The sequence below is a fragment of the Streptomyces sp. NPDC014991 genome (assembly GCF_043080665.1).
Lineage (GTDB): Bacteria > Actinomycetota > Actinomycetes > Streptomycetales > Streptomycetaceae > Streptomyces.
Map to the genome: position 1 here is coordinate 133,058 of NZ_JBIBVY010000005.1, position 57,671 is coordinate 190,728.

Consider the following 57,671-nt stretch of genomic DNA (forward strand, 5'->3'; position numbering starts at 1 on the left):
GGCCGTCCCCTCCCGGTGCCGGACCCGCTCGGAGGCCAGGTGATCAGCCGTACGACCGCCGACACGGTCACCTCGGTGCTCACCGGCGTGGTGGACGACGGCACGGCCAAGAGGTCCGTGGCGGACAACCCGCTGCGCGCCGGCCAGCAGGTGGCGGGCAAGACCGGCACCTCCGACGAGAACAAGTCGGCCTGGTTCACCGGCTACACCCCGGACCTGGTCACCTCGGTCGGCCTGTTCGGCGAGGACCTGAAGACCCAGGCCCATGTGTCGATGACGGGCGCCACCGGCCTGCTCCCGGCGCCCGGCCGGATCAACGGCGGCGGCTACCCGGCGCAGATCTGGGCCGCCTACACCTTCGGCGTGACGGACAGGGCCTCGTTCGACCTGGACACCACCCAGGGCGCGGCCGTCGAGCCGACCCCGACGCCGACGTGGACGCCCACCACCCCGACCCGGACGCCGTCGCGGACGCCGAGCAGCGCGCCCCCGTCGTCCCCGTCGCCGTCGAAGAGCCCGTCGCAGACGCCGTCCCGGACCCCGTCGCAGACGCCGTCCCAGACCCCGAGCCAGACGCCGACGAGCCGGCCGCCGACGACCCCCGCCACGGAGGACCCGCTCGACCCGGTCCCCGACGCCGCACTCGACCGGTAGCGGCGCGGGACGCGCGACGGCGAAGGGCGCCCGGTTCTCCGGGCGCCCTTCGCCGTCGGCGGTGTCCGTGGGGCTCAGCCCCGGTTCAGCTCGAACCACACCACCTTGCCGGTGCTCAGCCGGGTCGCTCCCCAGCGCCGGGCCAGCCTGTTGACCAGGTACAGACCGCGCCCGTCCTCGTCCGTGGCCCGCGCTTGCCTCAGCCGCGGCAGCTGCGGCACGTCGTCGCCGACCTCGCAGCGCAGCACGTCCGTGCGCAACAACCGCAGGGTCACCGGCCGGGACGCGTACCGTACGGCGTTCGTCACGACCTCGCTGACCAGCAGCTCCACCGAGTCCGTCAGGTCCTCCAGGTCCCAGCGGGACAGCGCGCGCCGGGCCAGCCGGCGGGCCTGCCCGGGGGCGGAGTCCTCCGGCTGCAACGTCCAGTACGCGACATCGCTCGGCGCGATCCCGTCGAAGCGGGCGGCGAGCAGCGCGATGTCGTCGTCCCGGTCGCCCGGGCCCAGCATGTCCAGCACCTCGTCGCACAGCGCTTCCAGCGGCGGCGGATGGTCCGGGCCGGTCAGCTGCGCGGTCGCGGCCAGCTTCTCCCGCAACTGCTCTATGCCGGTCCACACGTCCCGCAGCCGGGACTCCACCAGCCCGTCGGTGTACAGCAGCAGCGTCGCGCCCGCCGGCGCGTCCAGCTCGACGGCCTCGAAGTCCACTCCGCCGACACCGATCGGCGCGCCCGGCGGCACCCGCAGCACCTCGGCGCGTCCGCCCAGGTGCAGCAGCACGGGCGGCGGATGACCGGCGTTGGCGATGGTGATGCGGTGCGTGACCGGGTCGTACACCGCGTACAGGCAGGTCGCCATGCGGTCGGTGCCCAGCCGCTGCGCCTGCTCGTCCAGGTGGTGCAGCACCTCCTGCGGGGGCAGGTCCAGCCCGGCCAGCGTCTGCGCCGTCGTCCGCAGCTGACCCATGATCGCCGCCGACGTCATGGAGTGCCCCATCACGTCGCCGACGACCAGCGCGACCCGGCTGCCGGGCAGCGGGATCGCGTCGTACCAGTCGCCGCCGACCCGCGCGGTCTCCGCCGCCGGCAGGTACCGGGAGGCCAGCCGGACGCCGGTCGGGCGGGGCAGGGTCTCGGGCAGCATGGTGCGCTGGAGCTCGTCGGCGATGTACGCCTCACGGCCGTACAGCACCGCCTTGTCGATGCCGAGCGCGCTGTGGGTGGCCAGCTGCGCCGCCACCAGCAGGTCGTCCGCCTCGAACGCGGGCCGGTCCGGGCGGCGCAGGAACAGGGCCGCGCCGATCACCCGGCGCCGGCCGCGCAGCGGCGCGAGGATCGCGCGCTGCCCGCCCGGCACGACCGCCTCGCCGCCCTCACCGAGCAGCTCCGGCAGCGCGGCCCGGGCGGCGGGCGCGTCCGCGAACACCGGGCGCACCCCGCGCAGCACCTCGTTCAGCGCGCCACCCGGCCGTACCTCGCACAGCTCGGTGGTCAGCGACGACAGCTCCGCCAGCGTGGTCGGCTCCGGTTCCGGGTCGAACGCGGGCGGCAGCAGCGCCCCCTCGGTGTCCCGCTCCTCCGGGATCCGGTCGGTGCGGCGCAGCCGCAGCACCACCGGGCCCGTGGGCCGCTCGTCTCCGACCGGCAGCGGGTCGCGCAGATAGACCAGGATGGCGTCGGAGAACGTCGGCACGGTGGCCCGGCACAGACCCATCACGATCTCGTCCAGGTCGAGTCCGCGGGCGATCCGCCGGGTGGCCGCGCCGACGAACCGCAGCCGGTCCCCGTCCCGCCGCATCGGCATCGGCCGCCCCGGCGGCAGTCCCCGTCCGGTACGGCGCTCCTCACCGTCCGGCGTCCGCTCCTGCTCGGCACCGGGCTGGGCCGGGATGGCCTCCGGCGCGGGCCGCGGGCGATGGGCGCCGGGCTCGGCGGTGGCGGGCTGGGAGTGTTCGGGGCCGTTGACTGGGGGCTCCTTCCCCTTGCCGTCCTGTCCCTTGCCGCAGGGCGTGGCCGTGCCCGTGGCGGACGGCGTTCCGTCGGCCCGGGCCTGCACCGGTAACGCCGGGGCGGCGAGGGGCTCCGGGGAACGCAGGAGTGCCCCGCGGCGCTCCGCGGGGTCGACGCCCGGCTGGGGGCGTTCGAAGGAGGTGGGCTGCTCCGTCACGCGTGTCGCATCCATCCGTCCGGGGCCAAGGGCAGTTGGACCCGCCGAAATTCCGATACCCGCAATACGTGCCCCAGGAACGGAATTCCCGCGTGGTCGGGGGTGGTACCTGTGCCGGCGGCGAGGTCCACGCGGCCCGCGGCGGTGTCGCCGCAGGTCCTCGCGGTGGTGCCGTGGTGCCCCTCGCTCACGTCCTGCCGCCCCTCGGTGACGTTCGGTCAAGCCCGGCGGTTGCTCCGGGAGTTGCTGTGGTGCGCCCTTGCGGAGGACGATCCTACGTTTCTTGCCGGGGGGCGCATCAAGGGTCTCATGAGGACACGTGCGCGGGCGTACGGTCCCAGTCCTCGGGGAGAGAAGGTACCGCCCAGGACGGATCCGGACGCCAGTGCTCCCAGCCGTCCGAGAACGGCGCCCCCCAGGCGCGGATCACCTCCACCGCCTGCCGGCCGGCCGCCCGCACCCGCTCGGCGGTCTCCGCGTCCATCAGCCCGTCGCGCTGGGCCTGCGCGAACTCGTCCTCGTCCCGCCAGTGCCAACCGCGGTCCGGATGCACGGAGATGTCCAGGAAGTGGTCCTCGGAGTCCACCCCGCGCGCCCAGCGGGCCAGCGGCTGCTCCAGGTTCACGTACCAGTTCTTGAACCGCCAGCCCGGATCCCAGAACAGCCACACCGACCACGGCCGGCCGGGCTGGGCCAGCTTGAGCACGCCCGTGCCGAACCAGCGGTCCCGCTGGACCGTACGCGGCTTGGTGTAGCGCGACTCCAGCGGCTCCAGGTGCACGGGCGTGCCGTCCGCCAGCACCGGCTTCACGCACTCGGTGCCGGGGGCCAGCCACACCGCGAGGAGTTCCGCGTCGTCCCGTACGACGGTGACGGGCCGGGCGATGTGGACGTGCTCGCCGGCGTTCTCCCGGTAACGCCACAGGATCTGTGTCCCGGGCGCCCAGTAGGTCGCAGGTTCCGCCGCCGCTCGTGTCATCGCTCCGTCGTCCGCCATGCACAGATATTAGGTGCCGCGGTCATGTACCGCTGCGGTGCACGTCACGGTGGCAGGGCCGTGGCCGGAAAGGTGCGCCCGCGGTCACGGGCGCGTCATCCGCAGGACGTCCAGCGCCTCGTCGAGCTGTTCCAGGGTGAGGTCACCGCGCTCCACGTACCCGCCCTCCAGGACGACTTCGCGGATCGTCCGGCGTTCGGCGAGCGACTTCTTGGCGACCTTCGCGGCCTCCTCGTAACCGATGTACTTGTTCAGCGGGGTGACCACGGACGGCGAGGACTCGGCGTACTCGCGGGTGCGTTCGCGGTCCGCGGTGATGCCGTCGACCGTCCGGTCGGCCAGCAGCCGCGAGGCGTTGGCGAGCAGCCGGATCGACTCCAGGACGTTCTTGGCGATGACCGGGAGCATCACGTTCAGCTCGAAGTTCCCGGCGGCCCCGGCGGTGGTGATGGTGACGTCGTTGCCGATGACCTGCGCGGCGACCATCAGCACGGCCTCCGGCACGACCGGGTTGACCTTCCCCGGCATGATCGAGGAGCCGGGCTGGAGATCAGGCAGCCGGATCTCGGCGAGACCGGTGCGCGGCCCGGACGACATCCAGCGCAGATCGTTGGCGATCTTCGTCAGGCCGACGGCGATGGTCCGCAGCTGCCCGCTGGTCTCCACGACCCCGTCCCGGGCGCCCTGTGCCTCGAAGTGGTCGCGGGCCTCGGTCAGCGGCAGCCCGGTGACCCGGGCGACCTCCTCGATGACCGCGGCGGAGAACCCGGGCGGGGTGTTGATGCCGGTGCCGACCGCCGTGCCGCCCAGCGGCAGTTCCGCCAGCCGGGGCAGTGAGGCCCGCAGCCGCTCGACGCCGTACCGCACCTGGGCCGCGTACCCGCCGAACTCCTGACCGAGCGTCACCGGCGTCGCGTCCATGAGGTGGGTGCGACCCGACTTCACCACGTCCGCGAACTCCCCGGACTTGCGCTCCAGGGACGCGGCGAGGCGCTCCAGGGCCGGGATCAGGTCATGGGTGACGGCCGAGGTGGCCGCGATGTGCAGGGAGGACGGGAAGACGTCGTTGGACGACTGCGAGGCGTTGACGTGGTCGTTGGGATGCACGTCCCGGCCGAGCCGCTCGGTCGCCAGCGTCGCGACGACCTCGTTGGTGTTCATGTTGGACGAGGTGCCCGAGCCCGTCTGGAAGACGTCCACCGGGAAGTGGTCGTCCCACCGGCCCGCGGCGACCTCCCCGGCCGCCTCCTGGATCGCCTCCGCGACCTCCTTGTCCAGCACGCCCAGCTCGGCGTTCACCTTCGCCGCCGCCGCCTTGATGCGGGCCAGCGCCTCGATGTGCGCCCGCTCGATGCGCTGCCCGGAGACGGGGAAGTTCTCGACGGCACGCTGGGTCTGCGCCCGCCACTTGGCATGGGCCGGGACCCGGACCTCACCCATCGAGTCGTGCTCGGTCCGGTACTGCGGCTCTTCGCTCGTCATCGTCCTACCTCCGCACACGTGAGCAGCTGACGCGGAATCCGTATTCCCCGTCGGACCCCCAACGAGTACACCCCGCCGGCGGCGACCGCTCCCGTGAGACGCCGTACGGGACGCGAGAAGCCCCCGGCCGGCCGGGGGCTCCCGTCACACGTCGCGGTACCGGGTCAGCCGAGGCCGGGCCCGCGCACCGGGATCGACGTGAAGGTCGGCTGCGGCGCCGGGTCCTGGAAGAAGTCGTTGCCCTTGTCGTCCACCACGACGAACGCCGGGAAGTCCTCGACCTCGATCTTCCAGACGGCCTCCATGCCCAGCTCCTCGTACTCCAGGACCTCGACCTTCTTGATGCAGTCCTGGGCGAGGCGGGCGGCGGGGCCGCCGATGGAGCCGAGGTAGAAACCGCCGTGGGTGTGGCAGGCGTCGGTGACCTGCTTGCTGCGGTTGCCCTTGGCGAGCATCACCTTCGAGCCGCCCGCCGCCTGGAACTGCTCGACGTAGGAGTCCATGCGGCCGGCCGTCGTCGGGCCGAAGGAACCGGAGGCGTAGCCCTCGGGGGTCTTCGCCGGGCCCGCGTAGTACACCGGGTGGTCCTTCAGGTACTGCGGCATCTCCTCGCCCGCGTCCAGCCGCTCCTTGATCTTGGCGTGCGCGATGTCGCGGGCCACGACCAGCGGGCCGGTCAGGGACAGCCGGGTCTTCACCGGGTACTTCGACAGCTCGGCGAGGACCGTGTCCATCGGCTGGTTCAGGTCGATCCGCACGACGTCGCCGGCCTCGTCGAGGTGCTCGTCCGTCGTCTCCGGCAGGAAGCGCGCCGGGTCGGTCTCCAGCTGCTCCAGGAAGACGCCCTCGGCGGTGATCTTCGCGACCGCCTGGCGGTCGGCGGAGCAGGAGACGGCGATCGCGACCGGGCAGGACGCGCCGTGGCGGGGCAGCCGGACCACCCGTACGTCGTGGCAGAAGTACTTGCCGCCGAACTGCGCCCCGATGCCGATCTTCTGGGTCAGCTCGAAGACCTTCTCCTCCAGCTCCTTGTCCCGGAAGCCGTGGCCGAGCGGCGAGCCCTCGGTGGGCGCGTTGTCCAGGTAGTGCGCGGAGGCGTACTTCGCGGTCTTCAGCGCGTACTCGGCGCTGGTTCCGCCGACGACGATCGCCAGGTGGTACGGCGGGCAGGCGGCCGTACCGAGCGAACGGATCTTCTCCTCCAGGAACTTCATCATGGAGGCCTCGTTCAGGACGGCCTTCGTCTCCTGGAACAGGAAGGACTTGTTGGCCGAGCCGCCGCCCTTCGCCATGAACAGGAACTTGTAGGCGCCGCCGTCCGTCGCGTACAGCTCGATCTGGGCGGGCAGGTTCGAGCCGGTGTTCTTCTCCTCCCACATGGTGAGCGGAGCCATCTGCGAGTAGCGCAGGTTCAGCTTCGTGTAGGCGTCGTAGATGCCGTGCGAGAGGTGCTTCTCGTCCTCGCCCCGGGTGAGGACGTTCTGCCCGCGCTTGCCCATGACGATCGCCGTGCCGGTGTCCTGGCACATCGGCAGCACACCGGCAGCCGCGATGTTCGCGTTCTTCAGCAGGTCCAGCGCCACGAACTTGTCGTTGCCCGACGCCTCGGGGTCGTCGATGATGCGGCGCAGCTGGGCGAGGTGGGCCGGACGCAGGTAGTGCTGGATGTCGTGGATCGCCTCCTCGGCCAGCTTGCGCAGCGCCTGCGGCTCCACCTCGAGGAACGTCCGCCCGTCGGGCCCCTCCACCGTGGAGACGCCCTCGGACGTCACCAGCCGGTACGGAGTGGTGTCCTCTCCTTGCGGGAGCAGATCGGTGTACGCGAACTCAGGCATCTCTCAGCCCATTCCTCACTCTGACGGACGGCCGCCCGCCGACGCTGGCGGGCCTCACCAGCCTAGGACCTGCCGCTGACACGGAGCCTGTGAGGTGAGGCTCAGCGACTGTGACGTGAGGCTCAGCGGCCGTGACGTGCGGCGGACTTGCGGCACACCGGGGTCGTCCACACCTCTAGTCGCGATCTATCGCGTTTCGGTACGCTGCTGCCGTGGACCTTCAGAAGCAGGCTCAGCCCCGGGACAACGCGCCACGCGTCGCCGAGCTGCGCGCCTCGGACGCCGACCGTGACCGCACCGCCGACATCCTCCGCGAGGGCCTCGCCGAGGGCCGGCTGACCGCCGAGGAGCACGCCGAGCGCGTGGACGGCGTGCTGCACGCCAAGACGGTGGGTGAGCTGGAGGTCTTCGTCCGGGACCTGCCCGCCGCCCACCAGCGGCCCGCCGCCCCCGCGTACACGCCCGTTCCGCCCCGTCCCGTGCCGGGCGCGATACCGGAGGAGGCCGACGCCAGCGTGGTGGCAGTGTTCAGCAGCGCCATGCGCCGGGGCCGCTGGCGCGCGGGGCGCCGGCTGCACGCGTACGCGGTCTTCGGCAGCGTCGAGATCGACCTCAGCGAGGCGATCTTCGAGTACCAGCAGGTGGTGATCAAGGCGGTCTCCGTCTTCGGCGACGTCCAGATCCGCGTGCCGGAGAACGTCTCGCTGCGCGGCACCGGGGGCGGTGTCCTCGGCAACTTCGAGGTGAGCCCGCTCGACTCGGTCGACTCCCGGGCGCCGGTGGTCTACGTGGACGGCTGGGCCGTCCTCGGCAACGTGGAGGCGCGGCCCCGGCGGGGCAGGAGCGTGGCGGACATCCTGGAGCGCGTTCACGACAAGGTCGACCGCAAGCTCCGCAGACACCTGGGGCGTTGACACGAGGGGCGTGAAGGAGACACCGCGCGCCCCCTGTTGGGAACTCTGTGCATAGGCGCGCGCACAGCGGGTAGGCCTTGCTGCATCGTCTCTCGCTCGCGAAGCCGTCGTCAGGAGTAGACCGTGCTGCAACCGCCGCATTCGTCTGTGCAAGTAGCTGCCGTTCCGGCGCAGCGGCTGCCGGCGCGGGACAGGGACCAAGACGCCGCCTGGCACACCGAGGCGGTGTGCCGGCGCGACGAGGCCGGCCTGTTCTTCGCCCCGTCGAAGGAGCCGACCGCCGCCCGGCTCTCCCGCGAGGACGCGGCCAAGCGCGTCTGCTCCCGCTGCCCGGTCATGGTCGAGTGCCGTGAACACGCACTCCTCCAGCCGGAGCCCTACGGCGTCTGGGGCGGCCTCACGGCGGCCGAACGCCGGGTGGTCCTGGCCCGGCGCCGCCGCCGCGAGATGGACCTGAAGAAGACGGCCCGCCCCGCGGCGAACCGTATAGCGGGCTGACCGACACCCCCAGGGCGCCCCCTCCGCACAGGGGGCGCCTTCTCGTCCGCCCACGCCACGCCGACTTCGGCGCGGGGCGCGAGCCGACGCCCGGCTGGGCGGCTTTGTGGCTGGGTGGCGTCCGATGCGCGGCGGAGCGGCGCGGGAGTGCGCGTCGCGCGGGAGGCATCGTGCCGGGGTGTGCTGTACCGGCACGCGACGGGGCGCGGGACCGTGGCCAGGCGGTGAGCGGACCACACCCGCGGGCCCGACCACCCGCCGGCCGACGCCCGCACGCGTCGGCCGGCGTACGGCCTCTCCGGCCGGCGCCCGCACCCTCCGGATGGCGCGCGCTCACTCCGGCCGGGCGCGGTCACTCCGACTCCACCGGGCGCGGGCACTTTGGCCCGGCGTGGCTGTTCCGGCCGGCGCGGGGTCCCGCCGGCCGGGGCGCGGCTGCTTCCGGCCGGACTGCGGTCTTCCGGCCCGGGTCCTACTTCGCCCGGTCGAAGTCGATCGCGCTGTAGGCCCGCAGCTTGCGCAGCCGGTGTTCGGAGTCGATCCTGCGCACCGTCCCGGACTTCGACCGCATGACGATCGACTCGGTCAGCGCGGTCTCCGACCGGTACCGCACGCCCCGCAGCAGCTCACCGTCGGTGATGCCGGTCGCCACGAAGAAGACGTTCTCCCCGGAGACCAGGTCGTCGGTCGTGAGCACCCGGTCGAGGTCGTGCCCGGCGTCGATGGCCCGCTGCCGCTCCTCGTCGTCCTTGGGCCACAGCTTGCCCTGGATCGTCCCGCCCAGGCACTTCACGGCGCAGGCCGAGATGATGCCCTCGGGGGTGCCGCCGATGCCGAGCAGGAGGTCGACGCCGGTGCCCTCGCGCAGCGCGTACACCGAGCCGGCGACATCGCCGTCGGAGATGAGCTTGATACGGGCGCCGGCCTCCCGGACCTCCCGGATCAGGCCCTCGTGCCGCGGCCGGTCCAGGATGACGACGGTGACGTCCTCCGGCGCGGACCGCTTGGCCTTGGCGATCCGCCGGATGTTCACGGCCACGGGCGCGTCGATGTCGACGAAGTCCGCCGCCTCGGGGCCGGTGACCAGCTTGTCCATGTAGAACACGGCGGACGGGTCGAACATGGCGCCGCGCTCGGCGGCGGCGAGGACGGCGATCGCGTTCGGCATGCCCTTGGCCGTCAGCGTGGTGCCGTCGATGGGGTCGACGGCGATGTCGACCTCGGGGCCGGTGCCGTCACCCACGTGCTCCCCGTTGAAGAGCATCGGGGCCTCGTCCTTCTCACCCTCGCCGATGACGACGACGCCGTTCATCGACACGGTGGAGACGAGGGTCCGCATGGCACGCACCGCGGCACCGTCGGCGCCGTTCTTGTCGCCGCGCCCCACCCAGCGGCCCGCCGCCATCGCGGCGGCCTCGGTCACCCTGACGAGTTCCAGGGCGAGGTTGCGGTCGGGAGCCTCCGAGGGAACATCAAGTTCCGACGGCAATTGATGATTTTCGGTCATCGGAGCGCACCTTTCTGATACGACGACGGCCGGATGAGGGTATTGGACCCTGACTCTATCGCTGACCAGACAAAATGAGCAGGGGACCCCACGGATGAGCGCTTGGGGCACCTGCGACGATAGTGGGCGTGGCAGGTTCGAACGGCAAGCAGAAGACGGCCCGGGACATGATCCTCTCCCTGGCCCTGATCGGTATCGCGGCGGCGGTCGTCTACTTCCTCGCCCTCCCGCACAACGACCACTCTCCCGACCTCAAGCGGGTCGACTACCGGGTCGAGCTGATCACGGCCCGGCGCGCGGCGAGCTATCCGGTGGCCGCCCCCGAGGGCCTGCCGGACACCTGGAAGGCGACCTCCGTGCGCTTCCAGGGGCAGAAGTCCGACCGCTGGCACCTCGGCTTCCAGACCCCGGACGGCCAGTACGCGCAGGTCGAGCAGTCGTCCGCGCAGAAGCCCGCCGAGTTCATCGAGCAGGCCAGTCAGGGCGCGTCGGCGACGCGGCGTACCGAGACGGCCGGCGGCCGTACCTGGACGCGTTACACCGGCGGCCGCTACGACGCCCTCGTGCTCCAGGACACCCCCGGCTCCACGACGGTGGTGGCCGGCACCGCCTCGTTCAAGGAGCTGACGGCGATGGCTGCGGCGCTGCGGATGGAGTGACCGTGACGGCACGCGAAGAGGCCCCCGGCGATGCCGGGGGCCTCTTCGCGCGCGCGGGCCGCTCAGACGGTCGTGACGACGTCCTCGTACGCGAGGCGCGGCGAGCGCGGGTACCAGGCGTCCGGGCCGGGCCGGCCGATGTTGACGATCATCAGCGGGGTGTGGTCGTCGTCCAGGAACTCCTTGCGGACGCCCTCGAAGTCGAAGCCGGTCATCGGGCCGGCGGCCAGGCCGGCGGCGCGGACACCGACGACGAAGTAGGCGGCCTGCAACGCGGCGTTGAACGCGGCGGCGCTCTCGCGGGCCGGACGCTCGGCGAAGAAGAGGTCCTTGGCCTGCGGGAAGGCCGGGAAGAGGGCCGGCAGCTCCTCGTGGAACTCGTTGTCCGCGGAGAGGATCGCGACCAGCGGGGCGGCGGCGGTCTTGGCCCGGTTGCCCTCGGCCATGTGCGGCAGCAGGCGCTCGCGGGCCTCGGCGGAGCGGACCAGGGTGATGCGCAGCGGGGTCTGGTTGAAGGCGGTGGGGCCGTACTTGACCAGGTCGTAGATCGCCTGGACCTGCTCGTCGGTCACCGGCTCGTCGGTGAAGGTGTTCGCGGTGCGGGCCTCGCGGAACAGCAGGTCCTGGGCGGCGGGGTCAAGAACGAGAGACATGCGTGACTTCCTCGGGTGCGCGACGGTCCGGGGGCCGGACCGGCTGACGGCACGACCCTACGGCAGGTGAGGTTTAATATTCAACAAAGGCCCGGGCGTGGTGATCCGCCTCACAGCCCCGTGCGGTCGCCGGGCCTGTTCCGCGCCCTCGGTCCGCCCGGTCCCCCGCGGCCCCTCGCGCCGCCCGGCCCGCTCCCGCCGCCGGCGTCTACCCGGCCCGCCCCCCGTCCTTCGCGGTCCCCTCCTCGTCCTCCTCCTCGGCCAGCGCGGCGTCCAGCCGGGCCCGCGCCCCCTCCAGCCAGCGCCGGCACACCCTGGCCAGCTCCTCGCCGCGCTCCCACAGCGCCAGGGACTCCTCCAGCGTCGTACCGCCCGCCTCCAGCCGCCGTACGACCTCGACCAGCTCGTCGCGCGCCTGCTCGTACGAGAGCGCCTCGTCCACCTTGCCCGTCATTCGCCCACCTTCACCGTGAATTCACCGTCGGCGACGCGAGCACGCAGCGTCTCGCCCTCCGCCACCTCTTCCGCGTCCCGCACCACATGCCCGTCGGCCCGCTGGAGCACCGCGTAACCGCGCTGGAGCGTCGCCGCGGGGGAGAGGGCCACCACGCGCGCGTGCGTGTGCGTCAGCTCCGAGTCCGCCCGGTCCAGCAGGTGCCCCACGGTCCGCCGGCTGCGGTCGACCAGCGAGCCGACCTGGTCCGCGCGCGCGTCGATCATCCGGTGCGGATCCTCCATCGAGGGCCGCGCCAGCGCATGCGCCAGCCCCCGCTCCTCCCGCTCCACGGACGCGTTCACGCAGCGCCGGGCCCGGTCCCGCAGCATCCGCACCCGCTCCAGTTCCTCGCCCACGTCCGGTACGACCTTCTTGGCCGCGTCCGTCGGTGTCGAGGCCCGCAGGTCGGCGACGTGGTCGAGGAGCGGATTGTCCGGCTCGTGCCCGATCGCGGACACGACCGGCGTACGGCACCCGGCCACGGCCCGCACGAGCTGCTCGTCGGAGAACGGCAGCAGGTCCTCCACGCTGCCGCCGCCCCGGGCGACGATGATGACGTCCACCTCGTCCACCGCGTCCAGTTCCTTGACGGCCTGGACGACCTGCGGGACGGCGTGCACGCCCTGCACGGGCACGTTGCGCACCTCGAAGCGGACGGCGGGCCAGCGGTGCCGGGCGTTCTCCAGCACGTCCCGCTCCGCGGCGGAGGCCCGGCCGCACACCAGCCCGATCAGCTGCGGCAGGAACGGCAGCGGCTTCTTCCGCTCCGGCGCGAACAGACCCTCGGCCGCGAGCGCCTTCTTCAGCTGCTCCAGCCGGGCCAGCAGCTCGCCGACACCCACGGGTCTTATCTCGGCGGCGCGCAGGGACAGCTGGCCCCGGGGGGCGTACCACTCGGGTTTCGCCAGTACGACGACGCGGGCGCCCTCGCCGACGACGTCCGCGACGGCGTCGAACACCTGGCGGTAGCAGGTCACGCCGACGGAGATGTCGTGCGAGGGGTCGCGCAGCGTGAGGAACACGACGCCCGCGCCCGGACGGCGCGACAGCTGGGTGATCTGTCCCTCGACCCACACGGCGCCCAGCCGGTCGATCCAGCCCCCGATCATGCGGGACACCGCGCCGACGGGGAGCGGGGCCTCGGGGGACGTGTTCACAGCCATGTGCCCGAGCGTAACGTTCGGTACGGACAACGCCGGTGACGCCGTCGACTCCCTGACGGCTTCCCGCACGCCGACCGGTACCCGGCCGCCGGCTCCCCGCGTGGCCCGGGGCGCGTGATCTCCGGGCCGCCGGACGCGGCCTTACGATGGGTCGCATGACCGCTTCGCCTGGCCGCCGTGTCCTGCTCGCCGCCCCCCGGGGCTACTGCGCCGGTGTGGACCGCGCCGTGATCGCCGTCGAGAAGGCCCTGGAGCAGTACGGGGCCCCGATCTACGTCCGGCACGAGATCGTCCACAACAAGTACGTCGTGCAGACCCTGGAGAAGAAGGGGGCCGTCTTCGTCGAGCGCACGGACGAGGTGCCGCCGGGCAACATCGTGATGTTCTCGGCGCACGGAGTCGCCCCGGCCGTGCACGACGAGGCCCGGCAGGGCCGGCTCGCCACCATCGACGCCACCTGCCCCCTGGTCACCAAGGTCCACAAGGAAGCCGTCCGCTACGCCAACGACGACTACGACATCCTCCTGATCGGGCACGAGGGCCACGAGGAGGTCATCGGCACCTCCGGCGAGGCCCCCGACCACATCCAGCTGGTCGACGGCCCCGAGGACGTCGCCAAGGTCGAGGTCCGCGACCCCTCGAAGGTCGTCTGGCTCTCCCAGACCACCCTCTCCGTCGACGAGACCATGGAGACCGTCGACGCCCTGACGGCGAAGTTCCCGGGTCTGGTCTCGCCGCCCAGCGACGACATCTGCTACGCCACGCAGAACCGTCAGCTCGCCGTGAAGCAGATGGGCGCCGAGGCCGAGCTGGTCATCGTCGTCGGCTCGCGCAACTCCTCCAACTCCAAGCGGCTGGTCGAGGTCGCCAAGCTGGCCGGCGCCCGCGACGCCTACCTGGTGGACTTCGCCGACGAGATCGACGAGGCCTGGCTGGAGGGCGTCCGCACGGTCGGTGTGACCTCCGGCGCCTCCGTCCCGGAGGTCCTCGTCGAGCAGGTCCTGGAGTGGCTCGCCGAGCGCGGCTACGCCGACGTGGAGATCGTCAAGGCCGCCGAGGAGTCGATCACCTTCTCGCTGCCCAAGGAACTCCGCCGTGACCTGCGCGAGGAGGCGGCCACGCTGGTCGCCGAGCGCGGCGGGACCGGTACACCCGGGGCATGACCGTCAGTCGTCCGTCGTAACGTGGAGCCATGCAGATCTTCGGCGTGGACATCGGCGGATCCGGCATCAAGGGTGCCCCTGTGGATCTGGACCGGGGCGACCTGGTCCAGGAGCGCTGCAAGGTGCTCACCCCGCATCCGGCGACACCCGACGGCGTGGCCGACGGGGTCAAGCAGGTCATCGACCACTTCGGCTGGACCGGCCCGGTCGGCCTGACCTTCCCCGGGGTGGTCACCGGCGGCGCCACGGTCCGTACGGCGGCGAACGTCGACAAGAGCTGGATCGACACCGACGCGCGCGCGTTGTTCGGCGGCAGGCTCGGCGGCCTCCCGGTGACCGTGGTCAACGACGCGGACGCGGCGGGCGTCGCCGAGATGCAGTTCGGCGCCGGGCAGGGCCGCCGGGGCACGGTCATCCTGCTCACCTTCGGCACCGGCATCGGCAGCGCCCTCTTCGTGGACGGCGTCCTGGTCCCCAACACGGAGCTGGGCCACCTGGAGCTGCACGGCCACGACGCCGAGAAGCGGGCCTCCAGCAAGGCCAGGGAGGACCACGACCTCAGCTGGGAGGAGTGGGCGCAGCGCGTGCAGCAGTACCTGGCGCACGTGGAGATGCTGTTCTCGCCGGAGCTGTTCGTCATCGGCGGCGGGGTCAGCCGCAAGGCGCACAAGTTCCTGCACCTGATCGAAGGCGTCAAGGCGGAGATCGTCCCCGCGCAGCTCCAGAACAACGCGGGGATCGTGGGAGCGGCGATGAGAGCGGCCCAGCGGGTGTAGCGGTCCGGGCCGCCCGGGTCCGCTCCCGGGCGGCCCGGCCGCTCAACTCCGTCGCCGTCGCTGTCCCGCCCACCGCATCCGGCGTACGAGCACGGTGACGCCGGCGGCGAGCGTCCCCGCGTACAGCCAGCCCGCCTGCGTGGCCAGCCCGGTGAACAGCCCCATCAGCCGGCCGGCGAGCCCTCCGGTGCCGTCGGCGACGGGCAGGAGCCCCACGGTGAAGGCGATCGGCGCGACCACCGGGGCGGTCAGCACGTCCCCGTCGCGTACCCACAGCGCCGTGAGCAGGCACACCGGCAGGAACAGCAGCCCGTACACCGTGCCGGAGGCCCCGAAGAGCAGCTGGTCCAGGTAGCCGAGCAGGAACATCGCCACGATGCAGAACAGCCCGCTGCCGAGCCCGGTGAGCTTCATGTCCGCCGGCCGTCCGCCCCCTCCCGCCGGCCTCACCGTACGGCGTGTCCGCGCCGCGCGGCCGGTCCCCGGCGCGGGCCCGCGCTCACCGGCCGGCCCGCGCCGGGCCTGCGGTGGCAGCGGGGCGGGCGGCTGCGCGCCACGTCGCGGTCCGTTGTTCGGATGTCGCGTCCTGCGTTGCTCCATTGGACCAACTTAGGTCTGTTTATGTGCCCGATCAGCCCTCAGACACGCCGACGGGGAACGCTCGGCCGGCCGTCCCACGCTCCCGCGAGCAGGGCGCCCCGGACGCCGTAAACTGGTGGATCGGCCAGTGTCGGTCTCTGGCCTGGCAGCCCCTGGCCCACTCATCAACGGGAAGTCGCAACGTGTCGCTCACGATCGGAATCGTCGGCCTGCCCAACGTCGGCAAGTCGACCCTGTTCAACGCCCTGACCAAGAACGACGTGCTCGCGGCCAACTACCCGTTCGCCACGATCGAGCCGAACGTCGGCGTGGTCGGAGTGCCCGACGCCCGCCTCGCGCAGCTGGCCTCGATCTTCAAGTCGGAGCGCATCCTCCCGGCCACGGTCGACTTCGTCGACATCGCCGGCATCGTGCGCGGTGCCTCCGAGGGCGAGGGCCTCGGCAACAAGTTCCTCGCGAACATCCGCGAGTCGGACGCGATCTGCCAGGTCATCCGCGCCTTCAAGGACGAGAACGTCGTCCACGTCGACGGCAAGGTCTCGCCGAAGGACGACATCGAGACGATCAACACCGAGCTGATCCTCGCCGACCTCCAGACCATCGAGAAGGTCCTGCCCCGCCTCCAGAAGGAGTCGCGGATCAAGAAGGACATCGCGCCCAAGGTCAAGGCGGTCGAGGAGGCCAAGGAGATCCTGGAGAAGGGCGACACGCTCTTCGCGCACGGCATCGTCCAGGGCAGCGAGCGCGCGGAACTCCTCCACGACCTGCACCTGCTCACCGCGAAGCCGTTCCTCTACGTCTTCAACGTCGACGAGGACGAGCTGGTCGACGAGGAGTTCAAGAACGAGCAGCGCGCCCTGGTCGCCCCGGCCGAGGCGATCTTCCTGAACGCCAAGCTGGAGGCCGACCTCGCCGAGCTGGACGAGGAGGAGGCCCTCGAACTCCTCCAGTCCGTCGGCCAGGACGAGCCCGGTCTCGCCACCCTCGCCCGCGTCGGCTTCGCCGCCCTCGGCCTCCAGACCTACCTGACGGCCGGCCCCAAGGAGTCCCGCGCCTGGACGATCAAGAAGGGCGCCACCGCCCCCGAGGCTGCCGGTGTGATCCACACCGACTTCCAGAAGGGCTTCATCAAGGCGGAGGTCATCTCCTTCGGCGACCTCGTCGAGACCGGGTCGGTCACCGAGGCCCGCGCCAAGGGCAAGGCCCGCATGGAGGGCAAGGACTACGTCATGCAGGACGGGGACGTGGTGGAGTTCCGGTTCAACGTCTGACACGTCCAGCGAGAGGCCGTCTGACCTGCGGCGGAGCGGGATGGGCGGCCGTGCGGGCGGGCCGCCAGGACCCGTCCGTGAAGTGCGTGCGGACCACGGGTCCGCCTTGCGGCGCCGTGAAGATCCAGCCCTCGGGCCCATCGGCGGGAAAGTCCCGCAGGTGGGCCTTCACCGCATCCACCGCCATGCCGGGGGAGGAGGGCAGCTTCGCCTCGGCGCACGGCACCGGCATCGCCGCAGGCTCCGCCCTCGCGGGTCGACCGTGAACGGGACGACGCCTCCACCCGAGGGCGTGCCGGACGGGGGCGGGATCGTGCGGGTGTCGGCGCGGACCCGGGATGATCCGGTGCCGTGCCCGGTGTGCGGGCAGCCGACGGGGCGGGTGCATGGCTTGTGCGAGCGGGTGGTCGCGGACGTACCGGTCGACGCACGGCGGGTCGTGGTCCCGGTGCGCGTCCGGCGCCTGGTCCGCCAGGACTGCCGGGACTTCTGACCCTGCGCCAGGGGAGTTCAGGGGTCGCGGATGGACTCCATGGGCGGTACCCGTGGACCCGGGCCGCCCCGGCGTCACCGTACGGCCGGTCCGTAGGCCGGGGCCGGGTACGGTGCCGGTTCCGTCACCCAGCCCGCCACCAGCACCAGGCGGGACGCGCGGTCGGTGGCGAGGAAGCCGAAGGGGCGGTCGAAGGCGGCGCGGACGACCGTCGTCTCGTAGCGGTACGACGGGACCCCGCCGGCCGGTGCCGGCATGACCGCCGTGACCGCCGCCGCCCGGAAACCGAGCGCGCCGAACTGGGCCACCGCCGACTGGCGGGCCTCGCCGACGGCCAGCGGGTGGGGACTCACCCCCGGGAAGTGGCCGGCCCGGGTGTCCGTCGCCGTCGTGAGGCCGAACAGGGCGGGCCGGGCGAGCAGGTCGTGGTCGGCCCGTACCTCGTACGACACGGTCGTCACGTCCAGCGTCCTCGGTTCCGGCTCGGCGGCCGGTTGCTGCTCCACGTGCAGGCCGGGACCCACGTGGCCGTGCGGCAGCCCGCCGCCCCCCGTGAGCGGCAGGGCGCGTTCCACCACGCCCACGCCGGTCGCCAGCACCTGACCCGGCGCCATCCGCTCCTCCCCGAGTACGAGGTGGACGTCGATACCGTGGTCTCCGGGCACCGTCAGCGCGGTGACGAAGCCGTCCGGGGTGCCCGCCACCCCGACGCGGTCCGGCCGCACGCTGCGCCGGTGCAGTCCGCGCAGGGTACGGCCCTGCCAGGGTCCGGCGGCGGGCCGCAGCGGCAGCTCCGTGAAGGGCTGGCGCCAGTTCGTGCGCAGCGTGAGCGCGGTGGCCAGCATCATCCGCGCCTCCCGGGTCAGCGTCACCGGCATGCGCTCGACCAGCCCGCCGGTACGCTCGGCCGCCCAGCTGTCCAGCCGCTCCTGCACGGTGACCAGGTCGTCCCCGAAGACGCCCTGGGTCCCGGCGGGCAGCCCGGCCCGCCACTCCTCGCGCAGGGCCAGGCCGTGGTGCGTCCACAGGCCGAGCGCCGCCTCCAGACCGGACACCGACGCGAGCCCCGCAAGCAGCTCCCGCGCGGCGCCGGCCGCCTGTCCCGCGGGGATGCCCAGCGCCCCGGCCAGCTCCGTCCGCGCCGGGCCGGCCGCGCCGTCGGCGAGGAAGGCCAGCAGGGGCCAGACCCCGGTCGCGGAGAAGACCGTGCCGTCGTACGCGGTCGCCGCCCATCGGGCCGTGAGTCCGTTCACCGCGCGGACGACCTCGTCAGCCGCCCGGCCGTCCGGCCTGGTCTCCACCCTCGTCCGCCCCCGTCCGTGTCCCGCTCATCGTGCGGGCGGCTCCTGCGCCGGTCGTGCGCTGTCGCCGCCCCGCCCCAGGAGCACGGTACCGGTGTCGCCGCCCGCGCCTGCCGGCCCCCACCGCCTGCTACCGTCCGCACGTCCGGGCACGGCGTCCGTTCGCGCAATCAACTGTGCGATCACGCAAGGTAGTTGACTTGCCGTCAGTCGTGTACGCGGAGCGCCGTGTCACCGGCCGGGCCTTGTCGGGCCGTCCCGGGTGATCGTCGCGCGCCCCGGTCCCCGGGTGTGAGCCCGCCGGTGCGGGGGAGGAAGTGCCTGGGTGATGCGCTCCCCAGCCCCTTGTCATCACATCGAGTGATTCTCTGGCCTTCGCTTGCACGGCGGAACCCAGGGTTGCCAGGCTCTTGCTGTCTGTACAACCTGATGGGAGCGGCCAGTGACATTCGGTGAGCAGCCGGCGTACCTGCGTGTCGCGGGTGATCTCCGCAAGAAGATCGTCGACGGTTCGCTCCCGCCCCACACCCGGCTCCCCTCCCAGGCCCGCATCCGCGAGGAGTACGGCGTCTCGGACACGGTCGCGCTGGAGGCCCGCAAGGTGCTGATGGCCGAGGGGCTGGTCGAGGGCCGCTCCGGTTCGGGGACGTACGTGCGCGAGCGGCCCGTGCCCCGCCAGGTGGCCCGCTCCGGATTCCGTCCGGCCGGCGGTGCCACGCCCTTCCGGCAGGAGCAGGCCGACGTCGCGGTGCGCGGCACCTGGGAGTCCAGCAGCGAACAGGCCGAGGCCGGGGCGGGGCTCGCCGAGCGGCTCGCGATCCAGCCCGGTGACCGGGTCATGTGCACCAAGTACCTCTTCCGGCAGGCCGGCGAGCCGATGATGCTCTCCACCTCCTGGGAGCCTCTCGCCGTCACCGGCCGCACTCCGGTGATGCTGCCCGAGGAGGGGCCGCTGGGCGGGATGGGTGTGGTCGAGCGCATGCGGGCCATCGACGTCATCGTGGACAACGTCACCGAGGAGGTCGGCGCCCGCCCCGGCCTCGCCGAGGAGCTGCACCTGCTCGGCGGGGTCCCCGGGCATGTGGTCCTGGTCGTCCAGCGCACGTACTACGCCTCGGGCCGCCCGGTCGAGACCGCCGACGTGGTGATCCCCGCGGACCGTTACCGGGTCGCGTACCACCTGCCCGTGAAGTGACCGATGGGGTACGGCCGTTCCGGCGCCGGACTGTCATGGTGACGGGCCGCCGGGCGTACGGCGGGTGCGCCTTCGGGTGAGGTAGCGCACACTCCGGCGCGCCGGGCGGGCGGACACCGCGCCCTCCCCGGCCGTCACCGGCGCCCGGGGTCCGCAGCGATCCGGCCGTTCTCGCAGGTGGCTCGGGGGTGCCCGAGACGTCCCCGACCCGGGGTGGGGGTGTTCGCGACGGCGCGTTCGGCCTCGTGCGCCCCCGGCGGTCTGGCTGGTTGCGTACCTCTTTGTGAAAACTCGTATGCGCAGCGTGAAGGTTGGGCGTACGCTCGGGCATATGCGGATTGCGGTTTCCTTAGGCGGCGCGCGGCGGGGGCCCGAGAGCGCAGCCGAGCGTGGGGGAGGGCGGGGCGGTGCGGGAAGGAACGCGAGCGGTCGGGGCCATGAGTGAGGGCACGGTCTCACTGCCCTGGATCGTGATACGGCAGGACGACAACGGCAACCGCTACCGCGTCGGCCGGTACGCGACCCGCGCGGAGGCGCAGAAGATCGCCGACAGCTTCGACGACCGGGGGCACAAGCAGCTGTACTGGGTCGAGCGCATCGGCCAGAACGGGGACGGTACGCACAACTGACCGGCCGCGCGCTGACGTAGGCTCCCCTCCATGACGCGCACGCCACCCGGGACGGAACGGATCGTCGTCGTGGGAGCCGCCCTGTTCGACGGCGGCCGGCTGCTCGCCGCACGCCGGAGCGCACCCGCTGACCTGGCCGGGCGCTGGGAGCTGCCCGGCGGCAAGGTGGAGCCGGGTGAGCGGCCCGAGGACGCCCTGGTGCGTGAACTGCGCGAGGAACTGGGCGTCGACGCCGAGGCCGTCCGGCGGGTGCCGGGGGAGTGGCCGCTGCGGGCCCCGTACGTCCTGTGGGTGTGGACCGCCCGGCTGCGCCCCGGTTCGCCCGGGCCCCGGCCCCTCCAGGACCACGACGAGCTGTGCTGGCTGACCCCGGCGCAGCTCTGGGACGTCCCCTGGCTGGATCAGGACGTCCCCGCGGTCCGGGAGGCCGCAAGGCTCCGTCCGGCCGAGCCCGGCGACGGGGACGCCTCCCCGCCCGCGGAGCCCGCCCGTGGGACAGGCTCCCGCTGGGACAGGACTACGGACCGAGCCTCCGTGCTGGACGAGTCCGCCGATGGGACGGCCTCCCGGTCGGCCGGGTCCACGGACGGGGCCTCCCGGCCGGAGGGGCCCACCGACCCGGCCACCTCCCGGCCGGCCGGGTCCACCGATGGGCCCGCCTCCCCGCCCGCCCGTTCTGCCGGTGGGTCGGTCTAGGCCGGCGCCGGAAGGGGCGGAGTGCCCGCGCGGGGTGCCGGATGCCGCCGTCCTCGAAGCACGCGGCGCTCGCGCCGCTCCCGAGGAGCGCCGCATACGCCGTTCGTGCCACAGTGCGCCCTCGCGCGCGGTACTGCCCGCCGGATATCGGGTATGTGCCCATTAACCCCATGAAAACGGACATGGGCGGGCTCTGTTGGCCGGGGAAGTGATCGGCGTGATCGACACCGATGGTGACTGCGCCGAGTGGTCCTTCCCCGCGGAACCGGGCGCCGTACGCAACGCCCGCGCGGCCGTCCGGGGCCAGCTGCGCGGCTGGGACCTCGACTGCCTGGCCGACCTCACCGCGCTGCTGGTCAGCGAGCTGGTCACCAACTCCCTGCGGCACGCCACCGGCCCCATCGGGGTACGGCTGGTCCGCCCCGCCGCACTCGGCGACACGCTGCGGGTGGAGGTCTCCGACCCGCTCCCGGACCCGCCGCGCGAGCGCGTCGCCCGGCCCGAGGACGAGAGCGGGCGCGGCCTGCAACTCGTCGCCGGATCCTCGCGCCGCTGGGGCACCCGGCCCGGCGCCGGCGGAAAGACCGTCTGGTTCGAACTGGCGGTGCCCGGGTGAGGCGGCGGCCGCGGGCGCACGGGGGTGTACAGCCGCCGGTGCGCCGTCCAGGTACGCGCCGGGCACGCGCCCGGTCCCGCCGTGGGTGATTCGGCGGTGTGTTCCCTGGTTAGAAGAGTGGGAGTGTTGTCACGGACCGGTCCGAAAAACACCTGGACCGTGCTGTGATCGTGAACACCGTGTCGTGCGGCGCCGTAGTGCTGGATACTGCGGGCAGCCGCCCCCGGTGACCGGTGCCGGGTGCGGTGAGCTGGAGGGGACGGTTCGCGTGAGCGAGATACCAGCGAAGGCCACGGAGTCCGAGGACCCGTCGGACGGCGCGAGGAACCAGGCCGCGGAGGCGGCCGCGGCATCCGGCGACGCCATGTGGCAGAGCAGTCCGCCCGGTTCGATCTACGACTACATCAAGGTCGCGTCCTTCTCCATCAGTCCCGGCGGGCTGGTCGAGCAGTGGAGCCTGCGCGCCGAACAGCTCTTCGGCATCCCCGCCGCACGCGCCGTCGGCATGGACCCCATCGAGGCGTTCGTCGACCCCGACCTGCGCGACCGCGGGCAGCGGAAGATGGCCGAAATCCTCGACGGGCGCGAGTGGACCGGTGTGGTGCCCTTCCGGATGCCGGACCTGCCGGACGGCGCGCGCGGTGAGGAGGGGCTGGCCGAGGTCTACGTCATGCCCACGCGCACCGCCGAGGGCGAGAGGGCCGCCGTCTGTATCGTCGTGGACGTCCGCACGCTCCGCAGCATCGAGACCGACCTCGCCGCCTCGCAGGCGATTTTCGGTCAGTCTCCTTTCGGTTTCCTGCTGATCGACGACGACCTGAGGGTCCGTCGGGCCAACCATCGCTTCGCCTCCATCTTCGGCGGAACTCCGGACGACCACCGGGGCAGGGGAGTTCACGACTATCTGCCGCGCGGCGAGGCCGAGCGGGTCTCGGCCACTCTGCGGCGGGTTCTGGAGACCGGCGAGTCGATCACCGACATGCACGTCACCGGCTTCGTCCCGGGCTCCGAGGAACGCCGGCACTGGTCCGTCAACCTCTACCGCGTGCACAGCGGCAGCGGCCGGCCCATCGGCATCGCCTGGCTCGGCACCGACATCACCGCCCGCCGCGCGGCCGCCCGTGAGGCCGCCGCCGCCCGGCGCAATCTCGCCCTCCTCAACGACGCCGGCGCGCGCATAGGGAACTCCCTCGACCTGGAGACCACGGCCCGCGAACTCCTCGACGTCGTCGTCCCAGGCTTCTGCGACCTCGCCACCGTCGACCTCTACCAAGGTCTGCTGACCGGCGACGAGGCGCCGCCCGGCCTCGCCGACGGCAGCGCCGAACTGCGGCGCGTCGCCTTCGCCAGCGCCGTCTCCGGCGCTCCCTTCAGCAGCTCCGGGCCACCTGTCGAGGTCGGCGCGGTCCACCACTTCCCCTTCCGCTCGCCCTGCGCGGACGCCCTGCGCACCGCCCGCCCGCAGCGCGTGCCCGCCGAGGAGGGCGGACTCGTGCAGTCCACGCTGGCCGTGCCGATGGTCGCCCACGACACGGTCGTCGGACTCGCCCAGTTCGCCCGCACCAAGGGCAGCGAGCCGTTCGGCGACCGGGACCGGGACCTGGCCGTGGAACTGGCCGCTCGGGCCGCGGTCTGCATCGACAACGCGCGCCTGTACCGGCGCGAACACGAACGGGCGTTGATACTGCAACGGTCCTTGCTCCCGCCCGGCGACCCCGAGGCGTCCGGCCTGGACATCGCCTGCCGCTATCTGCCCGGCAACGCGGCCACCGAGGTGGGCGGCGACTGGTTCGACGTCATCGAACTGCCCGGTCACCGCACGGCGCTGGTCGTCGGCGACGTGATGGGCCGGGGTCTGCGCGCGGCCGTGGCGATGGGCGAACTCCGCACGGCCGTACGCACCCTGGCCCTGCTGGATCTGGAACCGGCCGAGGTCCTCTCGGCGTTGGACGAGATCGCGCGGGGGCTCGGCACGCCGGGCGGGGTCCAGCAGGCCACCCGCGCCGCCCGTCAGCCCCGGGACGCCGACCTGTCCGAGGTGTACCTCGCCACCTGCGTGTACGCCGTGTACGACTCCGTGACCAGGCGCTGCACGTTCGCCAACGCAGGCCATCTGCCGCCGGTCCTGGTCGAGCCCGGCGAGACGGCCCTGATGCTGGACGTGCCGCCCGGGATGCCGCTCGGCGTGGGCGGCGAGCCCTTCGAGGAGGTCGAGGTCGAACTCCCCGAGGGCGCGCTCCTCGCGCTGTACACCGACGGCCTCGTCGAGTCCCGCCACCACCCCCTGGACGAGGGCCTCCAGGCCTTCGTCGGCGCGCTCACCGACCCCTCCCGCCCCCTGGAGGACGTCTGCGACCACGTCCTCAACACCCTCGACACCCACCACGGCGAGGACGACATCGCACTGCTGATGGCCCGGGTACAGGGACTGCCCGAGGAGTCCGTCGGCGACTGGACGCTGCCGCGCGAGCCGCGCAGTGTCGGGCGGGCCCGGGAGTACGCCCGCGGGCAACTCGCCGGCTGGGGCCTGGAGCCGCTGATCGACACGACGGAACTCCTGGTGAGCGAACTGGTGACGAACGCGCTGCGGTACGGCGAGGGGGACATCAGGCTACGGCTGCTGCTGGACCGCACGCTGGTCTGCGAGGTCTGGGACTCCGGGTTGGTCCAGCCACGGAGACGGCGGGCCCGGGACACCGACGAGGGAGGACGGGGACTGCAACTCGTCGGGCTGCTCAGCGCGGCCTGGGGGTCACGCCGGACGCCGCGCGGCAAGACGGTGTGGTTCGAGCTGCCTCTGCCGGGCGGCGAGGGAACCCTCACGGACCCGGCGGAGGCCCTGCTCAGCCTGTTCTGACGACACCCCGGCCCGCTCCCCGATCGGCCCGCGACCCACGACGGACCGCAACCGGCGCGGCGCCCGGTGGGTCACAGGTGGTGGCGGGACCGGGTGAGGGGGCCGCCGTAGCTCGCCGGGGGGCCGCCGTCCGGTTCCTCGGCCAGGAGGACGCCGCCCAGCACGGCACCGGCGAGACCGGCCGCCTCCCCTTCCGCACCGGCGTACGGGCTGCCGTACGCCCGGACATCCCGCTCGCCCAGCTCCCGTGCCTCCCGGGCCACCGGGTCGGCCCGGCCGGGGCGCCCCGCACCCAGCTCCCGCACCGCCTCCGCCAGCCGGGCCCGGGCCTCGGTGCCCACCGCCCCCCGGTGCACCCCCACGAACGCCTCCGCCCCGGCGACGGAACCGCGCGCCACGAGCAGCGCCGCGACGCCCAGCACACCGGACCGCGCCCCGCCCAGCCGCTCCGCCGCCCGGCTGATCCGGCGCAGGGCGTCCAGCGGGTCGTACGGTCCACCGGTCAGCTCCTCGCGGACCGCCGCCAGCACGCCGTCGGCGTGAGCGAGGCGGGCGCGCGGCCCGTCCGGGGCCGGCGAGGCCCGCTCACCGCCCCGGACCGCCGCCAGCTCCGCCTCCGCGCCGGTCAGTGCGGCCGGCACCAGCCCGGCCGCCTCCCGCAGCCGCGCCGCGAGCCGTTCCACCGCGCCCACCAGGATCTCGGCCTGGGCCACCGCGCCCTCCCCGGCACGCAGGTGCCGGGCGGTCCGTCCCCCGTCGTCCACGTCGGCGGCCTGGCGGGCCTCGTTGAGCCGGGTCGTGGCGAACACCAGCCGGTCCTTGGCCTGTTCGACGTATCCGGCGACGGGCGCCGAGGCGGTGGACGCGTACCGCTCCCGGAGCGCGGCCAGGGTGTCCTGCGCGGTCACCGTCCGGGCCGCCGCCTCCCGGAACCGTCGCTCGGCCACTTCCAGCGCCGCACCGGCGCCGCCACGCCCACCGGCCCCCTGTCCGTCCGCCTCCGGCTCACGCGCCGCCCGCGGATCGGCCCCCGGCCCGTCCAGTCGGCGCAGCCCGTCCAGCGCCCCCGCCTCCGCGTCCAGGCGCCGGCCGGCCTCCGCGCAACGGCCGATCACCCCCACCAGGGCCTGCCGCCGGGCGCCCGGGTCCTCCGGGACGCCCTCCTCGTACCGCCGCCAGATCGCGAACGCGGCCGACAGCTCGGTCTCGGCGGCTCGCAGCGCACGCGTGAACGGTTCCGTCCGGCCCTCCCCGAACAGGTTCCGCACGAAGGACAGTTCCTCCCGGCTGGTGCGCACGCACTCGTCGGCCAGCAGCAGCGCCGCCCGGGCCTGGCGTTCGGAGTCGGCCCGGGTGGGCGCGGGCGGCTGCGCGGAGACCGTCCCCGGGGTCGTCCGCGTGCGGGCGCGCCGGGTGCGGCGCAGGTAGCCGTACCCGGCCAGGGACACGGCCACGGCCCCGGCGACGAGCGGCAGCACGAGGTCGGCCGAGGACGTCTCGTCCTGCCGCACGGCGGCACCGGCCACCGCGCCGGCCGAGGCCACGGGAACCGGATCATGCGCCGCCATCGTCATCACCGGCAGCACCGGCCACCCGATCCCGGCCAGGCCGCCCAGCACCGCATGCGCCACCCGCACCCTTGTGCGCACCGTGGCACGCCGGGGTCGGCCCCGGATCAGGGAGGACGTCACCTTTCGGAGCGTATGGGCAGGTCGGCGGCTCCGCGACCGGGACGGGGGCGGGTGGGGGACCAGGCGGACAGGGGGACGCGATGGACGAACACCGGGACGGTCAGGGCGGCGAGGACCGGCGGCAGCAGGCCATCGGCGAGGACTCCCGATCCGGCGCACGCCGGGCCGCGGAACCCCAGGCCGACGCGCGCCACGCGGACGAACCTCAGGCCGGCGCACGCCGGGCCGCGGAACCCCTGGCCGACGCGCGCCACGCGGACGAACCTCAGGCCGGCGGAACCGAGGACCCCGGCGCCCCCGGCACCGCGCACCGCCCGGCGGCCCCGCGGAGACCGTCCCGTCCGTGGCGGCGCCGGGTGGTCCGCTGTGTCTGCGCCGCCCTCGTCCTCCTCCTGCTCCCGGTCCTCACCGCCGAGACGGCCCTGCGTCTCAACTACAGCGGCGACCCGGCCGCCGGCACCCGCACCCGGCACCGGGATGCCCTGTGGCTGGGGCACGCCTGGGTGGACGGGCGGAAGAGCGGGAAGGACGTCACGGCGCTCGCCCGGCGGTTGCGGGGCAGCGGGATCCGGGATCTGTACGTGCACTCGGGACCGCTGGAGCACGACGGCACGCTGCCCCCGTCCGCCTACCGGAAGGCCCGGTGGCTGATCGGGGCCCTGCACCGGGAGCTGCCGGGCGTCCGGGTCCAGGCCTGGCTCGGCGACAAGCTGGCCAGTGAGAGCCCGGACGGGCTGCGGCTGGAGCGGCCGGCGACGCGGGCCGCGATCGCCGGCTCCACCCGCCGGATCCTCGACGCCGGTTTCGAGGGCGCCCACTTCGACCTGGAGCCCCTCCACTCGGGCGACCGTGACTATCTGCGCCTCCTCGACGACCTGCGGGTCCTCACCCGCTCCCGGCACGCGCTGCTCTCCGTCGCCGCCCACCAGATCGACCCGCTGCCCGCCTTCCACTCCTTCTGGGGGGCGACGACCGGCCACCCCAAGTGGTGGTCGCAGTCGTACTTCGGGCAGGTGGCACGCCGGGTGGACCAGATCGCCGTGATGTCGTACGACACCATGCAGCCGCTGGCGAGCCTGTACGGCGGTTACGTGGCCCAGCAGACCAGCCTCGCCCTGGAGGTCACCCCGGACACCACCGATCTCCTGATGGGCCTGCCCTTCTACCACGAGAACCGTTTCGGCCACCGGGCCCGCGCGGAGACGGTCCCGGCCGCCGTGCGCGGTGTCCGGCTCGGCCTGTCCCGCACGGACGCCGGCCGCACCCGTTTCGGCGTCGCCCTGTACGTGGACTTCGCGGCGACGGAGGCGGACTGGCGGGCCTACGAGGAGGGCTGGGCCGGCTGACCCGGGGCTCGCGGTGTCCGGCTCCCGGGCGCTACGGGGACCGTCTCCTGATCTTCGAGCCCAGCCACACCAGCGGGTCGTACTTGCGGTCGGCCGCCCGTTCCTTCAGCGGGATCAGGGCGTTGTCCGTGATCCGGATGCCCTCGGGGCAGACCTCCGTGCAGCACTTGGTGATGTTGCAGTAGCCGAGGCCGTGGTCGTCCTGGGCCGTGCGCGCGCGGTCCACGCCGGTCTCGGCCGCCGCGTCCAGGGGATGCATGTCGAGTTCGGCGACGCGCATCAGGAAGCGCGGGCCCGCGAACGCCGTCTTGTTCTCCTCGTGGTCGCGCACGACGTGGCAGGTGTTCTGGCACAGGAAGCACTCGATGCACTTGCGGAACTCCTGCGAGCGGTCCACGTCCTCCTGCATCATGCGGTACTCGCCGGGTCCGACCCCGGCGGGCGGCACGAACGCCGGGACCTCGCGCGCCTTCTGGTAGTTGAAGCTCACGTCGGTCACCAGGTCCCGGATCACCGGGAACGCGCGGAGGGGGGTCACCGTGATCGTCTCCGAGCGGTCGAAGACCGACATGCGGGTCATGCACAGCAGCCGCGGCCGGCCGTTGATCTCCGCCGAGCACGAACCGCACTTGCCCGCCTTGCAGTTCCAGCGCACGGCCAGGTCGGGTGCCTGGGTGGCCTGGAGCCGGTGGACGATGTCCAGGACCACCTCGCCGTCGTTCACCTCGACCGTGTAGTCCGTCAGGCCGCCGCCCTGTTGGTCGCCCCGCCACACTCTGAAGCGGGCCTCGTAGCTGCTCACTCGTACAGCTCCTCCTCGGCGAGGTACTTGACCAGCTCCTCCTTCTCGAAGAGGGCGAGCAGGTCCGGGCGGACGGGGTCGGTGGTCTCGCGGGTCAGCCGGATCTGGCCCCGGGCGGGGTCGGCAGCCGCGAGGCCGCCGGTGGGGTCGGCGAGGGTGCACAACAGGTTCACGTTGCGCCAGGCGCGGTCCATCGCCGGGTGGTCCTCGCGGGTGTGCCCGCCGCGCGACTCGGTGCGCTCCAGCGCGGACCGGGCCACGCACTCGCTGACCAGCAGCATGTTCCTGAGGTCCAGGGCGAGGTGCCAGCCGGGGTTGAACTGGCGGTGGCCCTCGACGCCGGCCCGCCGGGCCCGGGCCCGCAGCGCGGCGAGGCGGTGCAGGGCCTCTTCCATCTCGCCCTCGCGGCGGATGATGCCGACCAGGTCGTTCATGGTCTGCTGGAGTTCCTGGTGCAGGGCGTACGGGTTCTCGGGCGCGTCCGTGCCGTCCCGCGTCTCCGCGGAGAAGGGGCGCAGGGCCTCCGCCGCGGCCGTGTCGACCTGGGCGTCGTCCACCGGCGGACGCCGGTGGGCGAGCCCCTGCGCGTACTGCGCGGCGTGCCGGCCCGCGCGGCGGCCGAAGACCAGCAGGTCGGAGAGGGAGTTGCCGCCGAGCCGGTTGGAGCCGTGCATGCCGCCGGCCACCTCACCGGCCGCGTACAGCCCCGGCACTCCGCGGGCCGCCGCCGTGTCGGAGTCGACGGCGATGCCGCCCATCACGTAATGGCAGGTCGGCCCGACCTCCATCGCCTCGGCCGTGATGTCGACGTCGGCCAGCTCCTTGAACTGGTGGTACATCGACGGCAGCCGGCGCCGGATCACCTCGGCGGGCATGCGGGTCGACACGTCCAGGAACACCCCGCCGTGCGGGGAGCCCCGGCCCGCCTTCACCTCGGCGTTGATCGCCCGGGCCACCTCGTCGCGGGGGAGCAGCTCGGGGGGCCGGCGGTTGTCGTCCGGGTTGTCGTACCACCGGTCGGCCTCGTCCTCCGCCTCGGCGTACTTGTCCTTGAAGACGTCCGGGACGTAGTCGAACATGAACCGCCTGCCGTCGGAGTTCCTGAGCACGCCGCCGTCCCCGCGCACGGACTCGGTGACGAGGATGCCCTTCACCGACGGCGGCCAGACCATGCCCGTCGGGTGGAACTGCACGAACTCCATGTTCAGCAGCGGAGCGCCCGCCAGGAGCGCCAGCGCGTGGCCGTCCCCGGTGTACTCCCAGGAGTTCGACGTGACCTTGAACGACTTGCCGATGCCGCCCGTCGCGAGGACCACGGCGGGCGCCTGAAGGACGAGGAAACGGCCGGTCTCCCGCTCGTACGCGAAGACTCCCGAGACCCGGTCGCCGTCCTTGAGGACGCGGGTGACCGTGCACTCCTGGAACACCTTCAGCCGGGACTCGTGGTCCCCGGTCTCCGCGAAGTCCTCCTGTTGCAGCGCGACGGTCCTCTGCTGGAGCGTGCGGATCAGTTCCAGGCCGGTGCGGTCGCCGACGTGCGCCAGCCGCGGGTACTCGTGTCCGCCGAAGTTGCGCTGTGAGATGCGGCCGTCCTTCGTCCGGTCGAACAGCGCGCCCCAGGTCTCCAGCTCCCACACCCGGTCCGGGGCCTCCTGCGCGTGCAGTTCGGCCATCCGCCACTGGTTGAGGAACTTGCCGCCGCGCATGGTGTCGCGGAAGTGGACCTGCCAGGTGTCGTGCTCGTTGGCATTGGCCATCGCCGCCGCGATACCGCCCTCGGCCATCACCGTGTGCGCCTTGCCGAACAGGGACTTGCAGATGACGGCGGTACGGGCGCCTCGCTCGCGTGCCTCGATCGCGGCCCGCAGCCCCGCGCCGCCGGCACCGACCACGACGACGTCCCACTCCTGCCGGTCCACCACGGACATCAGTTCGGTTTCCTCACTGGAGTCTCTAGAAGAAGCGCGGGTCGTCGAAGACGCCGGACGCGACGAGATAGACGTAGAAGTCGGCGAGCGCCACGCTCAGCAGCGACGCCCAGGCCAGCTGCATGTGTCGGGCGTTGAGCCTGCCGACGAACTGCCACGCCCGGTAGCGCACGGGGTGCCGGGAGAAGTGTCTGAGCTTGCCGCCGACGATGTGCCGGCACGAGTGGCAGGAGAGGGTGTACGCCCAGATCAGCGCGATGTTGGCCAGGAAGACCAGGCTGCCCAGACCCATGTGGCCCCAGCGGTAGTGCGTGTCCCGGAAGGCCAGCGCGGTGTCGTAGGTCAGTACACCGGCGACCAGCAGGGCGGCGTAGAAGAAGTACCGGTGGATGTTCTGCAGGACCAGCGGGAAGCGGGTCTCGCCGGTGTACGTCCGGTGCGGTTCGGCCACCGCGCAGGCGGGCGGGGAGGCCCAGAACGCGCGGTAGTACGCCTTGCGGTAGTAGTAGCAGGTCAGGCGGAAGCCGAGCGGGAAGATCAGGATGATCACGGCGGGGGACAGGCCCCACCAGCCGCCGAGGAGGTCGGCGTTGGGTCCGGCACGCATGGTCCGGCAGTTCTCCGCCAGACACGGCGAGTAGAACGGCGAGACGTAGGGCGCCGCGTAGTAGTGGGCGTTCGCGAAGGCCCGCCAGGTCGAGTAGACGACGAAGGCGAACAGGCCGGCCGCGGTGACGGCGGGCGCCAGCCACCAGCGGTCGGTCCGCAGGTGCGGGGCGGCGATCGCGGCGCGCGGACGGGCCCGCACGCCACCGCTGTCTCTGTCCGGTCGGGGTTCCGTACCAGTGGCCAAGTCAGGACTCCGGTTCGGTAGGGGTTCCTCAGGGGGCGCGGCGGTCGCGGGCGCCCAGGCCCTCGTCGTCCGAGTCCGTCCACAGGCTGATGTCGTAGGGCGTGTCGGAGATGGTCACGAGGTCCGGCCGGCGGGCCGTGTCCGGGGCGGCGGCGGCCGCCCGCAGCAGCGCCAGGCTCTCCCGTAGATGATCGGCGTCCAACCGGACCCGGCGCATCTCGAGGCTTGCGCGGTCGAGCTGGTGTTCCAGGCGTCCCAGCGACCGGTGCAGGTCGTCGAGGGAGCGCTGGGCGGAGGTGATGTCGTCGTGCACGGTCATGACTTGCCCCTCACTGTGGCGGGCCCCGCAGGCCCTGGGCGGCAACGTTCATGCGCCTTGGAGTCTCGCGCGTCACACGTGCCGGTGTGAAGGCATGTGCAGCGATTGACGGAGGCGCACGGATGCATCTCCGGGGGTGTTGCGCCGCACGGGTGGGGTTACCACCCGTCGTCGCCGTGTCGCACTCTGTGGCCGGAACCTTTCCTCTTCAGTGGCCGCATAGATCTGATCAGCTCCATATACCGCCGAAAGTGATCAGTTCCATATAGCTACAAAAGTGAGCATAAGCCCCGCGGCTTCCCGGAGGTAGCAGAGATGTCCCACCACGGCGTCGGCCCGCGCGCGGTCATGCGCTCGGTCGCCTTCCTCACCGCGGGCGCGCTCGCGGTGCCGCTCCTGGCCGGCTGCGGCTCCGACGACGAGATCGCCGGCCCCCTCGCCGGGCAGGACATCGCCCCCGTCGCCCGCGCCCAGGTGGCCGACGGCGGCACCCTGAAGTGGGCCGTGGACGCCGTCCCGGAGACCCTGAACACCTTCCAGGCCGACGCCGACGCCGGCACCAGCCGCATCGCCCAGGCCGTGCTGCCGTCGATGTTCCGGCTCGACGCGAACGGCCGTCCGGTGGCGAATCCGGCCTACCTGGAGTCGGCCAAGGTCATCGAGACCGAGCCGCGCCAGGTCGTGCTGTACAAGCTGAACCAGCAGGCCGTCTGGAGCGACGGCCGGGAGATCGGCGCGGCCGACTTCGTCGCCCAGTGGCGCGCCCTGTCCGGCAAGGACAGCGCCTACTGGACCGCCCGCAACGCCGGCTACGACCGCATCGCCAAGATCGAGCGCGGCGCCAACGACCTCCAGGTCCGGGTCACCTTCTCCCGCACCTACGCCGACTGGAAGTCGCTGTTCTCCCCGCTCTACCCGAAGGACGTCATGGGCACCCCGGACGCCTTCAACGACGGCGCCCGCCGCAAGCTGAAGGTCACCGCCGGGCCGTTCCGGGTGGAGAAGGTCGACACCGCCGAGAAGGACGTCGTCCTCGCCCGCAACCCGCGCTGGTGGGGAAAGCCGGCCAAGCTGAAGCAGATCGTGCTGCACGCCGTGTCCCGCGACAAGCGGGCCGCCGCGCTCGCCGACGGCAGCGTCGACCTCACCGAGGTCGACTCCGCCGAGGCCCAGCGGATCGCCCTCGCCAACCGGCAGAAGGGCACCGGCACCCCGCTCCAGGGGTCCGGCAGGACGTCCGTGAAGAAGCTGCGCTCCTGGGCGCTCGCGCACGGTCTCGACTCCGGCAAGGTGCCCACGGGACGGAAGAAGCTGCGCAAGGTCATCAAGCGGTACCTGGAGCAGCAGCAGGCACTGCGCGACTTCGACGTCCGCAAGTCCCTGGAGCCCGCCTACACCCAGCTCGCCCTCAACGGCTCCTCGGGTCCCCTCGCCGACGAACGGGTCCGCCGGGCCGTCGCCCGTGCCCTGGACCGCGCCGAACTGGCCCGGCTGGTCCTCACCCCGCTGGGCCTGCCCGCCGTACCGGTCGGCAGTCACCTCGCCCTGTCCGGGCAGGCCGCCTACGCCGACAGCAGCGGCGCGATCGGCGGCCAGGACACCAAGGAGGCGCAGGCGCTGCTCGCCGACGCCGGGTGGGTGGCCGGCGGCCCGGTCAAGGCCGAGAAGAAGGGCGAGAAGGCGGCCGGTCCCGAGAAGCCCTCCGAGGACGTCTCGGGCGGCGGCGAGGACGGTCAGTACATCGTCGGCGAGGACGACAAGGGCCACGACGACGAGCACGGCGACGACGAGCACGGCGACGGCGAGGGCAGGCGCCGGGACGGCAAGGACAAGCGGCACGCGCCCGCCGACGACAAGCGCGAGCACGGCGACAAGGACCTCGCGCAGGAGGGCAGGCACGGCGGCGCCCCCGGCGCGTACGCCCCCCGCGGCACGGCCGCCCCGGCCGCCGCGCCGGCCGGACCGCTCGCCAAGGACGGCAAGGCGCTCGCGCTCCGCTTCGTCCTGCCCTCCGGGCCCGGCTCCGACACCCTCGGCTCGGTCGCCGCGCGGATCTCGGCGATGCTGGAGCAGGTCGGCATCCGCACGACGATCACCAAGGTGTCGGACGAGAGCTACTTCAAGGACCACATCGCCTCCGGCGAATACGACCTCGCCCTGTACTCCTGGCCGTCCTCGGCCTTCCCCGCCACCGACGCCCGGCCGGTCTACGCCAAACCGGTCCCGGCGGCCGACGGCTCGGTGAACGTCGAGCAGAACTTCACCCGGGTGGGCACCGACCAGGTCGACCAGCTCTTCGACCAGGCCGCGACCACGCTGGACGAGGACGAGGAGCGGGACCTGATCAGGAAGGCCGACGCCCGCATCTGGGCCGCAGCCGGCTCGATCCCGCTCTACCAGCGGCCGCAACTGGTGGGGGTGCGCAGGAACCTGGTGAACGCGGGGGCGTTCGGATTCCAGACGCCGGTGTACGAGGACATGGGCTTCCTGAAGAAGGGAGTGAAGGTCTCCGCGAGCCCCGCGAGCGGCAGTCCGGACAAGTGACGCGGAGGTACGTGAGAGCCCGCGGACGTGAGGGGAGCGGTGGCCTTCCGCGCCCCTTGCATCGGCCCGGCGCGCCCCCGCCGCGAAGGACACGTACCATGGGGTGAGGCCGTGGCGTGTCAAGCCCGGCAGGCCCGCGTCACACGGACGTCAGAGCAGGGCCCCCTCACCACTCCGGGAGTACGCCGCAATATGGCCACGCGCCACGACATCCGCAACGTCGCTATCGTCGCCCACGTCGACCACGGCAAGACCACCATCGTCGACGGCATGCTGAAGCAGGCCGGCGCGTTCGCCGCCCACCAGCTCGAGGGCGTCGACGACCGCATGATGGACTCGAACGACCTGGAGCGTGAGAAGGGCATCACGATCCTCGCCAAGAACACGGCGGTCAAGTACCACCCGAAGGACGGCGGGGACCCGATCACCATCAACATCATCGACACCCCCGGCCACGCCGACTTCGGTGGCGAGGTCGAGCGTGGTCTGTCGATGGTCGACGGTGTCGTGCTGCTGGTGGACGCCTCCGAGGGTCCGCTGCCGCAGACCCGCTTCGTGCTGCGCAAGGCCCTCCAGGCCCGGCTGCCCGTCATCCTGTGCATCAACAAGACGGACCGCCCCGACGCCCGGATCGACGAGGTCGTCAACGAGACCTACGACCTCTTCCTCGACCTGGACGCCGACGAGGAGCAGATCGAGTTCCCGATCGTCTACGCCTGCGGACGTGACGGCATCGCCTCGCTGACCAAGCCGGAGAACGGCACGGTCCCGGCCGACAGCGACAGCCTGGAGCCGTTCTTCTCCACGATCCTGGACCACATCCCGGCCCCGACGTACGAGGAGGACGCGCCGCTCCAGGCCCACGTCACCAACCTCGACGCCGACAACTTCCTCGGCCGTATCGCGCTGCTCCGCGTCGAGCAGGGCGAGCTGCGCAAGGGGCAGACGGTCGCCTGGATCAAGCGGGACGGCTCGGTCAGCAACGTCCGCATCTCCGAGCTGATGATGACCGAGGCGCTCACCCGCAAGCCCGCCGAGAAGGCCGGCCCGGGTGACATCTGCGCGGTCGCCGGTATCCCCGACATCATGATCGGTGAGACCCTCGCCGACACCGAGAACCCCATCCCGCTGCCGCTGATCACGGTCGACGAGCCCGCGATCTCGATGACCATCGGGACGAACACCTCGCCGCTGGTCGGCCGGGGCGGCACCGGCAAGGGCGCCGACGCCAAGGCTGCCGTGAAGGACCGCAAGGTCACCGCCCGCCAGGTCAAGGACCGCCTGGACCGCGAGCTGATCGGTAACGTCTCCCTGCGGGTCCTCGACACCGAGCGTCCGGACGCCTGGGAGGTGCAGGGCCGTGGTGAGCTGGCGCTGGCCATCCTGGTCGAGCAGATGCGCCGCGAGGGCTACGAACTGACCGTCGGCAAGCCGCAGGTGGTCACCAAGGACGTCGACGGCAAGGTCTACGAGCCGGTCGAGCGCATGACGATCGACGTGCCCGAGGAGCACATGGGCGCCGTCACGCAGCTCATGGGCGTCCGCAAGGGCCGCATGGACAACATGTCGAACCACGGTTCCGGCTGGGTCCGCATGGAGTTCGTCGTGCCCTCGCGCGGCCTCATCGGCTTCCGTACCGAGTTCCTGACCCAGACCCGGGGCACGGGTATCGGCCACTCCATCCACGAGGGCTTCGAGCCCTGGTTCGGCACCCTGACGACCCGTAACAACGGCTCGCTGGTCGCCGACCGCGCCGGTGCCGTCACCGCGTTCGCGATGACGAACCTCCAGGAGCGCGGCGTGCTGTTCGTGGAGCCGGGCACCGAGGTGTACGAGGGCATGATCGTCGGCGAGAACTCCCGTGCCGACGACATGGACGTCAACATCACCAAGGAGAAGAAGCTCACGAACATGCGGTCGTCGTCGGCCGACTCGTTCGAGGCGATCGTGCCGCCGCGCAAGCTGTCGCTGGAGCAGTCGCTGGAGTTCTGCCGCGACGACGAGTGCGTGGAGGTGACCCCGGAGGCCGTTCGCATCCGCAAGGTCAACCTCGACCAGCGTGAGCGCGCCCGCGCCGCGAGCCGCGCCAAGCACGGCTGATCCCAGGCCGGTTGAGCCCGGGCACCCCCATGATGGGGGTGCCCGGGCTTTTTGCAACCCGTTTTCCGGGGGCCGGTGGGCGGTGAGGGGTCCCCGGTGTCCGGATTGCGGAGATCCCGGACCGATACCCATGTAACACGTCCGTTTCGCGGCCTTCTCCCGGCGAACAGTTTGTCCAGTTATTGGAAGTTCTTCGCGTCAGCTGTGACTGAATTGAGATTTAAAGACGGTGGTCGCCACCTGCCTCATGCCAGATAGTTAGCCGCGTAGCGCTCGGGTCAATGGGTCACGCGCTGTGGGGACAGCGCCGACTCACGAGCACCAGGGGTGTCTGACCCTCCGTCAGGGGTGGCGGGGGGAAGACGGAAACCCTCTCCTGTTGGTGAACACGTGGAGTCATGAGGAGGAACCCCCATGCGCGGTGTCACGAACACCAGGTGGGTCAGTTCGTCGCTTCCAGCGGTGTGATTCGGCTGTAGAACTACGCGCGTCCGACTGCGGTTTCGCGCGCCCTCGGAGTATCCGGGCACCTCTCACACCCATACCTGTGAAACGGACGAACCGTGACAAGTCCTATCGACATCGAGGACGGCGGGACTTCGGTCGTAGTCGACGGCGAACCAGGGCCGCCTGCGAAGAACGAACCCGTCAGGCTCGAAGGCCGGTCCCCCGGCCAGCTGATGTGGACGCGCTTCAGGCGCGACCGCACGGGAATCATCTCGGCCTACGTCGTGGGCTTCTTCTTCCTGATCGGACTGCTCGCCCCGCTGATCTCCAAGGTGTACGGCAAGGACCCGTACACCGTGTACGCGGACGAGCGACCCGATCTCTTCGACAGTGCCGGCGTACCGGTGCAGCCGAACGGCGGTATCAGCGGCGAGTTCTGGTTCGGTCTCGAACCCGGCAACGGCTACGACGTCTTCACCAAGCTGATCTACGGCATCCGCACCTCGCTGATGATCTCGGTCGCCGTCACCGTCGCGGTCGTCGTGACCGGCATCCTGCTCGGTGTCACCGCCGGCTACCTCGGCGGCAAGGCGGACTACGCCATCGGCCGGATCACCGACTTCCTGCTCGCCTTTCCGGCCCAGCTGTTCTTCATCGCGAGCATGCCGGTCGTGGTCTCCCTGTTCGTCAGCCCGCGCGACGAGACACCCACGTACGTCCGCGTGGTGGCGCTGATCCTCGTCCAGTGGCTCCTGGGCTGGATGGGCCTCGCCCGCATCCTGCGCGGCACCGCACTCTCCCTGCGGGAACGGGAGTTCATCGAGGCGGCCAGGGTCAGCGGGGCCTCGCCGTGGCGGATCATCCGCAAGGAGATCCTGCCGAACATCGTCACCCCGCTGCTGGTGCAGTCGACGTATCTGCTGCCCAACTTCGTGACCGCCGAGGCCGGTCTGTCCTTCCTCGGCGTGGGCATCGTCGAACCGACGCCGGACTGGGGGCAGATGTTCTCCAAGGCGTCCACCGAACTCGTGATGCAGAACGACATCACCTACATGTTCTTCCCCGGCATTTCGATGATCATATTCGTCGTCGCGTTCAACCTGCTCGGGGACTCGGTCAGAGACGCATTCGATCCCAAGACCGCGCGCTGACCCAAGCACGCTCTCTTTCGCACTGGTGACACACAGATCGCACTGGTGACACACAGATGGGTGGGAATCTTCGTGATGAGTAGGGGCGGACGCCACGCCTACGGCGCACTCTCCGTGCTCGCGGCCGGGGCTCTTGTGCTCACCGGTTGCAGCAAGGGCGGCAGCGACGGCGGCGGTGACGAGAAGAAGCAGCAGGAGAACGCCAAACGCCAGCAGGCCTCCATCGAGTTCGGTGACGCGGCGGCCTCCACGGGCCCCGCGGCCGAGGTGCCCGGTGCCAAGCCCGGCGGCACCATGGAGGTGCTCCAGCGCGACAGCTACGCCCACCTGGACCCGGGCCAGATCTACGTCTCCGACGAGGGCTCCCTCGCCTCGCTGATCCACCGCGGACTGACGGGTTACAAGGCCACGAGCAACGACGGAAGCAAGCACGAGGTGGTCGGCGACCTCGCCACCGACTCCGGCACCACCACCGACGGCGGCAAGACCTGGAAGTACACCCTCAAGGAGGGCGTCAAGTTCCAGGACGGGTCCCCGATCACGTCCAAGGACGTCCGGCACAGCGTCGAGCGGCTCTTCGCGCCGTTCATCAACCAGGGCCCCACCTACCTCCAGCAGTGGCTGGCCGACAAGCCGGGCACCGCCTACCGCGGACTGCTCAAGGACGGCCCGTACAAGGGCAAGCACCTGCCCGACTCCGTGCTGGAGACACCGGACCAGAAGACCGTCGTCTTCCACTTCAGGACCCCCCACCCCGACCTGCCCTACGCGCTGGCGATGGCCGGCTACGCGGTGGTCTCCCAGAAGGGCGACACCAAGCAGCGGTACGACAAGGCGCCCGTGGTGACGGGCCCGTACAAGATCCAGTCGTTCAAGTCCGGCAAGTCGATGGTGCTGGTCAAGAACACCAACTGGGACCCCAGGACGGACCCGATCCGCCACCAGTACGTGGACCGGTTCACCTTCACGTTCAACCAGCAGTACGAGACCTCCACCAAGGCCCTGCTCGCCGACAGCGGCGCGGACCGGACCGGCCTCAGCTTCAACAACCAGGTGGACGCGGGCAACCTGTCCAAGGTGCTCAAGGACCCGAGCCTGAAGTCCCGTACGGTCTCCGGCTACCAGCCGTACGTCGGCCAGATGAACATCAACATGAGCCACCCGGCCATGAAGGACAGGACGATCCGCGAGGCCATCGCCTACGCCCTGCCGATCACCCCCTTCGTGCGCGCCTACGGCGGCACCGACGCCATGGAGGTCGCGGGCGGGCTGATCTCCCCGACCGTCTCCGGCTTCGACGCCTCCTTCGACCCGCGGGGCAAGAAGAAGAAGCCCGCCGGTGACCCGGAGAAGGCCAGGGAGCTGCTGAAGAAGGCCGGGAAGCTCAACATGAAGCTGACCTTCGGCTACATCAACACGCCCGAGGGCCAGCAGTACTCCACCGCCATGGCGGCGGGCCTGAAGAAGGCCGGCTTCAACGTCCAGCGTCAGGAGATCCCGGCCGAGTCCTACTACGACCAGGTCTCCAAGCTGGACAACAACTACGACATCTTCCACACCGCGTGGGGTGCCGACTGGCCGTCCGCCTCGACCGTGATCCCGCCGCTGTACGACGGCCGCCTGATCGCCGAGGGCGCGCAGAACTACTCGCAGGTCAACGACCCGAAGGTGAACAGCGAGATCGACCGGATCAACAAGATCACCGACCCGGTCAAGTCCGCGGCCGCCTGGGAGAAGCTGGACCAGTACCTGGTCAAGGACGTCGTCAACGTCGTCCCGACCGGGGACTACAAGCAGACCCAGATCGCCGGTTCCAAGGTCGGCGGCCTCGTCTACGACGACGTGCTGGGCGGCATCGACCCGCGTCGCCTCTACATCAAGTAACCGTCCCTGCCCGGTACCCGGCGCGCAGCACCAACGGTGCGCCGGGTACCGCCCGGACCGCCGACGTCAGAGAGCTGCCCCTGCCATGCTGCGCTTCCTCATGCGCCGGACCCTCGGTGCCGTCGTCATCCTCTTCCTGCTGAGCATCGTCGCGTTCCTGCTGTTCTTCGGGGTGCCCCGGGACCCGGCGCTGCTGATGTGCGGCAAGACCTGCAACCCGGACAGCATCGCGAACATCCACCACGTGCTCGGCCTGGACAAGTCCGTCCCCGAGCAGTACTGGATCTTCCTGCACAACCTCCTCGTGGGCAGCGACCAGTTCGCCCAAGGTCCCTGCCCGGCCCCCTGTTTCGGCTACTCGTACCACACCAACGAACAGGTCTGGGCCACCCTGATGGACCGCCTGCCCACCACCGTCTCGCTCACCCTCGGCGCGGCCGTGTGCTTCCTGATCGTCGGCCTCGGCACCGGCCTGCTCGCCGCCTGGCGGCGGGGCACGCTGATCGACAAGGCGGCCACCGGCGGTGCCATGATCGTCAGTTCGCTGCAGATCTACTTCCTGGGCCCGCTGGCCCTCGCGATCCTCGTCTACCAGACGCACTGGTTCGACAAGCCCGCCTACAACGAGTTCACCCAGGACCCGGGCACCTGGTTCTCGGGACTGATCATCCCCTGGGTGGTCCTGTCCACGATCTTCGCGGCGCAGTACACCCGTATGTCGCGGTCCTCGATGATCGAACAGTTGCAGGAGGAACACGTCCGCACCGCCCGCGCCAAGGGCATGTCCCGGCGGTACGTCTTCTTCCGCTACGCCTGGCGCGGTTCGCTGATCCCGATCGTCACCATCTTCGGCATCGACCTCGGCTCGCTGCTCGGTGGCGCCATCATCACCGAGTTCACCTTCTCCCTGCCGGGGCTCGGACAACTCGCCGTGCAGGCCGTCAGCTTCAGCGATCTGCCGCTCCTGCTCGGCGTGATGCTGTTCTCCGCCAGCATGATCCTGCTCTTCAACATCGTCGTCGACGCCGCGTACGCCTTCATCGACCCGCGCGTGCGGCTGTCCTAGGAGCACTGTCGTGACCACTGTGACCAAGGAAGCCGGCGCTCCCACCCCGGCCGGTGCCGGTCCCCTGCTCTCGGTGCGGGACCTGCACGTCAGCTTCAAGACCGAGGACGGCGTCGTTCGGGCCGTGGACGGGCTCTCCTTCGACGTGGAGCGTGGCCGGACGCTCGGCATCGTGGGGGAGTCCGGCTCGGGCAAGTCGGTGACGAACCTGACCATCCTCGGCCTGCACAACCCGATGTTCACCACGGTGGAGGGCGAGATCCTCCTGGACGGCCGTGAGTTGACCGCGGCCCGGGAGTCGGAGCTGGAGAAGCTGCGGGGCAACAAGGTCGCCATGATCTTCCAGGACCCGCTCACCGCACTGTCCCCGTACTACACCGTGGGCCGGCAGATCGCCGAGCCGTACAGGAAGCACACCGGCGCCTCCAAGAAGGCGGCCTGGGAACGGGCCGTGGAGATGCTCGGAAAGGTCGGCATCCCCCAGCCCCGGGAGCGGGCGAACGACTACCCGCACCAGTTCTCCGGCGGTATGCGCCAGCGCGCGATGATCGCCATGGCGCTGATCTGCGACCCCGACCTGCTGATCGCCGACGAGCCGACCACCGCCCTGGACGTGACGGTCCAGGCACAGATCCTCGACCTGCTGAAGAGCCTCCAGCAGGAGTTCGGCTCGGGCATCGTCTTCATCACCCACGACCTCGGGGTGATCGCCGACATGGCCGACGACATCATGGTGATGTACGCGGGCGGCGCGGTGGAGCGGGGCACCACCGAGGAGGTCCTGCGGGCGCCCCAGCACCCCTACACCTGGGGCCTGCTGAACTCGATGCCGCGGCTCGACTCCGACCTGGGCGCCCAGCTGTCCCCGATCCCGGGCACCCCGCCCTCGCTGCTCACCCCGCCGTCCGGCTGCCGCTTCCACCCCCGCTGCACCTTCCAGGACCGGGTGGAGGGCACGGGACGCTGTGTGAACGAGCGCCCGCTGCCGGCCCCCGGGCGGGCGTCGGCGTGCCACCTCACCACCGACCAGAAGCGGACCATCTTCATCGAGGAGATCAAGCCCCGCCTGGGCTAGGTCGCCAGTCGTCCTAGGAGGACACCGTCATGAAAGAGGACCTGGTCCTCCCGGCCCCGGCCGAGAAGAGCGCCGGCCCGGAGGGGGAGCCGCTGCTCCAAGTCTCGGGGCTGACCAAGCACTTCCCCGTCAAGGGCGGCTTCCCGATCCGGCGCACCATCGGTGCGGTGCAGGCCGTCGACGGCATCGACCTGACCGTGTACGAGGGCGAGAGCTTCGGCCTGGTCGGTGAGTCGGGCTGCGGCAAGTCGACCACGGGCCGCCTGATCACCCGTCTGATGGAGCCGACGGGCGGCACGATCAGCTACCGCGGCCGGGACATCAGCCGTGCGACGCGCAGACAACTGGCGCCGATCCGCTCCGAGATCCAGATGATCTTCCAGGACCCGTACTCGTCGCTGAACCCGCGGCAGACGGTCGGCAAGATCATCTCGGGTCCGATGGAGATCAACGACATCAACCCGGAAGGCGGCCGGGAGAACCGCGTCCGCGAGCTGCTGGAGACGGTCGGCCTCAACCCGGAGCACTACAACCGGTTCCCGCACGAGTTCTCCGGTGGCCAGCGCCAGCGCATCGGCGTCGCCCGCGCGCTCGCCCTGGAACCGAAGCTGATCGTCGCCGACGAACCGGTCTCCGCCCTGGACGTCTCCATCCAGGCCCAGGTCGTCAACCTGCTCCAGAAGGTGCAGCGGGAACTGGGCATCGCGTTCGTCTTCATCGCCCACGACCTGGCCGTCGTACGCCACTTCTCGCAGCGCGTCGCGGTCATGTACCTCGGCAAGATCATCGAAGTGGGCGAACGAGACTCCATCTACGCCCGTCCGCGGCACCCCTACACCCACGCCCTGCTGTCCGCCGTCCCCGAGGTCAGCCTCACGGAGGGAGGGGCGCCCCCGCGTGAGCGCATCCGCCTCGCCGGTGACGTGCCGTCCCCCATCTCCCCGCCCTCCGGCTGCCGCTTCCGCACCCGGTGCTGGAAGGCACAGGACAAGTGCGCGGCCGAGGAGCCCCCGCTGATCCGGATCTCCGGCAACCGCGACGGCCACCTGACGGCCTGCCACTTCCCGGAGGACCCGACCATCGAGGCCCGGGACGAGGACATCATCCTGGACCCGGCGCTCGCGGCACTGGAGGAGGGCACTTCGAGGACGGAACCGACCGAGGCGCCGTAGGAGCGCCGCCCGTGTCCGGCGTCACGGGCGACGCCCGTACACCGTGACCCGCCGGCCGCGCACCCGCCGGCCGGCAGGTGTTCCTCGGTCGACGCCGCGCGTGGCGGAGCCTCGACCGTCCGAAGCCCGTGGTCCCGGAGTCGTCATCCTCGGCCCGCCGGGGCAGGAGTGCGGCCGGGGCTTGTAGCGCGAGTCCTTCCACCCGGTGTGCGGACCCACGACGTCGACGACCGCGTCGCGAGGCAGCGTGATCCTGGCCCCGCCGGCGCCGAGTCGCAGCTCGATGTCGACCACCGAGTGCTCGGTGACCGCTCGCGACAGGTCCAGACGCACCCGGCCGAACGCGGACCCGACCCTCAGGCTCCGGGGCACCCGCCATACACCGCGCCGGCGGATCCGTCCGCCGGCGGCGGCGATCGTGGACGTGAGGCCCGCGTTCTGCTGCGGGAGCCAGGCCGGCGGCGACAGCAGCTCGCTGTGCGTCCTGACCGTGAGTACCTGATGGAGGCGCTCGTCCGGATCCCCGTGCGCGATGTGCTCCTCGGCGTACGCCTCCTGCCGGCGCCGCACGGCCGTGTCGCGGTCGTCCTCGCCGGGCACTGACGACCGGTCCTCCGGCAGAGCGGTCACCTTTTCACTCCGCTGCCGGGCGTGCGCCGCGGACGCCCCTGATCCGTCACGGGCGGGCCCGACCGGCGGACCTGTGCGGTCACCGCCGCGGTGGCCGGGCGCGGCGGGCCACGGTGATGATTTCCGGGGAGGTGGGAGTGAGCGGCCCCCGCTCCCAGTTCCCGTACCGTTCGGTGGTCGTCAGACCCGCCTCGGCGAGGAAGTCGTCCAGGGTCCCGGCGTCCAGGAAACGGAGGACGCCGTTGCGGACCCGGGGGGACGGCCATCGGCGGCCGGTGTAGGTCTCGGTGTAGCGGACGCGGCCCCGGTGCAGGCCGCCGTCCTGCACCTCGTGCCACACCCGTACGGGCGCGCCGTCGGCGCCGGTGATCTCGTGGACCCGGTCCGGGGTCCACCGCTCCCACGCACGGGCACCCGGATTACGGGTCTCGAACACGAACCGGCCCCCGTCCCGCAGGGCCGCGCGCACGGCCCGCAGGCAGTGCCGGATCTGCTCGTCGGTCACCAGTTCCTGGAAGGCGTGCCCGGTCATGACGACGAGGTCGAACTCCTCCTGCCACTGCCGCACCCGCACATCGCCGAGCACCCACTCGACGTCGGGCCGGGCCCGCCGCGCCTGGACGAGCATGGCGGCGGCCGGGTCGAGCCCCATCAGCCGGCCCCGGTGCCCCTCGTCCCGGGCCCGCCGCAGTAACTGCCCGGTGCCGCAGCCGATGTCCAGTACGGCCCCGGCCTCCCGCACCAGGCCGAGGTAGAAGTCGTCACCCGGCCCCCAGGGGTTGAGGCTGTCGTACAGCGCGGCGAGCGAGAGATCGGCAAAGACGTGATCCACCACCGCGGCAGTGTGCCACACCATGCTGAACGGCGCGTCAGGAACGGGCAATGTGCAACTGGCCTGTGCACTGGCGGCGTTGGGATGAACGCAGTACACGGAAGAAGGCCCGCACCTGGGGAGGTGCGGGCCTTGTCCCCTGGAGCGGACGTTCATGGGCTCGGGTCAATGGGCCGTGAAAGTCCGTTCCGCAAGGGGGCGGCTGACGGAAAGGGGTGTGTCAGACCGCCGCCTCGGGGTCCTTGGAGAGGCGCGGGGCGGGGACGGTGTCCGCCGTCTCCGGGTAGTGGCACGCCGTCAGGTGGCCCGGCTTGTTGCCCTCCACCTGCACCAGCGGCGGCGCCTCCGTGGCGCACTTCTCGGTCGCCTTCCAGCACCGGGTGCGGAAGCGGCAGCCGGAGGGCGGGTTGATCGGGGACGGCACGTCTCCGACCAGGCGGATGCGCTCGCGCGGCTCCTCGTCGACCGTCGCCTCGGGGACGGCGGAGAGCAGGGCCCGCGTGTAGGGGTGGCGCGGGTTGCCGTACAGGTCCTCGCGGTCGGCGATCTCGACGATCTTACCCAGGTACATGACCGCGACGCGCTGCGAGAAGTGGCGTACGACGGCCAGGTCGTGGGCGATGAAGACGAACGCGATGCCCAGTTCCCGCTGCACCTTCTGGAGCAGGTTGACGACCTGGGCCTGGATGGAGACGTCCAGGGCGGAGACCGGTTCGTCGGCGACGATCAGCTTCGGTTCCAGGGCGAGCGCGCGGGCAACGCCGATGCGCTGGCGCTGGCCACCGGAGAACTCGTGCGGGAACCGGTTGTAGTGCTCGGGGTTGAGGCCGACCGTCTCCAGCAGCTCGCGGACGCGGTTCTCCCGGCCGCCTTCCGGGTTGATGTCGTTGATCTCCATCGGACCCGAGATGATCTTGCCGACCGTCTGCCGCGGGTTCAGCGAGGCGTACGGGTCCTGGAAGATCATCTGGATCTCGGAGCGGACCGGCGCCAGGCCCTTGCGGCCCGCGTGCGTGATGTCCTGACCGCGGTAGGTGATCTTGCCGCTGGTGGGCTCCAGCAGGCGGGTGATCAGCCGGCCGGTGGTCGACTTGCCGCAGCCCGACTCGCCGACCAGGCCCAGGCTCTCGCCCTCGGCGACCTGGAAGTCCAGTCCGTCGACGGCCTGCACCGCGCCGACCGTGCGCCGGATCGGGAAGCCGCCCTTGATCGGGAAGTGCTTGGTCAGCCCCGAGACGTCCAGGAGGGGGTTCGTGTTGCTCATGTTCGTGAAGTCCGCTCTCGTGTCCGTCAGTTGTGCCGGGTCGCGGCGTAGTCGGGGAAGAGTTCCCGCTTCTGCTCCGTGGTGAGGTGACACGCGGCACCGCGGCCGTCGACCACCTCGAGCAGGGGGCGCTCACCGGAGCACAGCTCGCCGGCGACCTTGTCGGTGAAGGCGCACCGCGGGTGGAAGCGGCAGCCCGACGGCGGGTTGAGCAGCGAGGGCGGCGAACCGGGGATCGGCGTCAGCGGCACGTCGACCGGTCCGGTCAGGCTCGGCATCGAGTTGAGCAGGCCCACGGTGTAGGGGTGCTGCGGGTCGCGCAGCACCTCCTCCTTGGTGCCGCGCTCCACGCACCGGCCGCCGTACATCACCAGTACGTCGTCCGCGATGTCGGCGATGACGCCGAGGTCGTGGGTGATGAAGATGATGGCCGTGCCGAACTCCTGCTGGAGGTCCTTCAGCAGGTCCATGATCTGGGCCTGCACCGTCACGTCGAGCGCGGTGGTCGGCTCGTCGGCGATCAGCAGCTCGGGGTCGCAGACCAGCGCCATCGCGATCATCGCGCGCTGGCGCATACCGCCGGAGAACTGGTGCGGGTAGTCGTCCACCCGCATGTCCGGCTGCGGGATGCCCACCCGGCGCAGCATCTCCACCGCACGCTTGCGGGCCTCGGACTTGGAGGCGCCGGTGTGCTTGCGGTACGTCTCGCCGATCTGGGCACCGATGGTGTGGTAAGGCGACAGCGAGGCCAGCGCGTCCTGGAAGATCATGGACATCTTGTTGCCGCGCAGCCGCTCCAGCTCCTTCTCGGAGGCGGTGAGCAGCTCCTTGCCGTCCAGCACGATCTCGCCCTCGATCGCGGTGCGCTCGCGGTCGTGGAGGCCCACGATCGTCAGGTTGGTGACGGACTTGCCGGAACCCGACTCGCCGACGATGCCGAGCGTCTGGCCCTTGGCGAGGTCGAAGCTGAGTCCGTCGACGGCCTTGACGATGCCGTCCTCGGTGGAGAAGTGGACCTTGAGGTCCTTGATGGAGAGGAACGGCTGCTGATCGGTGCTCGTCACGGGGACGCTCCTGGAGGGTGATGCGAGGTCGCCGGGTGGGGCGGGTGGGAAGGGACGGCGGGGCGGAGGTCAGGCGAGCCGGATCCGCGGGTCGATCAGGGCGTAGACGGCGTCCACGATGATGTTGAAGAAGACGATGGCGCCGGCGGCCAGCAGGGTGACGCCGAGCACCATGGGCAGGTCGCTCTGTTCCACCGACCTCAGCGCGAGCTGGCCGACACCCTGGAGGCTGAAGACCTGCTCCGTGATGATCGCGCCGCCGATCAGCGTGGCGAGGTCGATACCGAAGATGGTCACGATCGGCCCCATCGCGCCGCGCCAGGCGAACCGGAAGAACACGTTGCGGCGGGACAGGCCCTTGGCGCGGGCGGTACGGACGTAGTCCTCGCTGAGCGTCTCGACCAGCTGGGAGCGCGTCATTCGGGTGTAGTTGGCGGTCCAGATCAGGGCCAGCACCAGCCAGGGCAGCAGCAGGCCGGAGACCCAGGCGCCCGGGTTCTCGGTGAGGGGCGTGTAGGAGGGGTTGTCGAGGATGTCGAGCTTCCCGACGAGGAAGTACATCGCGATGTACCCGACGAAGTAGATCTGCATCGACGACGCGACCAGCGAGGCGGAGCTGGCCGCCTTGTCCTGCCACTTGCCCTGCTTCACGGCGGCGGCCATGCCGGCGCCGACACCGAAGACCAGGAAGACGGCGGCGGAGCCGAAGGCGAGCGAGAGGGTCAGCGGGAGCCGGTCCAGGATGGTGCCCAGGACGGGCTCGCGGTTGGCGAAGGAGTAACCGAGGCAGGGCGCGTTGCAGTGCCCGAAGCTGCCGTAGTCCCGGCCGACGAAGATGCCCTTGAGCCAGTACCAGTACTGCACCGGTACCGGGTGGTCGATGCCCATGTTGTGCCGCACCTGCTCCAGAATCGGCTTGGTGCAGTTCTTGCCGCAGGACATCATGGCGGGGTCACGCGGGATGGCGTAGAAGAGCCAGAAGGTGACGGCGCTGATGATCAGGAGGATGACCAGCGCGCCGAAGGTTCGGCGGACAAGGAAGCGGAACATGGGGCGTGACTTTCCGGACGGGGCGCCGTCGCCGGTGTGAGGGGTGGGCCGTAGGGGGCGGCCGGGTGGTGGCCGCCCCCCAGGGGTCGGGCGTGACTACTTCTTGGCGTAGAGCTTGCAGAGCGCGACGCAGGTGTTGGCGCTGTCGTAGACGACGTGGCCGACCTTCGACCCGTACATCCAGTGGCGGATGGGGTGGTAGTCCGGCACGCAGCCCGCGAGCTCCATGATCTGGCGGTCGATGGCGCCCCAGGCGGCGTTGGCCTTCTCGGGGTCGGTGATCTTCGACGCGGCCTCGATCGCCTTGTTGACGCTCGTGTTGTCGAACTGCGACCAGTTCTGGCCGCCGTCGTGGATCTGGCTGCCGTCCCAGGTCGGGTAGAACTCCGAGTAACCGGCGGGCCAGTCCGGGCTCCAGCCCGCGGCGAACATGTCGTAGCCGTTGTCGAGCTTGCTGATCTGGGTGTAGAAGGTCGACTTGTCGACCTGCTTGTTGACCACCTTGAAGCCGGCCGCCTCCAGCGCGTTCTTGATCGCGACAGCCTGCTTCACCGAGTTGTCGGACTGCTGGTAGGCGATGACCAGCTTCTGGCCGACCTTGCCGGCCTCCTTCAGCAGGGCCTTGGCCTTCACCGGGTCACCACCCGGCTTCTGCGTCTTGCCGTACAGGTCGAACTTGTGGTAGCCGGGCGTCACCGGGCTGAAGACGGTGGTGGCCACCTCGGTGATGGACGCGCCACCGCGGATGGTCTGGAGCTGCTGGAGCGGCCAGGCGTAGTTGATGGCCTGGCGGACCTTGACGTCCGTGATGCGCTTGGAGTTGATCGGCCAGTAGTAGGTGGCCGTGTCGACCGCGGTGAGGATGCGGCTCTTGTACTTCGGGTTGGTGAGGACCTGGGCGACGCGCTCGGCGGCGATCTCGTTGAAGATCGACATCGTGTACTGGTCGTTGCCGCGGTCCGAGATGTAGCGGTCCGTCGACGCCAAATTCTGGAAGCCGAACTGGAAGACGTACTTGTCCGGGTAGGCGTTGCGGATCGAGTCCGTCTTCGGGTCCCAGTGCGCGTTGCGCTCGTAGGTCATCGACTTGCCGATCTGACGGCTGCCGATCTTGTACGGGCCGCAGGAGAACGGGCGCTTGTCGTACTTCTCCTTGGTGTCGTGCTTCTTCGACACCAGGGCGTAGCCGCGCATGGCCAGGGTGAAGTTGAAGTCACCGCGCGGCTCGCTGAGGTGGAAGGTGACGGTCTTGCCGGAGATCTCGAGGGAGTCCAGGTGCTTGCCGCCGTAGGGGCCCTTGTAGCCCTTGGCGCCCTCCAGCCAGTTCTGGACGTAGCGCGGACCCTCGGTGATGAAGTCGGCGAAGATGCGCTCGAAGGTGTGGCGGACGTCGTCCATGGAGACGTCCGAGCCGTCCTCCCACTTCAGACCGTCCTTCAGGGTGAAGGACCAGGTCTTGCCGCCGTTCTTCATGGTGCCGGCGTCGGTGGCGAGGTCGCCGACGAGGACGGCGCCACCCTTGTCGTCGATCTTGTAGCCGGTCAGACCGCGCAGGACCGGGACCGTGATCGCGGCCTCGGTGGAGGAGTAGATCTGGGCCGGGTCCAGGTGGTCCATGTCGAACTGGTCGAGGGAGTAGATCGTGCCGCCCTTGACCGCTCCCGTGACCTCGGGCGCCGGACCGGTCGAGTCGGCCTTGGTGCCGACCGCGATCTCGGTCGTCTTGCTGCCGCTGACCGAGGGAGCCTTGTCCCCCTTGCCGTTGCTGTCACCGCCGCTGCCGCAGGCGCTCAGCACGGAGGTGGAGGCCGCGGCCACACCAGTGGCGATCAGGAAGTTTCTACGCGAAAAAGACATGCTGAGCCTGCCTATACGGGTCAATTCGGACGGTCGGAGCCAGCCGGACATCAGCGAACCGGGCCGGGTGGAACGGGGCGTTACCGCCTGGACTTGGGGTCGAGGGCGTCGCGTACGGAGTCCCCGAGCAGGTTGAAGGCGAGGACGAAGATCACCATCGCCAGACCCGGGAAGAGCATGAAGGTGAGGTCCTCGGAGTAGAACTGGGCGCCGCGGGCGATCATGACGCCCCAGTCCGGGGTGGGGTCGATCATGCCGACACCGAGGAACGCGAGGCCCGCCTCCGTGGTCACGAGGGCCGGCAGCAGCAGGGTGGACTGGATCAGGATCGGCGTCCACAGGTTGGGCAGCAGTTCCTTGAAGACGATGCGCATCGGAGACGCGCCCGTGACCTTCGCCGCCTCGACGAACTCCCGCTCGCGCAGGCCGAGTACCTGACCGCGCAGCAGACGGGCGATGGAGGCCCAGCCGAAGAAGGTCAGCACCACGATCAGGGCGGTCGCGCGCAGCGAGGTCGGGATGTCCTCGTCGGCGGCGATGAAGAGGCCGAAGACGACGGGCATGAAGGCGATGAAGAACAGCGTGGAGGGGAACGACAGCAGGATGTCGATGACCCGGCCGACGAAGTAGTCCACCTTGCCGCCCAGGTAGCCCGCGGTGATGCCGATCACGACACCGAAGAGCACGGTGAGCAGGGTGGTCGCCAGGGCGATGCCCAGTGAGTTGCGGATGGAGTACAGCAGGAAGGTGAAGACGTCCCGGCCCAGCTGAGGCTCGACGCCGAACCAGAAGTCCGAGCTCATGCCGCCGTTCGGGCCCGACGGGTAGGCGAACGGGTTGAGGAGGCTCGGGTCCTGGCTCGCGTAGGTGGTGTAGGGGTCCTTGCCGTACAGCTTCGAGATCAGCGGTGCCGCGATGCCGATGGCGAAGAAGAAGATCACGACGCACGCGGATATGACGCCCGTCTTGTCACGCTTGAAGCGCTTCCAGGCAAGTCGTCCCGGAGAGCGGCCCTCGCTGCCCTTCGAGGCGTCCGAAGTGGTCGACTTCGTGACGGTCTCGTCGGTCACCTCGAGCGGGGCAGCCGCGGATGGAGTTGGGGGGGTCATGGTGCTCCTGGCCCAAGCGAGGGTCTGATGACTCCGCAGGGCACTCCCCTACGGGCTACGCCGGACTTTTTCAACGCAATTCATTCAAGGTCAATAAAATCTCGGTCGGCTTGGGTTTCTCTTTACCTTCTTTACTCGTACTTGATCATTCCGTAGCTACGCGGGTAGCGCGCCGTAATCAATCCGTGCTTCACAACGGACCAATTGGACTAAACGGTCAATGCGTTCGTTATGCGGACGGTGGAGTGTCGAAATGCGTACATCGCCGCGTGCGAATCCAACGTTTCCGCATCGTTGCGCAGAGATCCGTTGCACTCCACCCGCAAGATCATCAAGGCGACGGACGGGTGTGTGCCTGCATTCGGATGACGTGTCCGCCCGAAGAGTCATCAATCGGGCTGAGGGTGTGCGATAGATGTCATATCAGCCGATATTGGCTTTTATCGGATCGGTGTTCACGGAGGAGACACGCCCATGCGGGGAACCACCCACGCCCGAGGGGCCGCCTGCGCGGTGGCGGTGGTGGTGGCGCTCGCCGCCGCGGGCTGCGGGGGCGGCGGCTCGGCCGGCGGCACCGGCGGCGCGGTGCTCAGCTCCTCCTGGGGGGACCCGCAGAACCCGCTGGAGCCGGCCAACACCAACGAGGTGCAGGGCGGCAAGGTGCTCGACATGATCTTCCGGGGTCTGAAGAAGTACGACCCGAGAACCGGCAGGGCCACCGACATGCTCGCCGAGTCCATCGACACCCGTGACTCGCGGAACTTCACGATCAGGGTGAAGGAAGGCTGGACCTTCTCCGACGGCGAGAAGGTGACCGCCCGCTCCTTCGTGGACGCCTGGAACTACGGGGCGAGCCTGCGCAACAGCCAGAAGAACGCCTTCTTCTTCGCCTACATCGACGGGTACGACAAGGTCCACCCCGCCCACGGCAGGCAGAGCGCCGACACCCTGCCGGGTTTGAAGGTCGTGGACGAGCGCACCTTCACCGTACGGCTCAACCAGAAGTTCTCCGCCTTCCCCGACACCTTCGGCTACCCCGCCTTCGCCCCGCTGCCCCGCGCCTTCTTCACCGACCACGCGGCCTGGCTGGCGAAGCCGGTCGGCAACGGCCCCTACGCCGTCGAGTCCTACACGAAGGGCTCGCAGATGTACCTGCGGAAGTGGGACGGCTACCCCGGTAACGACAAGGCGCGCAACGGCGGGGTGACCCTCAAGGTGTACACGGACAACAACACCGCCTACACCGACCTGATGGCCGGCAACCTCGACCTCGTGGACGACGTGCCCGCCGCCCAGCTGAAGAACGTCGGCGGCGACCTCGACGACCGCTACCTCAACACCCCGGCCGGCATCATCCAGACCCTGTCCTTCCCCTACTACGACAAGGCGTGGAACCGGCCGGGCTCGGAGAAGGTCCGCACCGGTCTGTCCATGGCGATCAACCGCCGGCAGATCACCGAGACGATCTTCAACCGGACCCGCACCCCCGCCACCGACTGGACCTCCCCGGTGCTCGGACCGGCCGGCGGCTACAAGCCCGGGCTGTGCGGCAGGGCCTGCGAGTACCACCCGGACGAGGCCAGGAAGCTGGTCAAGGAAGGCGGTGGCATCCCCGGTGGCCAGGTCAGGATCACCTACAACGCGGACACGGGCTCGCACAGGCAGTGGGTGGACGCCGTGTGCAACTCCATCAACAACGCCCTGGGCAACGGCAAGGCCTGCGTCGGCAACCCGGTCGGCACCTTCGCCGACTTCCGCAACCGGATCGGCCGGCACGAGATGACCGGTCCCTTCCGCGCGGGCTGGCAGATGGACTACCCGCTGATCCAGAACTTCCTCCAGCCGATGTACTACACGGACGCCCCCTCCAACGACGGCAAATGGTCCGACGACAACTTCGACAAGCTCGTCGACCAGGCCAACGCCGAGACGGACCAGGCCAGGGCCGTCCAGCTGTTCCAGCGGGCCGAGGAGGTCGTCCGGGACCACATGGCCGCCATCCCGCTCTGGTACCAGAACGGCAGCGCCGGCTACTCCCAGCGGCTGTCCGGCGTGGCGCTGAACCCCTTCAGCGTGCCCGTCTACAACGAGATCAAGGTCAGCTGAGCCGCCATGGGACGCTACGTCGTCCGGCGACTGCTCCAGATGATCCCGGTGTTCGTCGGCTCCACCCTGCTGATCTTCCTCATGGTGAACGTGATGGGCGACCCCGTCGCCGGGCTGTGCGGCGAACGGCAGTGCGATCCGGCGACGGCGGCGCAGCTCGAGCAGGAGTTCGGGCTCGACCAGCCGGTCTTCCCGCAGCAGTACCTGGCCTACATGGGAAGGGTCTTCACCGGCGACTTCGGTACGGCGTTCAACGGGCAGAAGGTCACCGAGCTGATGGCGACGGCGTTCCCCGTCACCATCCGGCTCACCGTCGTGGCCATCCTGCTCGAGATCGTCGTCGGCATCACCCTCGGCGTGCTCAGCGGCCTGCGGCGCGGCCGGCCCGTCGACACCGGCGTGCTGCTGCTGACCCTGGTGGTGATCTCCGTCCCCACCTTCGTCACCGGTCTGGTGCTCCAGCTGCTCCTCGGCGTCAAGTGGGGCTGGATCAGGCCCTCCGTCTCCCCGGACGCCGGCTTCGGTGAGCTGCTCGTGCCCGGCCTGGTCCTCGCCTCCGTCTCGCTCGCCTACGTCACCCGGCTGACCCGCACCTCCATCGCCGAGAACAAGCGGTCCGACTACGTCCGCACCGCCGTCGCCAAGGGTCTGCCCCGGCGCCGCGTCATCACCCGGCACCTGCTGCGCAACTCCCTGATCCCCGTGGTCACCTTCATCGGCTTCGACATCGGCGCGCTGATGGGCGGTGCCATCGTCACCGAGCGCATCTTCAACATCCACGGCGTCGGCTACCAGCTCTACCAGGGCATCCTGCGGCAGAACACCCAGACGGTCGTCGGCTTCGTGACCGTGCTCGTCCTCGTCTTCCTGGTCGCCAACCTCCTCGTCGACCTGCTCTACGCCGTACTCGACCCGAGGATCCGCTATGCCTGAGCAGCCGTACGAGCCCGAGCGCGCCATCGCCGGCACCGGCATGGGCGGCGCGATGGACCTGGGCGCGAGCGAGGCCGTCACGCTGGAGAAGGCTGCGGGCGGCCCGGACGGTCCGGGCGGGCCGGACGGCACCGCACCGGTCGGCCGGCCGCGCTCGCTGTGGTCCGACGCCTGGCGCGACCTGCGCCGCAACCCCGTCTTCCTGGTCTCCGCCCTGGTCATCGTCTTCCTGCTCGTCATCTCCGTGTGGCCCTCGGCGATCACCTCCGGCGACCCCCTGACGTGCGACCTCGCCAAGGCCCAGGAGGGCGCGGGGCCCGGCCATCCCTTCGGCTACGACGGCCAGGGCTGCGACGTCTACACGCGCACCGTCTACGGCGCCCGCGCGTCCGTCACGGTCGGCGTGTGCGCCACGCTCGGCGTCCTGCTGTTCGGCTCGGTGCTCGGCGGACTCGCGGGCTACTTCGGCGGAAGGTGGGACGCGGTGCTGTCCCGGATCACCGACGTCTTCTTCGCCATCCCGGTCGTCCTCGGCGGTCTCGTCCTCCTCTCCGTGGTGACCAGCAATACGGTCTGGCCGGTCATCGGGTTCATGGTGCTGCTCGGCTGGCCGCAGATCTCCCGCATCGCACGCGGTTCGGTCATCACCGCCCGGCACCACGACTACGTCCAGGCCGCCCGCGCCCTCGGCGCCTCCGACTCGCGGATCCTGCTCCGGCACATCGCGCCCAACGCGGTGGCCCCGGTCATCGTCGTCGCGACCATCGCGCTCGGCACCTACATCGCCCTGGAGGCGACCCTGTCCTACCTCGGCGTCGGCCTCAAACCGCCCAGCGTCTCCTGGGGCATCGACATCTCCGCCGCGTCCCCCTACATCCGCAACGCCCCGCACGCCCTGCTGTGGCCCTCGGGCGCCCTCGCCGTCACGGTCCTGGCCTTCATCATGCTCGGCGACGCGGTCCGCGACGCCCTCGACCCGAAGCTGAGGTGACGCCGTCGTGCTGCTCGAAGTGCGGGACCTGCACGTGGAGTTCCGGACCCGGGACGGGATCGCGCGCGCCGTCGACGGCGTCGGCTACCGCGTGGACGCCGGTCGGACGCTCGCGGTGCTCGGCGAGTCCGGGTCGGGCAAGTCCGTCACCGCGCAGGCCGTGATGGGCATCCTGGACACGCCGCCGGGGCGGATCACCGGCGGGCGGATCCTCTTCCAGGGGCGGGACCTGCTGACGCTGAAGGGCGAGGAGCGGCGCAGGGTCCGGGGCAGCGCGATGGCGATGATCTTCCAGGACGCGCTGTCCGCCCTCAACCCGGTCATGACGGTGGGGGACCAGCTGGGGGAGATGTTCGTCGTCCACCGCGGGATGTCGAAGAAGGACGCCCGGGCGAGGGCGGTCGGGCTGATGGACCGGGTGCGGATCCCGGCCGCCGCCCAGCGCGCGCGGGACTACCCCCACCAGTTCTCCGGCGGGATGCGCCAGCGCATCATGATCGCCATGGCGCTGGCGCTGGAACCGGCGCTCGTCATCGCCGACGAGCCGACCACCGCCCTGGACGTCACCGTCCAGGCCCAGATCATGGACCTGCTGGCCGAGCTGCGGCGCGAGTACCGCATGGGACTGATCCTGATCACCCACGACCTGGGCGTGGTCGCGGACGTCGCCGACCGGATCGCCGTGATGTACGCCGGACGGATCGTCGAGTCGGCGCCCGTGCGCGACCTCTACAGAGCCCCGGCCCACCCCTACACCCGCGGTCTGCTGGACTCCGTGCCCCGCCTGGACCAGAAGGGACGGCAGCTGTACGCCATCAAGGGCGTCCCGCCGAACCTGACGCGCGTCCCGCCGGGCTGCTCCTTCCATCCGCGCTGTCCGATGGCCCGGGACGTGTGCCGCACCGAGGTCCCCCCGCTGTACGAGGTGTCCGACGAGCGGGGCAGCGCCTGCCACTTCTGGCGGGAGTGCCTGCATGGCTGAGCCGATCCTGGAGGCCGGCGGCCTCGTCAAGCACTACCCGCTCACCCGGGGCGTCCTGTTCCGCAAGCAGGTCGGAGCGGTGAAGGCCGTCGACGGCGTCGACTTCACCCTCGGCAGGGGCGAGACGCTGGGCATCGTCGGGGAGTCGGGCTGCGGCAAGTCGACGGTGGCGAAGCTGCTCTGCAACCTCGAACGGCCGACGGCCGGCTCGATCCGGTTCAAGGGCGAGGACATCACCCGGCTGTCCGGCAGGGCGCTGAAGGCGGTCCGCCGCAACATCCAGATGGTCTTCCAGGACCCCTACACCTCCCTCAACCCCCGGATGACGGTGGGCGACATCATCGGGGAGCCCTACGAGATCCATCCGGAGGCCGCCCCCAAGGGAGACCGGCGCCGCCGGGTGCGGGAGCTGCTGGACGTGGTCGGTCTCGACCCGGACTACGCCGACCGCTATCCGCACCAGTTCTCCGGCGGCCAGCGCCAGCGCATCGGCATCGCCCGCGGGCTGGCGCTGCGTCCGGAGGTGATCGTCGCCGACGAGCCGGTGTCCGCGCTGGACGTCTCGATCCAGGCCCAGGTGATCAACCTCATGGACCGGCTCCAGTCGGAGTTCGACCTCAGTTACGTCTTCATCGCGCACGACCTGTCGATCGTCCGGCACATCTCGGACCGGGTCGCGGTCATGTATCTGGGCCGGATCGTGGAGACCGGACGGGACACCGAGATCTACGAGCATCCGACCCACCCCTACACCCAGGCCCTGCTGTCCGCCGTGCCCGTGCCCGACCCCGAGGCCCGCGCGCACCGGGCGCGGATCATCCTCACCGGTGACGTGCCCTCGCCGACGGACATCCCCTCCGGCTGCCGCTTCCGCACCCGCTGCTGGAAGGCGCGGGACCGGTGTGTCCGGGAGGTCCCGGCCCTCGCGGTCCCCACCGCCTTCCGGGACACCGCCGGTCCCGCCGCCCACGCGTCGGCGTGCCACTTCGCGGCGGAGGCCGTGCCGGGGGAGCGGGTGGGGCCGGGGGCGAACGGCGACGGGCCGGGGTGACATCGCGCACCCCGGCCCGTCCACGGCACCCGCACGGCCGTACGCTGTTCAGCCTCCCGTGTCCGTATATCGGTGCCGCTTCCGTCAAGTTGCCTGCGTGTTAACGCCGTTCACGAAGGCCGGCCCGGCTGCGGGAGGGAGCGCCGGAGGAAGTCCAGCTGGAGCCGGAGCAGGTTCTCCGCGACCGTCTCCTGCGGGGTCATGTGGGTCACGCCGGACAGGGGGAGCACCTCGTGCGGGCGGCCCGCGGCCAGGAGGGCCGAGGACAGGCGCAGGGAGTGTGCGACGACCACGTTGTCGTCCGCCAGCCCGTGAATGATCATCATCGGGCGGTGCGGCTCGGCCGGGCCGACCAGGCCCGCGTCGTCGATCAGCGAGTTGCGGCGGTAGACCTCGGGCTGCTCGTCCGGGTGGCCCAGGTAGCGCTCCTGGTAGTGGGTGTCGTACAGCCGCAGGTCCGTGACGGGGGCACCGACCACCGCCGCGTGGAACACGTCCGGTCGGCGCAGCACCGCGAGGGCGGCCAGATAGCCACCGAAGGACCAGCCGCGGATCGCCACCCGGTCCAGGTCCAGCGGGTACCGCTCGGCGAGGGCGTGCAGCGCGTCGACCTGGTCCTGGAGCACCACGTCCGCCAGGTCGTCCCGGACCGCCTTCTCCCAGGCCGGCGAACGGCCCGGGGTGCCCCGGCCGTCGGCGACGACCACCGCGAAACCCTGGTCGGCGAACCACTGGGAGGTCAGATGGGCGTTGTGCGCGGCGACGACCCGCTGGCCGTGCGGGCCGCCGTAGGGGTCCATG

46 protein-coding genes and 3 pseudogenes (2 of these 49 running past the window's edge) are annotated in these 57,671 nt (G+C 71.1%); 26 read left to right on the forward strand and 23 right to left on the reverse strand.

Annotation, left to right across the window (positions count from 1 at the left end; translation table 11 throughout):
* Positions 1 to 654, forward strand: the final stretch of a protein-coding gene (locus ACF1BE_RS11020) for a transglycosylase domain-containing protein (RefSeq protein ID WP_392198695.1). The gene continues 1,692 nt to the left of window position 1, outside the view; only the last 654 of its 2,346 coding nucleotides appear in the window; its start codon lies off the left edge, out of view; its stop codon occupies positions 652 to 654.
* Positions 655 to 728: 74 nt separating this feature from the next.
* Here the strand turns inward: ACF1BE_RS11020 and ACF1BE_RS11025 are convergent, their stop codons facing one another.
* The 4 genes from ACF1BE_RS11025 to ACF1BE_RS11040 form a co-directional block, all read right to left on the reverse strand.
* The gene (locus ACF1BE_RS11025; protein ID WP_392198696.1) at positions 729 to 2,822 is read right to left on the reverse strand and encodes a SpoIIE family protein phosphatase; all 2,094 of its coding nucleotides are present in this window, start codon (positions 2,820 to 2,822) and stop codon (positions 729 to 731) included.
* Between the two features lie 307 nt (positions 2,823 to 3,129).
* Entirely contained in the window at positions 3,130 to 3,819 is a 690-nt protein-coding gene (locus tag ACF1BE_RS11030) for a DUF402 domain-containing protein (RefSeq protein ID WP_392198697.1), read from the reverse strand.
* An 84-nt stretch (positions 3,820 to 3,903) separates the two neighbouring features.
* On the reverse strand, positions 3,904 to 5,301 hold the full coding sequence (locus tag ACF1BE_RS11035; RefSeq protein ID WP_392198698.1) for a class II fumarate hydratase: 1,398 nt from the start codon (positions 5,299 to 5,301) through the stop codon (positions 3,904 to 3,906).
* A gap of 164 nt (positions 5,302 to 5,465) precedes the next feature.
* Positions 5,466 to 7,136, reverse strand: coding sequence for a fumarate hydratase (locus tag ACF1BE_RS11040; protein ID WP_392198699.1), 1,671 nt, complete (start codon positions 7,134 to 7,136; stop codon positions 5,466 to 5,468).
* Between the two features lie 212 nt (positions 7,137 to 7,348).
* On the opposite strand from ACF1BE_RS11040, the gene ACF1BE_RS11045 reads away from it, so the two are divergent.
* Together ACF1BE_RS11045 and ACF1BE_RS11050 are read left to right on the forward strand one after the other, a co-directional pair.
* Positions 7,349 to 8,050, forward strand: coding sequence for a DUF1707 domain-containing protein (locus ACF1BE_RS11045; protein ID WP_392198700.1), 702 nt, complete (start codon positions 7,349 to 7,351; stop codon positions 8,048 to 8,050).
* Positions 8,051 to 8,173: 123 nt separating this feature from the next.
* Positions 8,174 to 8,548: a WhiB family transcriptional regulator gene (locus ACF1BE_RS11050; RefSeq protein ID WP_392198701.1), complete on the forward strand. Its 375-nt coding sequence runs from the start codon at positions 8,174 to 8,176 to the stop codon at positions 8,546 to 8,548.
* 472 nt (positions 8,549 to 9,020) lie between these two features.
* Here the strand turns inward: ACF1BE_RS11050 and glpX are convergent, their stop codons facing one another.
* The gene (gene glpX, locus ACF1BE_RS11055; protein WP_392198702.1) at positions 9,021 to 10,055 is read right to left on the reverse strand and encodes a class II fructose-bisphosphatase; all 1,035 of its coding nucleotides are present in this window, start codon (positions 10,053 to 10,055) and stop codon (positions 9,021 to 9,023) included.
* 128 nt (positions 10,056 to 10,183) lie between these two features.
* Here glpX and ACF1BE_RS11060 point away from each other — a divergent pair, with 128 nt between their 5' ends.
* Positions 10,184 to 10,714 (forward strand): DUF4245 domain-containing protein, encoded by a 531-nt coding sequence (locus ACF1BE_RS11060; RefSeq protein WP_392198703.1) that lies wholly within the window; start codon positions 10,184 to 10,186, stop codon positions 10,712 to 10,714.
* A 62-nt stretch (positions 10,715 to 10,776) separates the two neighbouring features.
* On the opposite strand, the gene ACF1BE_RS11065 is transcribed toward ACF1BE_RS11060, so the two are convergent.
* The 3 genes from ACF1BE_RS11065 to xseA form a co-directional block, all read right to left on the reverse strand.
* Complete coding sequence (locus ACF1BE_RS11065) at positions 10,777 to 11,367, reverse strand: malonic semialdehyde reductase (protein WP_392198704.1); 591 nt, start codon at positions 11,365 to 11,367, stop codon at positions 10,777 to 10,779.
* A 208-nt stretch (positions 11,368 to 11,575) separates the two neighbouring features.
* On the reverse strand, positions 11,576 to 11,821 hold the full coding sequence (locus tag ACF1BE_RS11070; RefSeq protein WP_392198705.1) for an exodeoxyribonuclease VII small subunit: 246 nt from the start codon (positions 11,819 to 11,821) through the stop codon (positions 11,576 to 11,578).
* Positions 11,818 to 13,026 (reverse strand): exodeoxyribonuclease VII large subunit, encoded by a 1,209-nt coding sequence (gene xseA / locus ACF1BE_RS11075; RefSeq protein ID WP_392198706.1) that lies wholly within the window; start codon positions 13,024 to 13,026, stop codon positions 11,818 to 11,820. The genes ACF1BE_RS11070 and xseA overlap by 4 nt, the downstream gene beginning before the upstream one ends.
* 146 nt (positions 13,027 to 13,172) lie before the next feature.
* On the opposite strand from xseA, the gene ACF1BE_RS11080 reads away from it, so the two are divergent.
* Together ACF1BE_RS11080 and ppgK are read left to right on the forward strand one after the other, a co-directional pair.
* Positions 13,173 to 14,189 carry a 4-hydroxy-3-methylbut-2-enyl diphosphate reductase gene (locus tag ACF1BE_RS11080; RefSeq protein ID WP_392198707.1) on the forward strand — a complete coding sequence of 339 codons (1,017 nt, stop codon included), beginning with the start codon at positions 13,173 to 13,175 and terminating at the stop codon, positions 14,187 to 14,189.
* A gap of 29 nt (positions 14,190 to 14,218) precedes the next feature.
* Positions 14,219 to 14,965, forward strand: a complete 747-nt coding sequence (gene ppgK / locus ACF1BE_RS11085; protein WP_392198708.1) for a polyphosphate--glucose phosphotransferase — start codon at positions 14,219 to 14,221, stop codon at positions 14,963 to 14,965.
* 42 nt (positions 14,966 to 15,007) lie between these two features.
* Here ppgK and ACF1BE_RS11090 read toward each other — a convergent pair whose 3' ends face one another.
* Positions 15,008 to 15,379, reverse strand: a complete 372-nt coding sequence (locus ACF1BE_RS11090; RefSeq protein ID WP_392198709.1) for a DUF6542 domain-containing protein — start codon at positions 15,377 to 15,379, stop codon at positions 15,008 to 15,010.
* Positions 15,380 to 15,747: 368 nt separating this feature from the next.
* Between ACF1BE_RS11090 and ychF the strand changes: the two genes are divergently transcribed.
* Positions 15,748 to 16,836: a redox-regulated ATPase YchF gene (gene ychF, locus ACF1BE_RS11095; RefSeq protein ID WP_392198710.1), complete on the forward strand. Its 1,089-nt coding sequence runs from the start codon at positions 15,748 to 15,750 to the stop codon at positions 16,834 to 16,836.
* 262 nt (positions 16,837 to 17,098) lie between these two features.
* Positions 17,099 to 17,305: pseudogene (locus ACF1BE_RS11100) on the forward strand (transposase family protein); the annotation flags it as partial.
* A 98-nt stretch (positions 17,306 to 17,403) separates the two neighbouring features.
* Here ACF1BE_RS11100 and ACF1BE_RS11105 read toward each other — a convergent pair.
* Positions 17,404 to 18,630, reverse strand: coding sequence for a serpin family protein (locus ACF1BE_RS11105; protein WP_392198711.1), 1,227 nt, complete (start codon positions 18,628 to 18,630; stop codon positions 17,404 to 17,406).
* Positions 18,631 to 19,072: 442 nt separating this feature from the next.
* On the opposite strand from ACF1BE_RS11105, the gene ACF1BE_RS11110 reads away from it, so the two are divergent.
* The 5 genes and pseudogenes from ACF1BE_RS11110 (at position 19,073) to ACF1BE_RS11130 (ending at position 24,623) form a co-directional block, all read left to right on the forward strand.
* Positions 19,073 to 19,825, forward strand: a complete 753-nt coding sequence (locus ACF1BE_RS11110; protein ID WP_392198712.1) for a GntR family transcriptional regulator — start codon at positions 19,073 to 19,075, stop codon at positions 19,823 to 19,825.
* A 437-nt stretch (positions 19,826 to 20,262) separates the two neighbouring features.
* Positions 20,263 to 20,454 carry an SPOR domain-containing protein gene (locus tag ACF1BE_RS11115; protein WP_392198713.1) on the forward strand — a complete coding sequence of 64 codons (192 nt, stop codon included), beginning with the start codon at positions 20,263 to 20,265 and terminating at the stop codon, positions 20,452 to 20,454.
* Positions 20,455 to 20,484: 30 nt separating this feature from the next.
* Positions 20,485 to 20,910, forward strand: a pseudogene (locus ACF1BE_RS11120) ((deoxy)nucleoside triphosphate pyrophosphohydrolase); the annotation flags it as partial.
* 448 nt (positions 20,911 to 21,358) lie between these two features.
* A complete protein-coding gene (locus ACF1BE_RS11125) occupies positions 21,359 to 21,766 on the forward strand; it encodes an ATP-binding protein (RefSeq protein WP_392198873.1) in 408 nt (135 codons plus the stop codon).
* Positions 21,767 to 22,034: 268 nt separating this feature from the next.
* Positions 22,035 to 24,623 (forward strand): SpoIIE family protein phosphatase, encoded by a 2,589-nt coding sequence (locus tag ACF1BE_RS11130; RefSeq protein ID WP_392198714.1) that lies wholly within the window; start codon positions 22,035 to 22,037, stop codon positions 24,621 to 24,623.
* A 71-nt stretch (positions 24,624 to 24,694) separates the two neighbouring features.
* Here ACF1BE_RS11130 and ACF1BE_RS11135 read toward each other — a convergent pair whose 3' ends face one another.
* Positions 24,695 to 26,314 carry a hypothetical protein gene (locus tag ACF1BE_RS11135; RefSeq protein WP_392198715.1) on the reverse strand — a complete coding sequence of 540 codons (1,620 nt, stop codon included), beginning with the start codon at positions 26,312 to 26,314 and terminating at the stop codon, positions 24,695 to 24,697.
* A gap of 80 nt (positions 26,315 to 26,394) precedes the next feature.
* On the opposite strand from ACF1BE_RS11135, the gene ACF1BE_RS11140 reads away from it, so the two are divergent.
* On the forward strand, positions 26,395 to 27,660 hold the full coding sequence (locus ACF1BE_RS11140) for a hypothetical protein (RefSeq protein WP_392198716.1): 1,266 nt from the start codon (positions 26,395 to 26,397) through the stop codon (positions 27,658 to 27,660).
* Positions 27,661 to 27,691: 31 nt separating this feature from the next.
* Here the strand turns inward: ACF1BE_RS11140 and ACF1BE_RS11145 are convergent, their stop codons facing one another.
* From ACF1BE_RS11145 to ACF1BE_RS11160, 4 genes are read right to left on the reverse strand one after another with little or no spacing between them, the layout of a single operon-like run.
* Positions 27,692 to 28,462, reverse strand: coding sequence for a succinate dehydrogenase/fumarate reductase iron-sulfur subunit (locus ACF1BE_RS11145; RefSeq protein ID WP_392198717.1), 771 nt, complete (start codon positions 28,460 to 28,462; stop codon positions 27,692 to 27,694).
* Complete coding sequence (locus ACF1BE_RS11150; RefSeq protein WP_392198718.1) at positions 28,459 to 30,390, reverse strand: fumarate reductase/succinate dehydrogenase flavoprotein subunit; 1,932 nt, start codon at positions 30,388 to 30,390, stop codon at positions 28,459 to 28,461. The genes ACF1BE_RS11145 and ACF1BE_RS11150 overlap by 4 nt, the downstream gene beginning before the upstream one ends.
* A 25-nt stretch (positions 30,391 to 30,415) precedes the next feature.
* A complete protein-coding gene (locus tag ACF1BE_RS11155) occupies positions 30,416 to 31,243 on the reverse strand; it encodes a hypothetical protein (protein ID WP_392198719.1) in 828 nt (275 codons plus the stop codon).
* Positions 31,244 to 31,271: 28 nt separating this feature from the next.
* A complete protein-coding gene (locus ACF1BE_RS11160; protein ID WP_392198720.1) occupies positions 31,272 to 31,562 on the reverse strand; it encodes a hypothetical protein in 291 nt (96 codons plus the stop codon).
* 315 nt (positions 31,563 to 31,877) lie between these two features.
* Between ACF1BE_RS11160 and ACF1BE_RS11165 the strand changes: the two genes are divergently transcribed.
* The 7 genes from ACF1BE_RS11165 to ACF1BE_RS11195 all read left to right on the forward strand — a co-directional run bounded on the left by ACF1BE_RS11165 (position 31,878) and on the right by ACF1BE_RS11195 (position 43,001).
* Positions 31,878 to 34,106 (forward strand): ABC transporter family substrate-binding protein, encoded by a 2,229-nt coding sequence (locus tag ACF1BE_RS11165; RefSeq protein WP_392198721.1) that lies wholly within the window; start codon positions 31,878 to 31,880, stop codon positions 34,104 to 34,106.
* A 192-nt stretch (positions 34,107 to 34,298) separates the two neighbouring features.
* Positions 34,299 to 36,206 (forward strand): translational GTPase TypA, encoded by a 1,908-nt coding sequence (gene typA, locus ACF1BE_RS11170; protein ID WP_392198722.1) that lies wholly within the window; start codon positions 34,299 to 34,301, stop codon positions 36,204 to 36,206.
* Between the two features lie 563 nt (positions 36,207 to 36,769).
* Positions 36,770 to 37,804 (forward strand): ABC transporter permease, encoded by a 1,035-nt coding sequence (locus tag ACF1BE_RS11175; protein ID WP_392198723.1) that lies wholly within the window; start codon positions 36,770 to 36,772, stop codon positions 37,802 to 37,804.
* Between the two features lie 75 nt (positions 37,805 to 37,879).
* Positions 37,880 to 39,688, forward strand: a complete 1,809-nt coding sequence (locus ACF1BE_RS11180) for an ABC transporter substrate-binding protein (protein WP_392198874.1) — start codon at positions 37,880 to 37,882, stop codon at positions 39,686 to 39,688.
* An 85-nt stretch (positions 39,689 to 39,773) separates the two neighbouring features.
* Positions 39,774 to 40,754 carry an ABC transporter permease gene (locus tag ACF1BE_RS11185; protein ID WP_392198724.1) on the forward strand — a complete coding sequence of 327 codons (981 nt, stop codon included), beginning with the start codon at positions 39,774 to 39,776 and terminating at the stop codon, positions 40,752 to 40,754.
* 10 nt (positions 40,755 to 40,764) lie between these two features.
* Positions 40,765 to 41,829, forward strand: coding sequence for an ABC transporter ATP-binding protein (locus tag ACF1BE_RS11190; RefSeq protein ID WP_392198725.1), 1,065 nt, complete (start codon positions 40,765 to 40,767; stop codon positions 41,827 to 41,829).
* A 29-nt stretch (positions 41,830 to 41,858) separates the two neighbouring features.
* The gene (locus ACF1BE_RS11195; protein WP_392198726.1) at positions 41,859 to 43,001 is read left to right on the forward strand and encodes an ABC transporter ATP-binding protein; all 1,143 of its coding nucleotides are present in this window, start codon (positions 41,859 to 41,861) and stop codon (positions 42,999 to 43,001) included.
* Between the two features lie 91 nt (positions 43,002 to 43,092).
* Here ACF1BE_RS11195 and ACF1BE_RS11200 read toward each other — a convergent pair.
* The 7 genes and pseudogenes from ACF1BE_RS11200 to ACF1BE_RS11230 form a co-directional block, all read right to left on the reverse strand.
* A pseudogene (locus tag ACF1BE_RS11200) lies at positions 43,093 to 43,631 on the reverse strand (hypothetical protein); the annotation flags it as partial.
* Positions 43,632 to 43,710: 79 nt separating this feature from the next.
* Positions 43,711 to 44,466 (reverse strand): class I SAM-dependent methyltransferase, encoded by a 756-nt coding sequence (locus tag ACF1BE_RS11205; protein ID WP_392198727.1) that lies wholly within the window; start codon positions 44,464 to 44,466, stop codon positions 43,711 to 43,713.
* Positions 44,467 to 44,683: 217 nt separating this feature from the next.
* On the reverse strand, positions 44,684 to 45,727 hold the full coding sequence (locus ACF1BE_RS11210) for an ABC transporter ATP-binding protein (RefSeq protein ID WP_392198728.1): 1,044 nt from the start codon (positions 45,725 to 45,727) through the stop codon (positions 44,684 to 44,686).
* A gap of 26 nt (positions 45,728 to 45,753) precedes the next feature.
* Positions 45,754 to 46,791, reverse strand: a complete 1,038-nt coding sequence (locus tag ACF1BE_RS11215; protein WP_392198729.1) for an ABC transporter ATP-binding protein — start codon at positions 46,789 to 46,791, stop codon at positions 45,754 to 45,756.
* Between the two features lie 69 nt (positions 46,792 to 46,860).
* Positions 46,861 to 47,841: an ABC transporter permease gene (locus ACF1BE_RS11220; protein WP_392198730.1), complete on the reverse strand. Its 981-nt coding sequence runs from the start codon at positions 47,839 to 47,841 to the stop codon at positions 46,861 to 46,863.
* A gap of 96 nt (positions 47,842 to 47,937) precedes the next feature.
* Positions 47,938 to 49,698: an ABC transporter substrate-binding protein gene (locus ACF1BE_RS11225; protein WP_392198731.1), complete on the reverse strand. Its 1,761-nt coding sequence runs from the start codon at positions 49,696 to 49,698 to the stop codon at positions 47,938 to 47,940.
* A gap of 80 nt (positions 49,699 to 49,778) precedes the next feature.
* On the reverse strand, positions 49,779 to 50,807 hold the full coding sequence (locus ACF1BE_RS11230; protein ID WP_392198732.1) for an ABC transporter permease: 1,029 nt from the start codon (positions 50,805 to 50,807) through the stop codon (positions 49,779 to 49,781).
* A 474-nt stretch (positions 50,808 to 51,281) separates the two neighbouring features.
* Here ACF1BE_RS11230 and ACF1BE_RS11235 point away from each other — a divergent pair, with 474 nt between their 5' ends.
* From ACF1BE_RS11235 to ACF1BE_RS11255, 5 genes are read left to right on the forward strand one after another with little or no spacing between them, the layout of a single operon-like run.
* Positions 51,282 to 52,913 (forward strand): ABC transporter substrate-binding protein, encoded by a 1,632-nt coding sequence (locus tag ACF1BE_RS11235; protein WP_392198733.1) that lies wholly within the window; start codon positions 51,282 to 51,284, stop codon positions 52,911 to 52,913.
* A 6-nt stretch (positions 52,914 to 52,919) separates the two neighbouring features.
* Positions 52,920 to 53,846, forward strand: a complete 927-nt coding sequence (locus ACF1BE_RS11240) for an ABC transporter permease (RefSeq protein WP_392198734.1) — start codon at positions 52,920 to 52,922, stop codon at positions 53,844 to 53,846.
* Entirely contained in the window at positions 53,839 to 54,837 is a 999-nt protein-coding gene (locus ACF1BE_RS11245) for an ABC transporter permease (protein WP_392198735.1), read from the forward strand. Before ACF1BE_RS11240 ends, ACF1BE_RS11245 begins: the two co-directional genes overlap by 8 nt.
* Before the next feature lie 7 nt (positions 54,838 to 54,844).
* Positions 54,845 to 55,819: an ABC transporter ATP-binding protein gene (locus tag ACF1BE_RS11250; protein ID WP_392198736.1), complete on the forward strand. Its 975-nt coding sequence runs from the start codon at positions 54,845 to 54,847 to the stop codon at positions 55,817 to 55,819.
* Complete coding sequence (locus ACF1BE_RS11255) at positions 55,812 to 56,870, forward strand: ABC transporter ATP-binding protein (protein WP_392198737.1); 1,059 nt, start codon at positions 55,812 to 55,814, stop codon at positions 56,868 to 56,870. Before ACF1BE_RS11250 ends, ACF1BE_RS11255 begins: the two co-directional genes overlap by 8 nt.
* 110 nt (positions 56,871 to 56,980) lie before the next feature.
* On the opposite strand, the gene ACF1BE_RS11260 is transcribed toward ACF1BE_RS11255, so the two are convergent.
* Positions 56,981 to 57,671 carry the final stretch of a prolyl oligopeptidase family serine peptidase gene (locus ACF1BE_RS11260; RefSeq protein ID WP_392198738.1) on the reverse strand. Its footprint extends 1,442 nt past the window's final position, so 691 of the gene's 2,133 nt are visible here — the last part of the coding sequence; its start codon lies beyond the right edge, outside the window; its stop codon occupies positions 56,981 to 56,983.

Bases quoted from the DNA above. Each gene is read 5' to 3' on its own strand.
- ACF1BE_RS11030 (WP_392198697.1), bottom strand. From the start codon at position 3,819: ATGGCGGACGACGGAGCGATGACACGAGCGGCGGCGGAACCTGCGACC.
- ACF1BE_RS11035 (WP_392198698.1), bottom strand. From the start codon at position 5,301: ATGACGAGCGAAGAGCCGCAGTACCGGACCGAGCACGACTCGATGGGT.
- ACF1BE_RS11040 (WP_392198699.1), bottom strand. From the start codon at position 7,136: ATGCCTGAGTTCGCGTACACCGATCTGCTCCCGCAAGGAGAGGACACC.
- glpX (WP_392198702.1), bottom strand. From the start codon at position 10,055: ATGACCGAAAATCATCAATTGCCGTCGGAACTTGATGTTCCCTCGGAG.
- ACF1BE_RS11065 (WP_392198704.1), bottom strand. From the start codon at position 11,367: ATGTCTCTCGTTCTTGACCCCGCCGCCCAGGACCTGCTGTTCCGCGAG.
- ACF1BE_RS11070 (WP_392198705.1), bottom strand. From the start codon at position 11,821: ATGACGGGCAAGGTGGACGAGGCGCTCTCGTACGAGCAGGCGCGCGAC.
- xseA (WP_392198706.1), bottom strand. From the start codon at position 13,026: ATGGCTGTGAACACGTCCCCCGAGGCCCCGCTCCCCGTCGGCGCGGTG.
- ACF1BE_RS11080 (WP_392198707.1), top strand. From the start codon at position 13,173: ATGGGTCGCATGACCGCTTCGCCTGGCCGCCGTGTCCTGCTCGCCGCC.
- ppgK (WP_392198708.1), top strand. From the start codon at position 14,219: ATGCAGATCTTCGGCGTGGACATCGGCGGATCCGGCATCAAGGGTGCC.
- ACF1BE_RS11090 (WP_392198709.1), bottom strand. From the start codon at position 15,379: ATGAAGCTCACCGGGCTCGGCAGCGGGCTGTTCTGCATCGTGGCGATG.
- ACF1BE_RS11115 (WP_392198713.1), top strand. From the start codon at position 20,263: ATGAGTGAGGGCACGGTCTCACTGCCCTGGATCGTGATACGGCAGGAC.
- ACF1BE_RS11140 (WP_392198716.1), top strand. From the start codon at position 26,395: ATGGACGAACACCGGGACGGTCAGGGCGGCGAGGACCGGCGGCAGCAG.
- ACF1BE_RS11150 (WP_392198718.1), bottom strand. From the start codon at position 30,390: ATGTCCGTGGTGGACCGGCAGGAGTGGGACGTCGTCGTGGTCGGTGCC.
- ACF1BE_RS11160 (WP_392198720.1), bottom strand. From the start codon at position 31,562: ATGACCGTGCACGACGACATCACCTCCGCCCAGCGCTCCCTCGACGAC.
- ACF1BE_RS11165 (WP_392198721.1), top strand. From the start codon at position 31,878: ATGTCCCACCACGGCGTCGGCCCGCGCGCGGTCATGCGCTCGGTCGCC.
- typA (WP_392198722.1), top strand. From the start codon at position 34,299: ATGGCCACGCGCCACGACATCCGCAACGTCGCTATCGTCGCCCACGTC.
- ACF1BE_RS11180 (WP_392198874.1), top strand. From the start codon at position 37,880: ATGAGTAGGGGCGGACGCCACGCCTACGGCGCACTCTCCGTGCTCGCG.
- ACF1BE_RS11185 (WP_392198724.1), top strand. From the start codon at position 39,774: ATGCTGCGCTTCCTCATGCGCCGGACCCTCGGTGCCGTCGTCATCCTC.
- ACF1BE_RS11195 (WP_392198726.1), top strand. From the start codon at position 41,859: ATGAAAGAGGACCTGGTCCTCCCGGCCCCGGCCGAGAAGAGCGCCGGC.
- ACF1BE_RS11210 (WP_392198728.1), bottom strand. From the start codon at position 45,727: ATGAGCAACACGAACCCCCTCCTGGACGTCTCGGGGCTGACCAAGCAC.
- ACF1BE_RS11220 (WP_392198730.1), bottom strand. From the start codon at position 47,841: ATGTTCCGCTTCCTTGTCCGCCGAACCTTCGGCGCGCTGGTCATCCTC.
- ACF1BE_RS11225 (WP_392198731.1), bottom strand. From the start codon at position 49,698: ATGTCTTTTTCGCGTAGAAACTTCCTGATCGCCACTGGTGTGGCCGCG.
- ACF1BE_RS11230 (WP_392198732.1), bottom strand. From the start codon at position 50,807: ATGACCCCCCCAACTCCATCCGCGGCTGCCCCGCTCGAGGTGACCGAC.
- ACF1BE_RS11235 (WP_392198733.1), top strand. From the start codon at position 51,282: ATGCGGGGAACCACCCACGCCCGAGGGGCCGCCTGCGCGGTGGCGGTG.
- ACF1BE_RS11240 (WP_392198734.1), top strand. From the start codon at position 52,920: ATGGGACGCTACGTCGTCCGGCGACTGCTCCAGATGATCCCGGTGTTC.
- ACF1BE_RS11245 (WP_392198735.1), top strand. From the start codon at position 53,839: ATGCCTGAGCAGCCGTACGAGCCCGAGCGCGCCATCGCCGGCACCGGC.
- ACF1BE_RS11255 (WP_392198737.1), top strand. From the start codon at position 55,812: ATGGCTGAGCCGATCCTGGAGGCCGGCGGCCTCGTCAAGCACTACCCG.